This window comes from Streptomyces triticisoli (assembly GCF_003270085.1).
GTDB classification, from domain to species: domain Bacteria; phylum Actinomycetota; class Actinomycetes; order Streptomycetales; family Streptomycetaceae; genus Streptomyces; species Streptomyces triticisoli.
The window spans coordinates 1-52,791 of the sequence record NZ_QFDQ01000143.1 but is presented as its reverse complement, the minus strand read 5'-3'; the positions used below and the strand labels follow the sequence as shown (position 1 = coordinate 52,791).

Sequence of the window (52,791 nt, the reverse complement as noted above, 5' to 3'; positions counted from 1 at the left end):
CGGCCGGCTGCGGGGCGGGCGCCGCCGGCGCGGTGGCGGTGAGCGGCATGCCGCCGCCGACGGCCGGGGCGGCGGCATGAACGGCCGGTACCTGCAGGCCGGACCCGTTGGTCTCGCTCACCAGCCGGTCCACCGCCGCCGTACCCGAGCTGTAGCCGGTCCCGGTGCCCGGCTCGGGTACGGCGGCTCCCCTCCTGGTCCCGTAGAGCACCTGTTCCAGGGCGGACACCAGGCGACGCACGTCCACCTCGGGGCGCACCACGAGTCGCAGGAAGCGGCTGGAGGAACCGATCTTGTTGCCGCACTCGCGGACCAGGATCCGGTGCTCGCTGAGCAGCCGGTCGCGGACCACGGTGCCCTCGGCGCCCACGGGCAGGCGCACGAAGAGGAAGTTGCCCTGGGACGGGTAGACCGTCAGACCGGGCAGCGCGGAGAGGTGGCCGGCCATCTCCAGGCGGTCACGGCGCACCTGCCGAAGGCTCTGCTGGTATTCCGCGCCGTGCTCCTTCAGCATGAACACCACGTGCTCGGCGAAGGAGTTGAGGTTCCACTTCGGCAGCATCGAGCGGACCTTGCCCGCGAGCGCGGGGTTGGCGACCAGGTAGCCGAAGCGGATGCCGTGCAGGCCGAAGTTCTTGCCCAGGCTGCGCAGCACGACCACGTTGGGGCGCAGCATCGCCTCCTGGACCACGCTCGGCTCGGCCTCGGCGTCGGCGAACTCCAGGAAGGACTCGTCGATCACCACCAGGTCCAGGTCGGCCATGGAGTCCATGAACTGCACCAGGGCCTGCCGGTGCTGGAAGCCGCCGTCGGGGTTGTTGGGGTTGCAGACCACGGCCACCCTGGTGCCCCGCGCCCGGATGAACTCGGCGTACTGCGCCAGGTCCAGGACGAAGCCGTTGGACTCCTGCAGCGGGAACATGTCGACCCGCTTGCCGGTCTCCATGGGCTGGTCGGTCCAGCGGCCGAAGGTGGGGACGGGGACGGCGAGGGACTCGCGCACGAGCAGGTGGTCGATCCAGGTGATGAGCTCGGTCGATCCGTTGCCCATCGCCACGCACTGCGGGGGCAGTTGGAGCAGGTCGCACAGCTCGGCCGTGATCGTGTCGGCGCCGGACGGGTAGTACGTGATGATCTCCCGCAGCTGCGCCGCCATGTCCTGGAACATCTCGGGCGTGGGGAAGTACGGATTGCACGGGATGCAGAAGTCCACCGGCCCGGCCCCGTCGCCGCCCTCCCGCGTCAGCGCCGCCATCGACGGACTGTGGGCCGCGGTGCTGCGGAACAGCGAGGTGACGTTGTCGGCCATGGGACCTCCGTGTGGGGCGGGCCCGGTGGGGACGGCCGGGCCCGTCGTCTCTGGGTGGCCCGCGCGGGGGAGCACGGGCCACCCGTGGATACGGAGACGGACGCGATGTCGTTCAACTCATGTGTGAGAACTGTGACTTCGGGGTAGGCGGGACCCTCACGGCTCTCACAGCCCTCACACGCCGAACGAGTGGACCGTCGTCGTCCGGTACGTCCGCCCCGGCCGCAGCACGGTCGACGGGAAGTCCGCGTGGTTCGGCGAGTCCGGGAAGTGCTGGGTCTCCAGGCAGAGGGCGTCGCCCTGGCGGTAGGTGCGGCCGCCGGTGCCGGTGAGGGTGCCGTCGAGGAAGTTGCCGGAGTAGAACTGCAGGCCCGGCTGGTCGGTGGCGATCCTCAGGGTGCGGCCCGAGCGGGGGTCGCGCAGGGTGGCGATGTGCTCGGGCCGGGCGGTGACGCCCTTGTCCAGCACCCAGTTGTGGTCGTAGCCCTTGGCCCGCACCTGCTGCGGATGACCGGCCCGGATGTCCCGGCCGATCGCCTTGGCGCGGCGGAAGTCGAAGGGGGTGCCCGCGACCTTCGCCAGTTCGCCGGTGGGGATCAGGCCCGGGTCGGTGGGGGTGTAGCGGGAAGCGGCGATCGTCAGCTCGTGGTCCTCGATCGTGCCGCTGCCCTCGCCGGCGAGGTTCCAGTAGACATGGCTGGTGAGGTTGACGACGGTGGCCCGGTCGGTGGTGGCCTCGTAGTCGACGCGCCACTCGCCGCGCCGGGTGAGGGTGTACGTCACCTTCGCCCGCAGCGTGCCCGGGTAGCCCATCTCGCCGTCGGCGCTGGTGTGGTGCAGGCGCAGGCCGACGTCGGAGCCCTCGGCGAACGGCTCGACGTCCCACACCTGTTTGTCGAAGCCCTTCGCCCCGCCGTGCAGGCTGTTGTCGCCGTCGTTGACGGACAGCTGGTACGTCCTGCCGTCCAGGGTGAAGCGGCCCTCGCCGATCCGGTTGCCGTACCGGCCGATCAGGGCGCCGAAGTACGGGCTGGACGCCACGTAGTCGTCGAGGGTGGCCAGGCCCAGGGCGACGTTCGCGTGGCGGCCCCGCCGGTCGGGGATCTCCAGGGACTGGACCACGCCGCCGTAGGAGAGGACCTTCAGCCGGGTGCCGCCGTTCTCCAGCGACCAGCGGTGGACCTTCGTGCCGTCGGCGAGTCTGCCGAACAGCTCCTTCGCCGGTTTCCCGCGCTCCGAGGGCGGGGATGCCTGCGCCGTGCCCCCGAGCGTGCTCGCCGCGATGCCCGCTGCCGCGGCGCCCGCGATGACCGTGCGTCTGTTCAGTTGCATAAGGCTCCCCTGAAGGACGGGCCCCGCCGTGTCCGGGCGGGGCCGGAGCTGACTTACGAACCGGACTTGCGCTTGTTCCACACGTCGAACCCGACCGCCGCCAACAATGCCAGGCCCTTGATGACCTGTTGCCAGTCGGTGCCGACGCTGAGCAGGTTCATGCCATTGTTCAGTACGCCGAGGACGAGACCGCCGATGATCGCGCCGAGGACGGTGCCGACACCGCCGCTCATGGACGCGCCACCGATGAACGCCGAGGCGATCGCCTCGAGTTCGTAGTTGACGCCCGCCTTCGGAGAGGCCGCGTTCAGGCGGGCGGCCACCACCAGACCCGCCAGGGCCGCGAGCACGCCCATGTTCAGGAACACCTGGAAGGTGACCCGCTTGTCCTTGACGCCGGACAGCTTCGCGGCCGGCAGGTTGCCGCCGATCGCGTAGATGTGGCGGCCGAAGACGGCGTTGCGCATCACATAGCCGTAGCCGACCACCAGCACGCCGAGCACGATCAGCACGATCGGCGCGCCCTTGTAGCTGGCGAGCAGCAGCGTGACGGCGAGGACCGCGGCGACGAGCGCGACGAGCTTGAGCGCGAACAGCCGTGCGGGCAGCACCTCCAGGGAGAACTCCTGCTGCCGGCGCCGGTCGCGCACCTCCTGCCACACCACGGCGGCGATCAGGACGGCACCGAGGAGCAGGGTGAGGTTGTGGTAGTTGGTGTTCGGACCGGCCTCCGGCAGGAAGCCGTTGCCGATCTTCTGCAGCCCGCCCGGGAACGGGCCGAGGGTCTGGCCCTTGAGTAGGATCTCCGTCAGACCGCGGAAGAGCAGCATCCCGGCGAGGGTGACGATGAACGACGGGATGCCCAGATAGGCGATCATGAACCCCTGCAGGGAGCCCGCCGCCGCCCCAACCAGCAGGCACAGCGCCACGGCCGCCGGCCACGGCACATGGTGACTGACCGTCAGCGCCGCCGCCACCGCGCCGACGAAGGCGGTCAGCGAGCCGACCGACAGATCGATGTGACCGGCGATGATCACCATCATCATGCCGATCGCGAGGATCAGGATGTAGCTGTTCTGCAGCACCAGGTTGGACACGTTGCGCGGCAGCAGCAGATCCCCGCCGGTCCAGATCTGGAACAGGGCGACGATCAGGCCGAGCGCGAGCAGCATGCCGTACTGCCGCATGTTGCGACGCAGGCCGTTCAGCACGAGCCGGCGCAGACCGCCGCCGGCGGCCCCTCCGCCGCGGCCCGGCGGCGCGGGGGCCGGGTTCCTGGCGGTCACGTCCGCACTCATCGCGTCACCTCTTCGTCCTGCGCGCCCCTCATGCCCTGTGTGCCCCGTGTGCCCTCTGTGTCCTGCATGTTCTTCGTGTTTTTCGTCATGTGACGCATCAACACTTCCTGGGTGGCCTCGGCCCGCGGCACCTCACCGGTCAGCCGCCCGGCGGCCATCGTGTAGATGCGGTCGCACATGCCGAGCAGTTCCGGCAGTTCGGAGGAGATGAAGACGACCGCCTTGCCCTGGGCGGCCAGTTGGTCGATGACCGTGTAGATCTCGTACTTGGCGCCCACGTCGATGCCGCGCGTGGGCTCGTCCAGGATCAGCACGTCCGGACCCGCGAAGATCCACTTGCTGAGGACGACCTTCTGCTGGTTGCCGCCGGACAGCCTGCCCACCGGCTCGAAGACGGTCGGTGCCTTGATGTTCATGGATTTCCGGAAGCCCTCGGAGACCTGCCGCTCCTCGTGCTCGTCGACCACACCCCGCCGGGCCACCTTCTTCAGGGCGGTCAGCGAGATGTTGCGGTTGATGGTGTCGATGAGGTTCAGGCCGTAGTGCTTGCGGTCCTCGGTGACGTACGCGATGCCGTGCCCGACCGCCTCCGCGACGGTCCTGGTACGGATCTCCCGGCCGTCCTTGAGGACGGTGCCGGCCGCGTACCGGCCGTAGGCGCGGCCGAAGACGTTCATCGCCAGCTCGGTGCGGCCGGCGCCCATCAGGCCCGCGATGCCGACGATCTCCCCGCGCCGCACCCGCAGCGACACGTCGTCGACGACCTTGCGCCGCCGGTCGATCGGATGGAACACGGTCCAGCCGCGGATCTCCAGAGCCGGGGCCGCGCCCTCCTCCGTCTCGTGCGGGGTGCGCTCGGGGAAGCGGTGGTCGAGGTCGCGGCCCACCATGCCGGCGATGATCCGCTCCTCCGTGGTCCCGGCCGCCCTCACGTCCAGGGTCTCGATGGTGCGGCCGTCGCGCAGGATAGTCACCGAGTCGGCGACCCCGCGGATCTCGTTGAGTTTGTGGGAGATGATGATCGAGGTGATGCCCTGCTTCTTCAACTCCAGGATGAGATCGAGGAGTTTGCCGCTGTCCTCGTCGTTCAGGGCGGCCGTCGGCTCGTCCAGGATGAGCAGCTTCACGGACTTCGACAGCGCCTTGGCGATCTCCACCAACTGCTGCTTGCCCACGCCGATGTCGGCGACCCGGGTCTCGGGGTGCTCGTCGAGACCGACGCGGCGCAGCAGTTCGGTGGCGTGCCGGAGGGTGTCGTTCCAGTTGATGAACCCGCGCGTGGCGTGCTCGTTGCCCAGGAAGATGTTCTCCGCGACGGACAGGTACGGCACCAGCGCCAGCTCCTGGTGGATGATGACGATGCCGCGCTGCTCGCTGGCCCGGATGTCCCTGAACCGGCAGGGCTCCTGCTCGAAGAGGATCTCGCCCTCGTAGGTGCCGTGCGGATGGACACCGGAGAGCACCTTCATCAGGGTGGACTTGCCGGCGCCGTTCTCCCCGCAGATGGCGTGGACCTCGCCCTGACGAACCGTCAGCGTGACGTCCGACAGCGCCTTGACACCGGGAAAGGTCTTGACGATCGAGCGCATTTCCAGGACGGGTCCCGCCATGGCCGTGCCTTTCGGTCAGTCGGTCGGTCGGTGGTCGGTGGATACGGCGGCTGCCTGCCGAGTCACTTCTTCAGCTCGGCCTCGGTGTAGTAGCCGCCCTTCACCAGGACCTCCTCGTAGTTGCTCTTGTCGACGCTCACCGGCTGCAGCAGGTAGGCGGGGACGGTCTTCGCACCGTTGTCGTACGTCTTGACGTCGTTGACCTCGGGCTTCCTGTCGTTCAGGACGTCGTCGACCATCGCCGAGGCGACCTCGGCGAGCTTGCGGGTGTCCTTGTAGACGGTCTGCGTCTGCTCGCCCGCGATGATCGACTTCACCGAGGCCAGCTCGGCGTCCTGGCCGGTGAGCACCGGCAGTGGCTTGGACGCGGAGCCGTAGCCGTCCGACTTCAGCGCGGACAGGACGCCGATGGAGATGCCGTCGTACGGCGAGAGGACCGCGTCGACCCGGCCGCTCTTGTAGGAGGAGGTGAGGAGGTCGTCCATGCGGCGCTGGGCGGTGGCGCCGTCCCAGCGCAGGGTGGTGACCTGGTTGAGCTGCGTCTGGCCGGACCTGACCACCAGCTTCCCGCTGTCCAGGTACGGCTTGAGGACGCTCATCGCGCCGTTGAAGAAGTACTTGGTGTTGTTGTCGTCGTTGGAGCCGGCGAACAGCTCGATGTTGAAGGGGCCCTTGCCGTCCTTCAGGCCCAGCTTGTCGACGATGTAGTCGGCCTGCAGCTCGCCGACCTTCTCGTTGTCGAAGGAGGCGTAGTGGCCGACGTTCTCCGAGCCGAGGATCAGCCGGTCGTAGGCGATCACCGGGATGTTCGCGTCGGCCGCCTCCTGGAGCACGTTGTTCAGCGACTTGTTGTCGATGGCCGCGATGATCAGGCCCTTGACGCCCTGCGTGATCAGGTTCTCGATCTGGGAGACCTGGGTGTCCGGGTCGTCCTCGCCGAAGACCAGCTTGGTCTTGTAGCCCTTGGCCTCGAGATCCTTGACAACGTTGTTGCCGTCGGAGATCCAGCGCTCGGAGGACTTCGTCGGCATCGCGATGCCGATGGTGGCGCCCTTGGCGCCGCCCGCCTTCTCCTTGCTGCCGCCCTCGCTGTTCTGCCCGCAGGCGGACAGGGTGAGGGCGAGACAGGCGGCCGCGGCTGTCGTGAGGAGGGCTGCTCTGCGGTTGCGCATGGTCATCATCCTTGATGTGGGTGCGGAGTCGGTCCGGCAGTGCGGGCGGTGCGGGGCGGGTCGGCAGTGCGGGTGCGGGGCGAAAGGGGGCGGATGCGGCGCCGAGGTGGTGTGGGGGAGCGGGACGCGCGCGTGGAGCAGTGGTGGGCCGAGAACGAGTGTGTTGGATTGTGCGCGGCTGTGTCGACTTCTGTGAAGCGTTTTTTCCGGAACGTTATGCCGGTGTTTCGAACCGGCGCAGCTCACCCGGCAGACGCGAGCCCAGCGGCGCCATGTCACCGGCCGCTCCGTGGCGCTCGAGCAGGTCCAGTGCGAGCCGGCCGCGCCGCACCCGTTCCCGGGCAGTGGCCAGGGTGACCTCGCGCATCTGGTGTCCGTACGGGTAGATGCCGGGCGCCTTGGCCAGGCCGAACTTCAGGTACAGCGGTGCGCCGCGCCGGATCAGCTCGGCGACCTCGTACATCCGCACATAGCCGCCGAGGTCGTCGGGGGCCTCGATGTACATGTCCATGGGGGCGGCCGACACCCGCCGGATCTCGGTGAGATGATCGGGCGTCAGGTCACTGGGGACGTTGATGGAGTCGGCGCCCAGGCGCTCGTAGACGGCGTACGACGCCGGGTTGACCGGGCCGATCAGCGCGGACACCTTCAGGGTGGTGCCGGCCGGGAGGATGCCCGCCGCGCGCGCCCGGTGCAGCGTCCACAGCACGCCCTCGTCGGCGACGAGCAGGCATCCCACGCCCAACTCCGTTGCCCGTACGGCGTCCTCGACGCACCCGGCGACCGCGTCGTGACCGCGGGCGCGCAGGCCCGCGCCGCGTGAGTCGGAGCGCACCGAGCCGCCGGTGTCCCAGGTGCCTCGCGGACCGGTGAACAGGCAGAGTTCGATGTCCCGTTCGCCGGTCGCCTCGACCATCTCGGTGATCTCGGCGTCGGTCAGCATCCACACGCCGCTGCCCTGGCTGATCCGGTGGACCGGCACGTCGAGCCGTGCGGACTCCTTCAGGACCACTGCCAGCGCCTCGGGGCCCTCGCACGAGGGGATCTCGGTGCGCCAGCGGCCGCCGCCCGGGAAGGAGTGGGGCGAGGCGTCGGCGGGGTCGAGGGCGGGGGCGCCCAGGCCGAGCGCGGTGAGCGCGTGCTCACCGGGCCTGCGGGCTGCCGTGGTGGAGGCGTCGGTCACAAGCTGTCCTTTGCGTTCGGTGTCTCGGACAAGGTTCGCGGCTCCGGGTGGGGAAAGGGCCCGGGGCCGCAGGGGGGTACGTCACGGCCGGAGCAGGACCTTGCCCACTTTCGGATCACCGGCTCCCACCAGGTCGACGGCGCGCGAGAACTCGGTGAGCGGGAGCTCGTGGGTGACGAGCGGAAGCGGATCGAGCAGTCCCGCCGCGAACACCCGCACCGTGTGCGCCCAGGCGTCCGGCGGCGCCCCGAAGACGGTGTGCACCTCCAGCTGCCGTACGACGAGATCGGTCGGGTCCAGACCCTCGGCGCCCGGCGCCGGGATGCCCGTCAGGACCAGCCGCCCGCCGCGCCGGAGCAGGGCGGCGGCGGTGCGGGCGGCGTCCGCGGAGCCGGCGGTCTCGACGACGACGTCGAAGCCGGCCGGGAGGGCCTGGTCCCTGGTACGGAAGTCGGTGGCGCCGAACCGCCGGGACAGCGCCTCGCGGTCGCGCCGCGCGCCGACGACCAGCAGCTCGGCCGGCGAGGTCGCCCGCAGGAACTGCACGGCGAACATCCCGAGCGTGCCCGTGCCGACCACCGCGACCCGCTCGCCCGGCCGGGCGTCCGCCTTCAGCGCGGCGGCCGCGATGCAGGCGGCGGGCTCCAGCAGGGCGGCGGCGGTGAGGTCGGCGTCCTCGGGCAGGACGTGCAGCAGCCGGGCCGGGAGCGTGAGCGTGGCGGCCATCGCGCCGGGCTGGGTGAAGCCGGTCTCCTCGTACCCCGCCGTGCACAGGGTGGTCTCGCCGGCGTGGCAGCGGTCGCACACCTGGCAGTTGCGGAAGCCCTCGCCGACCACCTTGCGCCCGACGAGACCGTCGGGCACCCCGGCGCCGACGCGCCGGACCGTCCCGGACCACTCGTGGCCCGGTGTGAGCGGGTAACGGACGTACCCCTCGGGCCGGTTGCCCTGGTACACCTCGCGGTCGCTGCCGCAGATGCCGACGGCGTGCACGGCGACCAGCGCCTCGCCCGGACCGGGGTCGCGCGGCGTGTGCGGTGCGAGCCGGTGCAGGCCGGGGGCCTCGACGACGACGGCGGTGGCCGTGGCGGCAGTGGCCGTGGCGGCGGTGGAGATGGCGTCGGTGGTCACTTGGTCCCCTTGGGCCTGCGCTGCTCCCAGCCCTCGGCCCACAGGTCGAACCGGGCCTGCTGCTGAGGGAATTCGGCCGCGGCGTCGACGTCGAGCTCGACGCCGAGACCGGGTGCGTGGGAGAGATGGAAGCAGCCGTCCTCGGGGTTCACCTGCGGGGCGCCCTCGACCACCTTCTTGATCTCCGCGTCCGCGAAGTCGTTGAAGTGCTCCAGGATCTTGAAGTTCGGTGAGGTGAAGCCGACTTGGAGGGAGGCGGCGGTGAGCACGGACCCGCCGACGTTGTGCGGGGCGAGGAGCATGTAGTGCGTCTCGGCGGTCGCGGCCAGCTTCCGGGTCTCCCAGATGCCGCCGATGTGACCGACATCGGGCTGGATGATGTCGACGGCCTGGCTCTCGAACAGTTCGCGGAACTCGATCCGGTCGTGGATGCGCTCACCGGTGGCCACCGGGATGTCGACCTTGGCGGCGATCTTCTCCAGTGCCTTCAGATTCTCCGGCGGGCACGGCTCCTCCAGCCAGGCCGGCTTGAACGGCGCCATCTCCCTGGCCAGCCGGACGGCGGTGGCGGGGGAGAAGCGGCCGTGCATCTCCAGCATCAGCTCGGCGTCCGGGCCGATGGCGTCCCGTACGGCCTCGATGAGCGAGACGGCGTACAGGGTCTGCCGGTGGTCGAGTTCGAAGTGCCCGGTGCCGAAGGGGTCGATCTTCAACGCCCGGTACCCGCGCTCCATGACCGCCCGCGCGGCCTTGTGGTACGCCTCCGGGGTGCGCTCGGTGGTGTACCACCCGTTGGCGTAGGCCTTCACCTTGTCGGTGACCCTGCCGCCGAGCAACTGCCACACCGGTACGCCGAGGGCCTTGCCCTTGATGTCCCAGCAGGCCATCTCCACGACCGCGATGCCGGACATCACGATCTCACCCGCGCGGCCGTAGTCGCCGTACTTCATCCGGCGCACCAGGTCCTCGACGGCGAACGGGTCGGAGCCGAGGACGTGGTTGGCCTCGGCCTCCCGCAGATAGCCGGTCAGCGCGTCGGTGCGGCCCAGCATCCGGGTCTCGCCGACCCCCGTGATGCCCTCGTCGGTGTGCACCTGGACGTAGGTCAGGTTGCGCCACGGCGTCCCGACCACGTGAGTGCTGATTCCGGTGATGCGCACGGCGGTTGCCCCTCAGCTGTGGATGGCTGTTCGATATTTCGTCATGCGTTCGAAATGCTGGCGCGACAGTAAGGAGGGGCTGCGGGGGGTGTCAATGGGTCCAACAGGTAACGGTTTCGGCAAGTCTCTCGATAACTCTTGCGATCCCCCACAGAACCTTCACAGAGAATCCTGGGAACGACCCCGCCCGGAACTTAGTCTTCCCGCGTCATGAACTACTGCCACCCGTGCCAGCGGCACCTCAACGGCGCCTTGGCCTGTCCGGGGTGCGGCGCTCCCGCGGAGACGTACGCCGCGCCGGTGGCCGTTGAACCCGCGGTGGCTGCCGAAGTACCGCCGGAGAGCGGCGAGTCGGAGGACGAGGCGGAGCGGGCCGATCCGGACGGAGTCGAAGGCGGAGCCAGGGCCGGGGCCGTGACGGCAAGCCGTCGCGACCGCAAGGCCGCGGCCCACCGCCGGCGCCGCCGCCGTACCCTCTTCGTCGTCACCGGCTTCGTGCTGGCCGCGGGCGGCCTGAGCCTCGCCGAACTCGGCGTCGACGCCTCGGTCCTGCCGGGCTTCTCCACCCCCGGACCGGCTGCGGAGGAGGACGACGGACAGAGCGGTGACGGCGAGCCGGCCTCGGACCCGGAGGAGACGGCCGGCCCGGCGAACGCCACGCCCGGTGCCGCCACGAGCACGGCCTCACCGGATGCCTCGGAGTCCGCGTCCCCGTCCGCGTCGGCGGACGACGAGGAACCCGAACCGGACCCGACGGAGACGGAGGGCCCGCAGCAGCCGCCGCAGGCGACGGAGGAGGGTGGTGCGGGCGGCGCGGGCGGGGACACCGGCGCCGACGGGGGCACGGGCGCCTCGAACCCCCCACCCCCGGAGGCTTCCCGGCCGGCGGACCCCCCGTCGGCCGATCCGACACCACCGCACCCCGACCCGGCCCCGACACCGACGCGCAAGTGCGACCGGTTCCTGTGGTGGTGTACCTGACCCGCGTCGGCCCCAGCGGGCGTCGACAGATGTCGGCCGGCGTCAGCCGGTCAAGCGCCCCTCGGTCAGGACGCTCCCGCCATCCGCCGCAGCAAATCCCGCAGGGCCAGTCGCTCCCCCTCCGACAGCGCGGCCAACGGCTCCCGCGCGAAGCGCAGCCCCTCCCGCAGCTCCCGGGCCACCCGCCGCCCCTCCTCCGTCGCCGCCGCCAGCTTCACCCGCCGGTCGGCGGGATCGGGCCGCCGCTCCACCAGCCCCCGCACCTCCAGCCGGTCCACGATCCCGGTGACGTTCGACGGCTCGCACTTCAGCTTCTGCGCCAGCTTCCGCATCGGCAGCGGTTCCAGCGACAGCAGGCTCAGCAGCCGCGCTTGCGCGCCGGTCAGGGCGTGCGCCCCGGCGGTGTCCTCGTAGTCCTCGTGGAACCGGGCCACGACATCCCCGATGAGCTCGATGACCTCCAGGGTCAGCGCGTCGGGACGGCGGGTGTTCGGTGCGGTGGCCATGGCGCCCAGGGTACCCGCTTGCTTGACAGTCTGAAATATTCAGGCAGATAATTATTTCAGATCCTGAAGCAAGTGAGACGAGCGAAGCGAATGAAGCGAACGAAGCAGACGGAAGGCGCTGTCATGATCAACCGCGAATGGCACCTGCTCAGCCGCCCGGTCGGCTGGCCGAAGCCCGAGGACTTCGCCCTGGTCGAGACGGAGGCCCCGCAGCCGCGCGAGGGCCAGGTCCTCGTACGCAACGAGTACCTCTCCGTCGATCCCTACATGCGCGGAAGGATGAGCGCCGCCCGGTCGTACGTGGCCCCCTACGAGCTGGGCAAGGCCATGCAGGGCGGCGCGGTCGGCGAGGTCGTCGTCTCGAACGCCGAGGGCATCGCCGTGGGCGACCACGTCCTGCACTTCGGCGGCTGGCGGGAGTACGCCGCCGTGGACGCGCGGAACGCCGTCAAGGTCGACCCGGAGGCCGCGCCCCTGTCGACGTACCTCGGCGTACTCGGCATGACCGGACTCACCGCCTACGCGGGCCTGCTGCGCACCGCCTCCTTCAAGGAGGGCGACATCGTGTTCGTCTCCGGCGCGGCCGGCGCGGTCGGCAGCCAGGTGGGCCAGCTGGCCAAACTGAAGGGCGCCGCGCGGGTGATCGGCTCGGCCGGCTCCGACGAGAAGGTCAAACTGCTGCTGGAGGAGTACGGCTTCGACGCCGCCTTCAACTACAGGAACGGCCCCGTGGGCGAGCAGCTGCGCGCCGCCGCCCCCGACGGCATCGACGTCTACTTCGACAACGTCGGCGGCGACCACCTGGAGGCCGCCATCGGCGCCCTCAACCAGGGCGGCCGCATCGCCGTCTGCGGCATGATCTCGGTCTACAACAACACCGAGCCCGCCCCCGGCCCGAGGAACCTCGCCCGCCTCATCCAGACCCGCGGCCGCATCGAGGGCTTCCTCGTCGGCGACCACTACGACCTGCAGCCCCAGTTCGTACACGAGGTCGGCCCCTGGGTCCGCGACGGCCGCCTGAAGTACCGCGAGACGGTCGCCGAGGGCATCGAGAACACCCTGGAGGCCTTCCTCGGCGTACTGCGCGGCGACAACGTCGGCAAGATGATCGTCAGGCTCTGACTCCGCGGGCGACTCCGCTGATGTCCTGGCCGATGAGGCGGCGGATCGCAGGGGCCGGCTGTCGCCGGCTTGGTGTCAGAGACATGAACCGCCGATGCCGGATCGGGCGGTGATGCTTGGCTGTGCGTTGAGCAGCTTGGTTGCCAACGTGATCGGCAGGTGCTTCTTGACGATGAACGAGGCGGTATCGGTGTCCAGGACGACGCAGCGCATCACGGCCCCGACAGCGGCGCCACCCTCCGCCGCTGGGTCCCGCGCCTGCGGGCATCCGATCCGGCCCGGCATCGTGACCGTCATGGCCGAAGGCATGGTGAGGGTCCGCCGCTCCGCGTTCGACCAGGTCGGCGGCTGGCCCGGTTCCTTCTTCCTCTACCACGAGGGAGTCGACCTGGCCCGGCGCCTGTGGAACCGCGGCCACCGCGGCTCCTACGTGCCCAGCGTGATCGTGCACCACCCCGCCACCCACCCATCCCGCCATGCGGCCTTCCACCGGCTCAACGCCCGCAACCGGGTCTGGCTCGCCCGCCGGCGCCTGCCCCGTCTCCTGATCCCCGTCAATCTCGCTGTCCGGGCCGCTGTCACGGAGGGCCTTCGTGGGACGTGCGGGGCACGGGAGCCGATGAGCTGGAACACGGTCGCCCGCCTGACCCGTGCCGGCCGACCTCCCGCCTTCTGAATCACCACACGGTCCTGAGACCAGCCGCATACGCGACAGGCGTGAGCGACCTTCCCGAACGGCTTCGTGCCACCGGCCGACTCCGGGCGGTTCTGACCGACGGACAACGTCGTAATCACGGCAGGTGCCGGGACGCCGAGGTCGTGGCTCGGACGCGGCGTTCAACTCGGCTGTGCGTCATGCCGTGAGTGGGGCGGCCCGATTCTGGGCCACCCCATCACGTTCGGCGATCGTGTCAGCCGTGTCCGTGTCCGTGCCCGTGGCCGTGCCTGTGGTGGCGGTCCCTGTCCTTCCCGTGCCCGTGGTGGTGCCGGGGCCCGTCCTCGCCCCCGTTCCAACGATGGTGGTCATTCGAGGCGTACGCACCGGCCGCCGCCGGCGCGGCGGCGCTGGCAGCTCCAGCACCACCTAGCACCACGGCGACTGCCACGCCGAGCGCGGCGGCAAAGCGGGAAACACGCATAGCGATCTCCTGTCACAGCAGACGCCTGGGCGCCTGGATCGATTGGACACGGCAACAGTTGCCCCAAGCGGGCACCGGAAGCCGCGGGCGCGCCCACAAAGACCCTCAATGAGGTGGAATTTCCAGAAGGCCCTCGAACTGGCGGGTGTGCAGAGAGATCACCCGCCACGTGTGCGTCCAGCAACCCCGCGCCGGCCTCACTGGCTCCCGACCTTCCCTGGCCGGACTGGACCCGGAGTCCGACCCGCACGATCACCAGTTGGCGGCCGCGGCCCGGAGGGCGCACGAGCGCTGCCCGATCCGGCCGGCTCGAAGCCCTGATGCGTAACCGGTTCAAGAGCCTGCAGTACCGGCCCGCCGCGCTCGATGGCTTCATGACCGAGACCGGACTCGACCTGTCACCGCCCTGACTCCCAAGCGCCGAAGTCAGCAACGAACTACCGGTAGGTGGACCGGGTGGTCAGGCCGCTGCCAGCGAGGGCCGGAAGGAGAGGCCCACGTGACCTGCGCAGCTATGTTCGACTGGCTCCCAAACCCCTGAAGTTGTGATGATGGTCACATCGCCGTCATGGGTTTAGCTGGTCCCGTATGAGGCCGTCTATAGCCGTAGCTGATCTTTTCTCTCCGGGTACCTTCCGTGTCAGCCGATCACTTTGATCAGCAGAGACGGAGTCCAGAATGCGCAAATACAGGCCCGCTTCAGGCGGGCGGAGGCGAACCTCGAAGCGACATCGAGGCAGAGCCGTCCTCACCGGGCAGAACCTACGGCGGATAGCCGTTGGGTTGGCCATGTTGCTTGCTGCGGAGGCAGCGGTGACGAGCGCGACCACCGGACAAGCGGTTGCGTTGCCTTCGCAGACGCCGACTACGAAGACCCAAACGACCTTCGGACCGGCGCAGGCTGCCGACGAGGCATCGGCGATGTTGATGGCCCGGTTGCAGGACCGGCGGATCGAGATCGTCGATGCACGCACGGAGGAGAGTACCAGCTGGGCAAACCCGGACGGGACGGTGACGGTGGAGTCCTTCACCGGGCCGATCCGGGTGCAGGACTCCCAAGGCACGTGGCAGCCGGTGGATGTGTCGCTGTCCGTGGTGGACGGCAAGGTGGTGCCGAAGTCGGCCGCCGCGCAGATCGCCTTCTCCGCAGGCGGCAGCACGGCGCCGCTGGCGCAGGTCACCCGCGGGGAGAAGACCTTCGGCGTCTCGTGGCCCGGCACACTGCCCGCGCCGGTGCTCAAGGGCAGCACGGCCACCTACCCGAACGCGGTGCCCGGCGGGGACGTGGTGGTTACCGCGTTGCCGCAGGGATTCTCCCACTCGGTGGTTCTGCGTGAGCGGCCCAGCGGCCCGGTGGAGTTCCGTCTGCCGGTGACGGCCAAAGGCCTGAAGCTTGCCGAGACGGCGGACAAACGGCTGCGGTGGGAAGACTCCAGAGGCAAGCAGGTGGCCGCTGCGCCGCCGCCAGTGATGTGGGGCGCCGCCGAGGACGCGAAGTCCCGGGAGCCGAAGCACACCGCGAACGTCAGCACCGTGGTCGAGACAGCCGCGAACGGCAGGCAGACGCTGGTCCTCAAGCCCAGCGACACGTTCCTGTCCGACCCGGACGTCACCTATCCGGTGGTGGTCGACCCGACCAACACCCTCGCGGGACCGACCACGGACACCTGGGTCCAGTACGACGACTACCCGACCAGTCAGCGAGGTTCGACGGAGCTGAAGGCCGGCACCTATGACGGTGTGCAAAAGGCCCGCTCCTTCCTGAAGTTCGACGTGGCGAAGTACGCGGGCAAAAAGATCGTCGACACCGATCTGCGGCTGTACTCCTACTATTCTTCCACCTGTTCGACCGCCGGCTCAGGGGTGCAGGTACGCAGGATCACCACGAACTGGGATCCGGCGGCGATCACCTGGTCCGCGCAGCCGTCAACCACGACCACGGGTGCGGTCACCTCGACCGCGGCCAAGGGCTACGACTCCAAGTGCCCGGCGGGTCACGTCAACTGGGATGTGGACGCGATCGTGCAGGCGTGGGCGGACGGCCAGCCCAACTACGGCATCCGCCTGGCGGCGGTCAGTGAGACCGATGTGCTCACGTGGCGCCGGTACCGATCGGCGAACTACGTCTCCGGCTCCCACGACCCCACCTACGAGCCGTCGCTGACGGTGACCTACAACTCCTACCCGGCCAAGCCGACCTCGGCGGCGATCTCCCCCAGCGTGGTGAACGCCTACAACGGCAAACGGTACGTCACCTCGCTCACCCCGCAGCTGTCGGCCAAGGTCTCCGATGCGGACGGCGGCACGGTCAGGGCCCAGTTCGAAATCACCCCGGACCCGGCCCACAACGACACCACGTACACCTACACCGGTCTCAGCGGTGCCGTGGCCTCCGGCTCCGCCGCATCGCTGACGATCCCGTCGGCCAGCGCCTTCCCGGCCGGCTCGCACCTGCGCTACCGGGTCCGGGGCTACGACGGCTCGTTGTACGGATCGTGGACCGGCTACACGACGTTCGTCCTCAACACCGCCAAGCCGGCGGCTCCGTCGATCACCTGCACCCCCTACACCAAGGACACCTGGACGGCCAGGGACGACGACGGTGCGCAGTGCACCTTCGACACCTCCTCCACGGACGGGCAGGGCTACTACTGGGGGCTGGACGACCCGAACACCCCGAACCGGATCGACGACACCGCCAGCGGCACAGGAGGTGCCCCGCTGACGGTGACGGTCAAGCCGACCGAGGGCTGGCACACCCTGTACGCCAAGACCGTCGACTCCGGCGGCAACCTGTCCACGGCGACCACGCAGTACTCCTTCGGGGTGGGTGCGGACGGTGCGGCGCTGCTCGCCCCCGGCGATGGCGACCGCCCGGCCCGCCGCACCGTCCTGGCGGCGACGGGCAGGCCCACCTACACCGGGGTGACCTATCAGTACCGCCGCGGCGAGACCGACACCTGGCACACCGTGCCGCTCGCCGACGTCACCAAGAATGCCGACGGATCGGCGATCACCGCCTGGCCACTCGCGGCACCCGGCGGCCAGCCGCCGGCGCTGACCTGGAACATCACCACCACGCTCGCCGAGGACGGCCCCATCGACATCAGGGCCGCGTTCACCGACGGCACCACCACGGGCTACTCCCAGTCCGTCACCGTCACCGTGGACCGCCAGGCCGGCGAGGCCCCCATGCAGTCTGTAGGCCCGGGAGAGGTGAACCTGCTGACTGGCGACTACACACTCTCCGAGAGCGACGCCTCGGCCTTTGGGCTGAACGTGACGCGCACCGCATCATCTCGCCAGTCCACCACGGACGAGTCACAGGAGGGGCAGGCCGCGGTCTTCGGCCCTGGCTGGATCTCCAGCGTCACTGCGGAGTCGACCGGCTCGGACTGGTCAAGCATCCGCAAGACCTCCGCCACCTCCGTGGAACTCGTCGACTCGCAGGGAGCCGGAATCGGGTTCACGGCCACCAGCACGGGCGGCTGGAAACCTGAGCCGGGCGCCGAATACCTCACCTTGACCGGCTCGCTCAGCGGATCATTCACCGTGAAAGACACCGGAGGCGCGACAATCACGTTCCAGAAGGTTGACTCGGCCGCAACCACCTGGCAGGCCGCCACCTCCTACCTCGCCGTGGGCGACAGCACCACCGTGGTGTCCGAAGCTGTGACTGTCGGCAGCCAGACCCTGGCCCGCCCCAAATACGTCATCGCCCCGGTCCCTGGGATATCCGCCGACACCTGCGCGACAAGTCCTTCGGCCAAGGGCTGCCGGGTCCTGCAGTTCGTCTACGCGACCGCCACCACTGGCACCGACACCACATACGGTGACGTGGCCGGCCAGGTGAAGGAGCTCCGGCTGTGGGCTACTGCATCCGGCGCGGCCAGCGCCACGTCGAAGACCGTGCAGATGTACCTCTACGACGGGAGCGGGCGACTGCGCCAGACCTGGCACCCCCAGATCAGCCCGTCTCTGAAGACCGAGTACAGCTATGACAGCGTCGGCCGTGTCACCAAACTCACCTCGGCGGGCGAACTGCCCTGGACCTTCACCTACGGCAAGGCCGGCAACGCCGCCACCGCCGGTGATGGCATGCTGCTCAAAGTGTCCCGCCCAGGGCTGAAGCAGGGCACCGCGGACATCACGGAGGGCACCGCTGCCACCAGCGTCGTCTACGACGTCGCCCTCACCGGCACGAACGCCCCCTACCAGATGGGGGCTACCGATGTCGCGGCCTGGGGCCAATCGGATGTACCAACCGATGCCAGCGCGATACTGCCTGCCGACGCCACACCCACCTCTCATGACGGGCGCAGCCTTTCGGCCACGGCCTACAAGCGTGCGGCAATCAGCTATCTCGACGCATCCGGACGGGAAGTCAACACCACAGCTCCCGGAGGAGGCGTCACGACCGCCGAGTACGACCACCTCGGGAACACCGTCAGGGAGTTGACCGCGCGCAACCGCGAGCTGGCCCTGGCGTCCAACGGCAGCGGACTCGACACGCTCACCCGACTGGGCATCGATGGCGCAAGCACCGCAGAGCGAGCACACCTCCTGTCCACCACATACGTGTACTCCAGTGATGGTCAGCGCGTGACCGATACCTACGACCCGCTGCATCTCACGACGCTCACCAGCGCCCTGAAGGCCGGCTCCGGCGGCACCGATCTGCCTGCCGGCACCGAGATACCCGCCCGCCAGCACACGGTCACAACCTTTGACGAGGGCCGCCCCAGCGACGGCACCGCGAAGGTCAGTGGGATGGCCACCACTGTCGCCATCGGTGCATATGTGGAGGGCTATCCCGCCGACGCGGACCGCGTCACCACCAAGACCAGCTACGACTGGGCCAAGGGCCTGCCGACCAGCACCATCGAAGACGCCGGCGGCAAGAACCTGACCAAGACGACCACGTATGACGCGCAAGGCCGGGTAATCAAGACCACCCTGCCCAAGTCGAACGGCTCGGATGCCGGGGCAACGACCACCACCTACTGGTCAGCGAGCGGCACCGGCGCCTGCAACGGCCGCGCGGAGTGGGCCGGCCAGGTCTGCTCCACCGGCCCGGCCGGCGCCATCACCGGCGGCGGCACCAACCCCAGCCAGCTGCCCACCAAGACCTACGAGTGGGACTGGTGGGGCCAGCCGTCGAAGGTGACCGAAACCGCCAACGGCGTCACCCGCACCACCCTCATCTCCACCGACTCCGCCGGCCGTATCACCAAGACCAGCATCACCGGCGGCGTCGGCACAGCCGTGCCGGACAGCACCACTACCTACAACCCGGACAACGGCCAGGTCGACACCCAGACGGCAAACGGGCAGACCATCACCACCACGTACGACAAGCTCGGCCGGGTCATGAGTTACAACGACGGCGCGGGCAACACCACCAAGACCGAATACGACCTGCTCGACCGCCCGGTCAAGGTCACCGACTCGGCCCCCTCCACCACCACATACACCTACGACACCACCAAGGAGCCCCGCGGCCTGCCCACCTCCATGACCGACTCGGTCGCAGGCACCTTCACCGCTTCCTACGGCCCGGAGGGCGAGCTCGTCGCCGAGCAGCTCCCCGGCGGGCACACTCTCAACCACACCTTCGACAACGTCGGTCAGCAGACATCCACGATCTACAGCCGCGACACGGACAACACCGTCCTCCTCGCCGATTCAGCCGACTACTCCATCCACGGCCGTATCGTTCACCACACCGGCACCGCCGGCGACACGGTCGAGCAGACATACACCTACGACAATCCCGGCAGGCTCGTCCGAACCGATGACACGGCCGCGGACGGCACCTGCACCCGCCGCAGCTACACCTTCGACAACAACACCAACCGCACCTCCCTGACCACCTCCACCAGCGCGCCCGGCGACGGCTGCACCGATACCGACGCCACCGCTACCACCCACACCTACGACAGCGCCGACCGGCTCATCGCCACCGGCATCACATACGACGCCTTCGGCCGCACCACCACGCAGCCGAACGGCGCCAGCATCGACTACTACGCCAACGACCTGGTCCGCCGGCAGACCGCCGACTCCCGACGCCAGACGTGGAACCTCGACGCCGCAGGGCGACTCGCCAACTCCACCACGGAAACGCAAGGGACCGACGGAACCTGGACCCAGACCAGGCATACGGTGAACCACTACGCCTCGGACGGCGACAGCCCGTCGTGGATCGCCGAGGCACCCCAGGGCACCATCGCCCGAAACGTCCAGGGCTTGACCGGGGAAATGGAGGCCATCACGACCGCGACCGGCGACACCACGCTGCAGCTCGCCAACATCCACGGCGATGTCTCCGTGCAGCTACCCCTCGACAGCACCAAGGCCCCCGTTGTGCTCCGCCAAGACGAGTACGGCAACGCTGTTACCGACAACCCGGGCACGCGCTACGGCTGGCTGGGCGCCCATCAGCGCTCAAGCGACTCGCTCACAGGAGCAGTCCTGATGGGTGTGCGTCTGTACGACCCCAGCCTGGGCCGATTCCTCTCCATCGACCCGGTCCCCGGCGGAAGCGCCAACGCCTACGACTACGCTTCCGCCGACCCGGTGAACAGGGTCGACCTCGACGGCCGCTGGCACAAGTGGTGGACCGGATACCGCTATTGGGGCAAGGTCAAGTGGCATCTGTGGGGCTTCTGGAAGAGCTGCTGGTGCCGCAGCGCCGGGTGGCACATGGGTGCCAGCGTCCGCCTCTACTTCAACAAGTGGGCCACCCGGTGGCTCGCCGACGAAGGACCCTACGCGCTGGCCGCCTGGGGCGGGCTCTTCACCATGGCAGCGTCATGGGCAGGCGGGACGTACGGCGCTGCCGTTGCCGCGCTCCTGGTCACCTATACCGCCTTCGTCATCTGGTGGGCGAAGCGCGCTGTCAAGAGAAAGAAGTGTCTCAGAGTGTATGCCGCATGGAAGTACCGCGGACTGTGGTGGTACCCCAAGACCTACCCCACCTATTACCGGTGCTGACTGCCGCTGTATAGACCCATGATTCAGTCGATTGGCCGGGCGGACATACCGCCCGGCCGATCGATCCAGTCCCTCCACCAAGCCCATCGCCTCCGGACGAGGAGATCGATAACATGTCGAACCGCGTTTTCACGTCCATCATCCTCTTCCTTTTGGGTCTCCTTCAGGCTGGCTTCTACGTGAATCTTTGGATCGAAGACGGTGAGCGGGCATTCCCCTTTATTGAATCCGCGGCGATGTTCGTCGCTCTCGCCTGGCTGACCTTGATGTTCCACCTCTTCAGAACAGGCCAGCTTGGGCAGCGACGCAGGTCCGAGGGACCACCGGAGCCAGCCGCAGCGCCGATCGTTCCGGATGCGCCGGGAGACACCCACCAGGAATCCACCGACAGCACTGGTGGACGGAGGAGCTCCGACCCCGAACAGCCACCGAGCCCCACGGACAACGCCTAAGCGCGAGCGAGACGTAACTGTTCATCGCATCAGGACCTTGATGACATGTGAGCGGCTCTCGACTTTCGAGGTTCAGGATGGACGACAGAACGGGACGCCGACAGGGACGGTGACGCGCCAACTATCCCCATTGCGCACGTCTCCATGCGCGGGATGCCGCAGCAACGGCGCCACCGCCTTCGGCGCCCCCAGGGAGCCGGAATGATTTCTAATAAGCGATTGGAACGAGATGCGCCGACTCTCGGCACTGATAGTCGTATGTGCCTGCTTGCTGACGGGGTGTACCAGCTCAAGCTCCTCCGACGAGCGGCCCGACTGGCATCGGCCATTGCCGGCGCCGTCGGCGGCGGCTGCACGGCGACCAGATGTGCCGCCTGTCGTGCACACCGACGACGCGCTGCCCACGGTCAGCGGGCGGACCGGTGAGCGCGCAGCGATCTCCGTGCCCAGGACCCGTCCGTCCGGCGAGTTCGTCATCACCGAGCGGGCCGCGGGACACGGCGCGACCGCGCGAAAGGGCGACATCGCTGTCGTGGCCTACACCGCGGCAATCTGGCGCAGCGGCAAAGCGCTGCCCTGCCCGTACGACGAAGGAACTGGGCCGCAGCTCATCCCGGTGGGGCGTGGGGCGACCCTGCCCGCGCTCGACCTGGCCGTGCAGGGGCGGCGTGCAGGCAGCCGCATGTTGGTCGTCGCCCCGCCGGCGGCGGCCTACGGTGTCAGTGGCAATCCGCGGCTCGGTGTCACGGGCGATGACACCCTCGTCTTCGTGGTCGACCTCCTGCAGATCATCCCAGCCCACGCCACGGTCGACGGTGACCAAACACCGATCCCAGCCTCCCTGCCGCAGGCCCGCGTGGATCGTCGCTCGGCCATCGGCACCATCTCGGTCCCGGATCGGGATGCCCCCGCCAAGCTGCTCCAGCGCATCCTCGTCGAGGGCCGCGGCCGCGTTGTGCGGTCCGGCCAGCAGGTCGTGCTGCAGCAGTCCACGGCTGTCTGGCAGTCCGCCCGCGGCAAGCACGAGGCGGATCTCGTGATGAGTTCGCAGGCCGACGGTGGGCCGGCGCCGGTGGTCATCGGCCGAGGCAACGTCATCCAGGGCTGGGACGAGGCCGTCGTGGGGCAGCGCGTCGGGACCCGGCTGCTTCTCGTGATCCCCGCTGACAAGGCGTTTGGCGCCCGCGGCCCCAAGGGCATCCCGGACGGCGCCACCTTGGTCAGCGTGATCGACGTACTCGCTGCCGTATAACGCCCCCTGGCGTCGCGGGCCGATGGCCCGCGCGTTTACGAGCGTCCGGTGACGATGGCGGGCTCAAGCGATCGACTCGCCCGGCAGGATGGGGTGTTGATCGCGGTCGCGTTGCCGGACAGTCATCTCCGGGGCGTCCGGGACGTAGACGGTGGCGGACCAGGTCTTCACATGGGTGAAGCCCGCCACCCAGCAGCGGTTCGGAGCGCCGGCGACGAAGTCGCGGTCGACCAGGTCGGGGCCCGCTCGACCCGCCCGCCGGGGATCGTGGTGATGGCGCGCTTGCCGCGCACCGCGCCCTGGGTGCCGAGTTCGCGCATCAGGCACTCGACGGTGCAGCGGGCCACCGCATGTTCCTGCCGGTTCAGCTCGCGCCAGATCTTCCGGGCGCCGTAGACGCGGTGGTTGGACGTGTGGACCTCCTGGGTCCGTTCCTTGAGCTCCTCATCGCGCATGGAACGGGCTCAGGGCACTCCGGAGTCTCCATTCGAGCCGGGGCGGTTCACAACTGCCCCTCGTAGTCCGGCCGCTGCGACGCCACGAACGCGGCGAACTCCTCGCGCACCGGCTCGTAGCCGTCGGCGACGGTGCCGTGGATCTCCTGAGTCATCCGCTCTCCTCGGCCTGGCCGCTGCTCACCGGTGACACAGTGGTTCCCACAGACCGGTACGGCGGCGCATGCCCGTTCGACTCGACAGTGGCCGGTGCGAGGGGCGGGCAGGGGCCCTCGTAAAGTTTTCCCATGCGTGATCTCGGGGCGGGTTTCGGGTACCTCCTGAAGGGCCAGCGGTGGATGGCGCGGCACAGGAGGTCGTACGGCTTCGGGCTGCTGCCCGGGCTGATCACCCTCGTCCTGTACGCCGCGGCGCTGATCGTGCTCGCCCTGTGGGGCGAGGACGCCGTCGGCTGGGCGACCCCCTTCGCCGACGACTGGCCGAGCCCCTGGCTCGGACTCTTCCGCGGCCTGCTGACCGCCGTGCTGTTCGCTCTGGTCCTGCTGCTCGCCGTGGTCACCTTCACCGCGGTGACCCTCCTGATCGGCCAGCCCTTCTACGAGAGCCTGTCCGAGCAGGTCGACCGGGACGTGTCCGCCGACGGCACGGCGCCCGAGTCCGGTCTGCCGCTCTGGCGCGATCTGTGGATCTCGGGCCGGGACAGCCTCCGCATCCTGGTCCGGGCCGCGCTGTGGGGTGTGCTGCTCTTCGGGCTCGGGTTCCTGCCCTTCGTCGGTCAGACGGCCGTACCGGTGATCGGGTTCTTGGTCACCGGGTTCTTCCTCACCGAGGAGCTGGCCGCAGTCGCCCTTCAGCGCCGGGGCGTCGGGCTCCGCGCCCGCCTGAAGCTGCTGCGCTCCCGCAAGCTGCTGGTCTGGGGCTTCGGCACACCGCTCGGCCTGGCCTTCCTGGTGCCGTTCGTGGCGGTGTTCCTCATGCCGGGCGCGGTCGCGGGCGCCACCCTGCTCGCCCGTGACCTGCTGGGGGAGGAGACGGAGGACACAGCCGTCGCGGAGTCCGTTGAAAGCCGCAAGACTTTGTGAAGGTTCGTACGAGGTTGCGGCGGGGTGATGGATCGCCGACCGCGGCGTCACCACGGCGGTTAACGTCAAACCGGGAAAGTTCTGCCCACGAGCAGCCCCGGTCCGGGACCTGACCCCGGACCGGGGCTCGTGCGCCCGCACGTCTGTACGTCTGTACGCCTGTACGCCCGTGCGGTCAGCGCGCCGAGAAGCCGTACATCGTCTCCGAGTGGAAGACCCCGCCCGGGCGGAGCTCGGTGCTCGGGAACTCCGGGCGGTTGGGGGAGTCCGGGAAGTGCTGGGTCTCCAGGGCGATCCCGTCGCCCGGCGCGAAGGGGGCGCCGATGTGGTCGGCGGTGTAGAGCTGGAGGCCCGGCTCGGTCGTCGACACCGTCAGGACGCGGCCGGACGCCGGGTCGTGCAGCTCGGCCACCTCCACCGGGGTGTCCGTGACGCCCTTGTCCAGGACCAGGTTGTGGTCGTACCCCGAGCCCACCTCGCGCGTACGGCGGAAGTCGAAGCGGGTGCCCGTCACCTCCGTCAGGTCGCCGGTCGGGATCAGGTCGGCGTCGACCGGGGTGTAGTGGGAGGCCGCCAGCCGCAGTTCGTGGCCGCCGGTGTTCCCGGAGCCGCTGAGGTTCCAGTACGAGTGGTTGGTGAGGTTGACGACCGTCGGCGCGTCCGTGACCGCCGTGTACGCGATGTGCAGGGCGCCCGACGCGTCCAGGGTGTACGTCGCCGTGACCTCCAGCCGGCCCGGGAAGCCCTCCTCGCCGTGCGGGCTGACCCGGGTGAGGCGTATGCCGTGCTCGACGGGCGCCACCTCCCACAGCCGCTTGTCGAAGCCCCGGGCGCCGCCGTGCAGCGAGTTCGGCCCCTCGTTCTGTTCGAGCGCGTACGTCCGCCGGTCCAGCGGGAAGCGGCCGCGGGCGATCCGGTTGGCGTACCGCCCGATCAGCGCGCCCAGGAACGGCTCGGGACGGGCCAGATAGCCGTCCAGGCCCGGGAAGCCCAGCACCACGTCCGCCGTGCGCCCCTCCCGGTCCGGCACCTCCACCGACTGCACGATCCCGCCGTACGACAGCACCCGCACCCGCACCCCGGCCCGCTCCAGCGTCCAGCGGTGCACGGCAGTGCCGTCGGAAAGTGTGCCGAAAAGTTCACCCATGTGGAAAACCCTAGATCACGTCCGTCCTCACGGGCTCTTCGCGGTGACCGTCCGGTAGGCGATCTCGGCCAGCCGCGCCTGCCCGTTCCGGCTCGGGTGGAACCAGTCCCAGCGGCTCAGCTGCTCGGTGCCGAACCGGTAGTCGAAGACCGCGTTGTTGTCGAAGCGGCAGAGACGGTCCTTCGCGCAGACCTCCTTGAGCACCGTGTTGTACGCCTTCACCCGCGCCTGCACCGTGTCGCGCCGCTTGACGGCCGCCGCGTCCAGCGAGTCCGCGTCGCCCAGCATCGACGGGCAGAGGCCGAGCTTCCAGATCTGCTTGCCCAGCGCGTTCGTACGGCCCTCGGACCACAGCCGCTTCAGGTCCGGCACGCTGGCGACGTACACCTGCGTCTTCGGCAGCGCCCGGCGCAGGGTGTCCATCGCGGCCTGGAACTCGGCCCGGAAGTCCGCCACCGGGGTCATCGCGGCCGGCGACTTCCGGCAGGCGTCGTTTGCGCCGGCCATCACCGCCACCAGCTGCGGCTTCTTCCGCACGGCCCGCGCCATCTGGTCGTTCAGATCGGCCATCCGGGACCCGGTCACCGCGTAGTTCCAGCTGCGCCGGGCCGCCCCGCTCGCCCCCAGCAGCCGCACCGCCAGGCTGTTGACCGAGGCGTCGCTGCCCGTCGCCCACGACGCCTCCGGGCAGTCCGTCAGCACCATGCACGCGTCGAAGCCGCGGGTGATGGAGTCGCCGATCGCGGCGATCGAGTCCGGGCTGCGATTCCATTCGGGTGACGGCGTGGCGGACGGACGGGACGCTCTGTCGCCGGTGCCCACCCCGGAGACGTGGTCACCGACGGAGCAGCCCGCGGTGGCCAGCACGGCCGCCGCCACCACGGCGTGAGCGGCCCGGATACGGCGACGTCGCTTCCGCATGCCCTGGGGCTCCCCTCAATCGTCGAACAGTGCTCCCCTCCATGAGAACGCGCGGGGGTTCCCGCCCCCACCCGAGTGGGCGGCTCGTACCCGTACAAGCGTCCCCCCGGGTGAATGAGGGGTGTTTCCTGCCGCCGGGACCGACGGTACGTCACACTCCTTGCGCTCTCGCACGGTAGCCTCGCCATCAACGTGGCCTTCAGCGCCACCGCTGTCCACCTGCCCGCCCCCTGTCCCGCTCTGCCCGGAGGTCCCGGTGACGACACGTGGAGTTCTGTACGTGCACTCCGCGCCGCGCGCGCTGTGCCCGCACGTCGAGTGGGCCATCGCCGGCGTGCTCGGCACGCGCGTCAGCCTGGACTGGATCCGGCAGCCCGCCTCACCCGGCACCTGGCGCTCGGAGTTCTCCTGGCAGGGGCAGGCCGGCACCGCCTCCAAGCTCGCCTCCGCGCTGCGCGGCTGGCAGCTGCTGCGCTTCGAGGTCACCGCCGAGCCCTGCCCGACCGCCGAGGGCGAGCGCTACAGCTGCACCCCCGACCTCGGCATCTTCCACGCCGTCACCGGCATCCACGGCGACATCCTCATCCCCGAGGACCGCCTGCGCGCCGCCCTCCTCCGCTCCCAGCAGGGCGAGACCGACCTGGAGGCGGAGATCGCCAAGCTCCTGGGCAAGCCGTGGGACGACGAACTGGAGCCGTTCCGCTACGCGGGTGAAGGCGCCCCGGTCCGCTGGCTCCACCAGGTGGTCTGACGGCGCGGCCTGACGGCGTGCTCCGACAGCGTGCCCTGACAGGGTCTCAACACGCTTCTCAAGCAGGAGGGCCCCCACCGGTCGGTGGGGGCCCTGCACGTGCGTACGGCGGCTGCTCAGACCGTCCGGAACGCCAGCACCACGTTGTGCCCGCCGAAGCCGAACGAGTCGTTCAGCGCGGCGATGCGGCCCTCCACGGGCAGCTTGCGCGCCTCCCCGCGGACCACGTCCGCGTACGCCTCGGCCTCGGGGTCGATGTTGTCGATGTTGATCGTCGGCGGAGCCACCCGGTGGTACAGCGCCAGCACCGTCGCCACCGACTCCACCCCGCCCGCGCCACCGAGCAGGTGACCGATCATCGACTTGGTCGCGGAGACCGCGATGTGGTCGGCGTGGTCGCCGAAGACCTTGCGCAGCGCCTTCAGCTCGGCGATGTCACCGGCCGGCGTCGAGGTGGCGTGCGCGTTGACGTGCACGATCTCGGCCGGGTCCAGGTCGGTGCGGTCCAGCAGGTGCTGCAGGGCGTGCGAGATGCCGCGGCCCTCCGGCTCCGGCTGGACGATGTCGTGGGAGTCGGCGGAGATGCCCTGTCCGACCGCCTCCGCGTAGACGCGGGCGCCGCGCCCGGCGGCGTGCTCGGCGGACTCCAGGACGAGCACACCCGCGCCCTCGCCGAGGACGAAGCCGTCCCGGTCGACGTCGTAGGGGCGCGAGGCGCCCTCGGGGTTCTCGTTGTTCTTGGACATCGCCATCATGTTGCCGAACGCGGCGATCGGCAGCGGGTGGATCGCAGCCTCCGTACCGCCGGCGACGACGACGTCGGCGCGGCCGGTGCGGATCATCTCGATGGCGTAGCCGATGGCCTCGGCGCCCGAGGCGCAGGCGGAGACCGGCGTGTGCACACCCGCGCGGGCGCCCACGAGCAGGCCCACGTTGGCCGAGGGGCCGTTCGGCATCAGCATGGGGACGGTGTGCGGGGAGACACGGCGTACGCCCTTCTCCTTCAGCACGTCGTACTGGTCCAGCAGCGTCGTCACACCGCCGATGCCGGAGGCGACGACCGCGCCGAGCCGGTCCGGGTCCACGGGGGCGTCCTCGCCCGCCTTGCCGGTGAAGCCGGCGTCCTTCCAGGCCTCCTGGGCGGCGATCAGCGCGAACTGCGCGGAGCGGTCCAGACGGCGGGCCTGCGGCCGCGGAAGGATCTCGGACGGCTCCACGGCCACCGGGGCCGCGATACGGACGGCCTGGTCGGCCGCCCAGTCCTCGGTCAGGGGCTTCACACCGGACTTGCCGGCGACCAGCCCCTCCCAGGTAGAGGCTGCGTCGCCACCCAGCGGTGTGGTTGCGCCGATACCGGTGACGACCACGGTGCGATTGGTCGGGCTCACGGGAATTCTTTCTCCAACGGATTCGAGGAGGACAACCCCCGCTCACGCGGGGACAGCGGCGCCACCGCCGGGTGGCGGGGCAGTCAGCCCAAGGCTGTGATCGGTCGATCAGCCCTGGTGCTTGAGGATGTACTCGGTCGCGTCGCCGACCGTCTTGAGGTTCTTGACGTCCTCGTCGGGGATCTTGACGTCGAAGCGCTCTTCGGCGGCGACGACGACCTCGACCATGGACAGCGAGTCGACGTCCAGGTCGTCGGTGAAGGACTTGTCCAGCTGGACGTCCTCGACCGGGATCCCGGCGATCTCGTTCACGATCTCGGCAAGACCGGCGACGATCTCTTCCTGAGTGGCGGCCATGTCGGCGCTCCTTCGTAACTGTTCCAGAGGGTGTGGCGCCCACCGCGGCAGCGGCAGGTGGTGCGGCTCCCGTGCCGGAAACATGATCCGGCACGGAGTGCCTAGGGGAGAGTAACGACCGTTGCGGCGTAGACGAGACCCGCCCCGAAGCCGATGACGAGCGCGGTGTCGCCGCTCTTCGCCTCGCCGGTCGCCAGAAGCCGCTCCATCGCGAGCGGAATCGAGGCGGCCGAGGTGTTGCCGGTGGTGCGGATGTCACGGGCGACCGTGACGTGCTCCGGCAGTTTGAGGGTCTTCACCATCGAGTCGATGATCCGCACATTGGCCTGGTGCGGGATGAAGACGTCCAGGTCGTCCGAGCTGATCCCGGCCGCGTCCAGCGCCTGCTGGGCGACCTTCGCCATCTCGAACACGGCCCAGCGGAACACCGCCTGGCCCTCCTGCGTGATCGCAGGGAACTTGATGTTGCCCTCGCTGTCCACGGGCAGCTCGGACACGTCGCCCGTGTGGAAACGGTCCCAGGACACGGTCTGCTTGATCGTCTGGGCCTTGTCGCCCTCCGAGCCCCACACGGTCGGGCCGATCGCGGGCTCCTGCGAGGGGCCGACGACGACCGCGCCGGCGCCGTCGCCGAACAGGAAGGCCGTGGCCCGGTCCTCCAGGTCGGTCAGGTCGGACAGGCGCTCCACGCCGATGACGAGCACGTACTCGGCGGAACCCTCCACCACCATGCCCTTGGCCAGGGTGAGACCGTAGCCGAAGCCGGCGCAGCCCGCCGAGATGTCGAAGGCGGCCGCCTTGTTCGTGCCCAGCCGGTCGGCGATCTCGGTGGCGATGGCCGGGGTCTGGCTGAAGTGCGAGACGGTCGAGACGACCACGGCGCCGATCTGCGAGGCGTCGATCCCGGCGCCCGCGATCGCCTTGCCGGAGGCCTCGACCGACATCGCCGCGACGGTCTCCTCGGGCGACGCCCAGTGCCGGGTCTCGATGCCCGAGCGCGAGCGGATCCACTCGTCGGACGAGTCGATCCGCTCGAGGATCACCTCGTTGGGCACCACCCGCGTGGGCCGGTAACCGCCCACGCCGAGGATGCGCGCGTACGGGGCTCCCTTGGCGGGCTTGATCTTCGGCATGATCGTCGGCTCCTCAGGGTCGTCAGGCGTGCTCGGAGATGAGTTCGCGGGCCGCGTCGAGGTCGTCGGGGGTCTTCAGCGCCAGCGTCTTCACGCCGGGCAGCGCGCGCTTGGCCAGACCGGTCAGCGTGCCGCCGGGGCACACCTCGATCAGGGCGGTGGCGCCGAGCTCCTTGAAGGTCTCCATGCACAGGTCCCAGCGGACCGGGTTGGCGACCTGGCCGACCAGCCGCTCGACGACCTCGGCACCGCTGTGCACGGCCCGGCCGTCCTTGTTGGAGACGTAGGCGACCTTCGGGTCGGCGGGCGTGAGCGCCTTGGCGGCCTCGGCCAGCTTGTCGACCGCGGGGGCCATGTGGTGCGTGTGGAAGGCACCGGCCACCTTCAGCGGGACGACCTTGCGTACGCCCTCGGGCTTGTCCTCGTTCAGCGCGGCGAGCTGCTCCAGGGTGCCGGCGGCCACGATCTGGCCCGCGCCGTTGACGTTCGCCGGGGTCAGGCCCAGCTTCTCCAGGTGCGCGACGGACACCTCCGGGTCGCCGCCGAGCAGCGCCGACATACCCGTGTCGGTGATCGCGGCGGCCTCGGCCATCGCCAGACCCCGCTTGCGGACCAGGGTCAGCGCGGCGGTGTCGTCCAGGACGCCCGCGAACGCGGCGGCGGTGATCTCGCCGACACTGTGGCCCGCGACCACGCCCGCGCCGGTGTCACCCAGTGCCGCGGCCGACAGCAGCCCGGCGGCCACCAGCAGCGGCTGGGCCACCGCGGTGTCGCGGATCGCGTCCGCGTCGGCCTGCGTCCCGTAGTGGACGAGGTCCAGTCCGATGGCGTCCGACCAGGCGGTCACACGGTCGGCGGCACCGGGCAGTTCGAGCCAGGGGGTCAGGAAGCCGGGCGTCTGGGCGCCCTGGCCGGGAGCGACGAGTACGAGCACTCTCACACTCTCTCTTGGGGACGGCCGGGGCCGCCCGTGGGGACAGGGACGAAGAACACGGAGGGGTTTTGTGGACCCCCGACAAAATCCTAGGCCTGGGGATCTCCATCGGTCAGACGCCCCAGGATCAGCGCGATCCGTAGCGTGAACGCGGATCGTACATCGGAGGGTGACCAGCCGGTGACGTCTGTCACACGTCGGAGCCGGTAGCGCACGGTGTTCGGGTGAACGAAGAGCATCCTCGCCGCGCCTTCGAGGCTGCTCGCCTGCTCCAGATAGACGCTGAGGGTTTCCAGCAGGGCGGAGCCGGCCTCCTCCAGCGGTCTGTAGATCTCCTCCACCAACTGCTCGCGCGCGCCCGGGTCACCGGCGATGGCGCGCTCCGGCAGCAGATCGTCGGCCAGCACCGGACGCGGCGCGTCCTGCCAGGCGAAACACGCCTTCAGCCCGGCCGCGGCGGCCTGTGCGGACCGGGTGGCGGCGAGCAGATCGGGCACGACCGGCCCGGCGACGACGGGCCCGGCGGCGTAGGGCCCGATCAGCGACTTGGCCACGCCGAGCGGATTGTCACTGCCCCCCGCGATCACCACGAGCCGGTCCCCGAGCACCCCGGTCAGCACCTGCAGCTTGGCATGCCGGGCCGCCCGCCGAATGGCCTCCACGGTCAGCTCGGAGTCCCCGTCGGGCGCCGTGCCCAGCACCACGCACACATGCTCGGGCGAGTTCCACCCCAGGGCGGAGGCCCGGGACACCGCGCCCTCGTCCGCCTCCCCGCTGAGCACGGCGTTGACGACCAGCGACTCCAGCCGGGCGTCCCAGGCGCCGCGTGCCTCGGCGGCCTGGGCGTACACCTGGGCGGTGGCGAAGGCGATCTCGCGGGCGTACACGAGCAGCGCCTCGCGCAGCACGCTCTCGTCCCCCGGCGCCGCCACCTCGTCGATGGCGGACTCCATGACCTCGATCGTGGTGCGCACCATCTCCACGGTCTGCCGCAGCGTGATCGCCCGGGTCAGCTCGCGCGGGGCGGTCCCGAACACATCGGTGGAAATCGCCTGGGGTGCGTCAGGGCGCCGGAACCACTCGGTGAAGGCCGCGATGCCCGCCTGGGCGACCAGGCCGATCCAGGAACGGTTCTCCGGGGGCATCGCCCGGTACCACGGCAGCGTCTCGTCCATCCGCGCGATCGCCTGCGCGGCCAGCGACCCGGACGACTTCTCCAGCCGTTTCAGGGTCGCGGCATGCGGATGGAGGCCGTGCGCTGCGGCTTCGGTCATGCGAGATACGGATTCGGGCACGGGGACAAGCCTGCCTCATCCGGACGGACGAGCGTGCCGCCGGGTCGGACCGAGGTCCGGGGCCAGGGCTACGGTGGTCCCCGTGACGATGGAAGTACGGCGCGCGGCGGAGCGCTACCGGGGCGGCGAGGAGGCGGCCGGCATCACCACCCGGCACGCCTTCTCCTTCGGCCCGCACTACGACCCGGACAACCTCCGCTTCGGCGCCCTGATCGCCTGCAACGAGGAGCACCTGGCCCCCGGCGCCGGCTTCGACGAGCACCCGCACAGCCACACGGAGATCATCACCTGGGTCGTCGAGGGCGAACTGACCCACCGCGACTCCACGGGCCACGAGACGCTGGTCCGCCCCGGCGACCTCCAGCACCTGAGTGCGGCGGCCGGCGTCCGCCACGTGGAACGCAACGACGGCGACGCACCCCTGACCTTCGTCCAGATGTGGCTGACCCCACTCACGCCCGGCGACGCCCCCCGCTACGAGCTCGTCCACGACACCACCTCGTACGCCGTCCCGGAGGCCGGCGCCACGCTCCACGTCCGCCGCCCGGCGGCGGGGGAGCGGACGGCGGTGCCGGCCGCGGCGTACGTGTACGTCCATGTCGTACGGGGCGAAGTACGGCTGGGCGAGGACCGGTTGGGGCCAGCGGACGCGGCGCGGATCACGGATGCCGCCGGGGGCCTGGAAGCGGTGGGAATGACGGACGCGGAGCTGCTGATGTGGGAGATGGCCGGCCGGTGAGGCACCCGCGTGCCCGCACGTCGGCGTGCGGGCGGCGGGATCAGGCGGCGGCCGCCTCGGCGCTCAGCGCCACCACGATCTCCTCGTCCTCGAAGTCTCCGGTGGGCGTGAAACCGAGCGCCGCGTAGAGAGCGGCGGCGGGCGTGTTCTCCGGGTGGTACGAGAGCCGGATCTCCCGGCAGGACGGCAGCGCGGCGAGGCGCCGCAGCAGGGCGCGCATCGTGGCACGGCCCACCCCCTTGCCCTGCTCCTCGGCGTTGACGACCATGCCGCCGACCCAGTGGGTCCCGTCCTCCTCGTCGTACGCCCACATGACATGGCCCACGACCTTGTCACCCGCCCGGACCGCAAGGGAGTTCCAGAGCCCCCCGCGCATGGAGAGCAGCAGGTAGCGCGCGCCGAGGGCGGCCACGAACCGGCGCTGGTCGTCGGTGGGGGCCACATCGGCGACGTCGCGCCAGTTCTCGTCCGTGATGTCCTCGAGCACCACGGGCCGATCCTGGCGGTCGGTGATTTCCTTCGTCATCGATCCCGTTCTTTCGTTTTCGTCACAGTGCCGACACCCACATCGCGGGGTAAGGCAACGACCTTGACCGGCTCCCTGTGACACGCTGTGAAGCATGGGGTGGATTTTCAAGCTGCACGGTAGTGCCGCGACAGGGCTGGGGCGCCCTGCTGTTGGTCTTCAGCACGGCACGAGAAGGGAACCCGCAGTCGGCTGAGGTAAGGGACGGCCGTTATTCCGCTCTCGACACGACGCCCCGCGCGCGGCACGGTCGAGATCTCCAGAGCCGCCACCAGGATGTCCGGGACAGCGATCAGCGCAGCATGCTCGCCACCCGGGCTTGCTCTTCCTCGGTGCTGCCCATGTCGTTCCGGCAGCCGGAGAACCGCGCCGAGCAGACCAAGCCGTTGTCCCGTCCGTGGGCCCAGCAGGCGTGTCCGTGACACCTCCCCTGTGACGTCAGGTCCGTCTCGAGGCACCCGGAGTGGCCCCTGTGTCACACCCGCTCCTGGCTGTCGGCGCCGCGAGGGAGGTTGCCCGGTGAGTGGGCGGGCGCGTTGACTGTTGCAGGCCGTCGACGAACGCCTGCCCACCGGGCAACTGCTTCTTTCGGCACGAGGTCGCCGAGAAGGTACGCGAAGAGGACGTCGCGCGGGAACGCGCCGCGATGGTGCCCCGGATTCTCGGCCGGCGTGGCATCCCAGCGATCGGTTCACGCCGCGCCTGCGGAGGACCTGTTCGCGGAGGGCGGCGGCGAGTCGGTCCGAGGGCGGCCGGTGGTGGGCCGGCCGGTGGTGGGCCGGCCGGCGGTGTCAGCGCAGTTCTGTCAGTACCGCGTCCGTGAAAGCCGGCCACGCCTCGATCGCCCAGGGGCCGAAGGCGCGGTCGGTCAGGGCCACGCAGGCCACCCCCGCGTCCGGGTCGGTCCACAGGAACGTGCCGGACTGGCCGAAGTGGCCGAAGGTGCGGGGAGAGGAGGAAGTGCCGGTCCAGTGGGGGGTCTTGGAGCCGCGGATCTCGAAGCCCAGGCCCCAGTCGTTGGGGTTCTGGTGGCCGTAGCCCGGCAGGACGCCCTTGGTGCCGGGGTACTGGACCGTCATCGCCTCGGCGACCGTGCGGGGGTCCAGCAGGCGCGGGGCCTGGATCTCGGCGGCGAAGCGGAGCAGGTCGTCGACCGTCGAGACCGCGTCCTTGGCCGGGGAGCCGTCCAGGGTCGTCTGCGTCATGCCCAGGGGGGCCAGCACCGCCTGGCGCAGGTACTCCGTGAACGGGATGTCCGTCGCCTTCGTCACGTGGTCGCCGAGCTGCTCGAAGCCCGCGTTGGAGTACAGCCGCCGTTCGCCGGGCGGGGCCATCACCCGGTGCTCGTCGAAGGCCAGGCCCGAGGTGTGGGCGAGCAGGTGGCGGACGGTCGCGCCGGGTGGGCCGGCCGGCTCGTCCAGCTCGATCGCGCCCTCCTCGTACGCCACGAGCACCGCGTAGGCAGCCAGCGGCTTGGTGACCGAGGCCAGCGGGAAGCGCTGAGCGGTCGGGCCGTGGGTGCCCAGGACCGTGCCGTCCGCGCGGACCACGCCCGCCGCGGCGGTGGGGACCGGCCAGTTCTCGATCGAGGTCAGGCTCTTCAACGACATGACATCGAGCCTAAGCGCTCAAAGCCACAGCTCCAGCAACGGGTCGGGCTTGGGCCGGAAGCCGAGGGAGGTGTACAGCGGCGCGCCCTCGGCGGACGTGGTGAGCTGCACCCGGTCGGCGCCGCGCTTGCGGAACCAGTCGAGCAGTATCTCCATGCACGCACGCGCGTACCCGCGGCGGCGGGCATCCGGATCCGTCGCGACGCTGAAGACGTGGCCGACGGTGCCGAGCGGGTTGCGCGCCCGGCCGATCCGGTACTCGATCGTGCCCGCCACCAGCGCGGCCAGCGCCCCCGGCCGCTCCGGGTGGTCCACGACGTACGCCACGAAGTCCCCGTCCGGGTCGGCCAGCTTCTCGCGCAGGACCGGCAGGGACATTGCGTGCCACTCGGTGGAGGGGTCGGCGCCGTGGACCGAGTCGATCATCACCTGGCGCAGTCGCAGCACTTCCGCGGCGTCGGCGGGCTCAGCACGTCGTACGAGACTCATGCCCCGCACGCTAGCCACCGCACCCGCCCCGTGTCCCCCGCTTTTTCCGGCCGCCCTGGCGGGTTCCACTTGCTTGGAGTGGGCTCCAAGGCCATAGCGTGGAGGCCATGACGGTGACGCAGACCACGCCCGTGACCACCGAGGAGACCGAGCAGGCCCCCACCCGTACCGACCTCTGTGCCGCCGGACCCCGGCGGCACCCGCGCCCCGACGGGCAGGACAGGTACACCATCAGCGAGGTCGTCGCCTTCACCGGGCTGACGGCCCACACCCTGCGCTGGTACGAGCGGATCGGCCTGATGGCCCACGTCGACCGCTCGCACACCGGCCAGCGCCGCTACACCAACCGCGACCTGGACTGGCTCGACCTCGTCGGCAAGCTGCGCCTGACCGGCATGCCGGTCGCGGACATGGTCAGGTACGCGGAGCTGGTGCGCGCGGGCGAGAACACGTACGGCGAGCGGCACGCGCTGCTCGAGGCGACCCGCCGGGACGTCCTGGACCGGATCGCCGAACTCCGGGACACGCTCGCGGTACTGGACCGGAAGATCAGCTTCTATGCGGACGCCGGGCCTCAGCAGCCCCACTAGGTCCCATCCGTCCAGGGTTACAGCTCGGCGAGCAGTTGTGCCTTCTTCACCGAGAACTCCTCGTCCGTCACCAGCCCCGCCTGGTGGAGTTCCCCCAGGTGGCGGATGCGGTCCGCGATGTCCGCGGGGTCGCGGCGAGGGGCCGGGACGGTGACCGGGGTCGGGGGGCTCGCCGACCGGACCGCGGCCAGTACGGCCGCCGCGAACGGCAGGGACTCGTGGACCGGGCCGTAGCCGAGGCCGAACACCACCGCGGCCGGATCCTGGTCCGGCTGCGGCGGTCGTACGGCTGTGGCGTCCGGCTCGCGCGGCAGCAGCCGCAGATGGCCCTCGAAGAGTTCGGGTGAGCGCCACTCCACCCCGCCCAGGTCGGCGACGGGATAACTCCGGTCGCCGGCCTTCCACTTGGCCGAGGACGCCCCCGTCCACGACCACCGGAAGCGCACCGCGCTGCCGTCGAAGGACGCCTTCCCGTCGTACGCCTTGAACTGGAGCGGCGCCGCGGGCGGCGCCACCAGGTGGCGGTCGGCCGGGCCGCTCTCGGTGAGGCGCGGGCGCAGTTCGTCGGCGTAGTACTCGGCGAGCGTCTCCCGCTCGGCCGGCAGCACCAGCCGGTACGGGTCGCAGCCCTCCTTCAGCTGTCCGTCGGCCGCGTCCATCAGCGGGTCGGCGCCGGGCCTGGGCTCGGCGCGCAGGACCACCGTGCCGCGTCTGCCCGCGGCGAGCGTCACGTCCTCGAGCGCCGTCAGTGGAATCCGGCGGGCACCGAGTGTCTGGAAGAGCCTAGGTGTTCGAATCCCCCGTTCGTAGCGGATGAGCACGGAGTCGGACTCGAACTCCCAGACAGCGTGAAATCCGGCCAGTACGTCACCCATGCGGCTCATCGTAGGGGGCACGGGCTTCTCCGTCCCTCCCCGCGCAGACCGCACTTCCTGCTGTCTCTACGCGCGTCCGGCCGTCGTCGTACCGGACAAATCCGCCCGGCACCTGTCGTCGTCATGGGCGCAGCGCACCGAGTCGTACGCGCCGACCCCGATTCCGGCGAAGTTGGTCAGGCTGTCGGTGCCCGGCTCGAAGTAGCCGGCGTGGCCCTTCGCACTCCGTGCCGACAGCACGCGCGCCCCGAACGCCGGGGAGACCGGGTCGGCGCCGTGGCCGAGGCCGCCGAGCTCCAGGTACGGCACGTCCTGGATCCAGTCGGTGGCGTCCCGCATCGCCCACACCCTGGCGGAGGTGCGCAGGTGGGAGACCTTGGCCGCCCGCATGCCAGGGCTGGCGGCCACCGCTACGTCGGACACCCGGTCCGGCAGCCCGCGCGCGGCGACGCCGCACACCACCGAACCGTAGCTGTGGCAGAACAGCGAGACGGGCGAGGTGCCGGGCAGTCCTCGCAGCAGCCTGTTCAGCCGGACGGCGCCCTCCTCGGCGCGCATCGCCGTGGCCGCGTCCACGCCGAGCCCGCTGGGCGCGGTGTAGTCGGCCCAGGCGATCACGGCCGTACGGGTGCCGGGGGCCGCCGTGCGCTCGGCCGCGTACAGCGACTTCGCCATGCCGTGCGGAGCCGAGTACGGGCGGTGGGTCCTCCGGAAGGTGAACAGGTCGGTGTCGACACCGGGGACGACGACGGAGATCCGCTCCGCCCTGCGCAGGTCGCCGAAGACCTCGGCGACGCGGCCGGTGCCGCCGGGGTCGAAGGCGAGGATCTGCCGGCCCTTCGCCATCAGCGCCGTGTAGCGGTTCACACGGCGGCCGGCGTCCTGCTGCCCGGCCGGGGTGAGCCGGCTGTCGTGCATGCGTCTCAGCTCGACCTTGCGCGCCTGGCGGAGCGCGATGCGGTTGGCCTGGTAGCGCAGCTTGACCGGGGCGCCGTTCATGTTGCCGACCGCGAGCGGATAGCGGTGGGCGAGCCGGCTGCGGTCCTGCGCGGTGAGCGAGGCGAAGAAGCGGCTCAGCAGGGCGGGGGCCGCGTCCGGGGCGGGCAGCCGGTGTTTGTGCAGGCGGCCGTGGTCCCAGGCGGACAGGGACGCCTGCAGGGCGGTGGTCCCGCGGTGGCCGCGCATGGCGGTCCAGCCGGTGGTGGCCAGCATCACGAAGACCACGGCCAGCGCGAGCAGGGCGCGCCAGGCGTTGAGGTGTGGGGAGGTGTCGAAGGAAGTCACTGGGAGGACACACTAGGAGAACGAGACGGTCTCGCGTTAACCGAGTGACAGGGATCACGTTTCAAGTGGCGTGAGGGTTAATGCAGTCCGTACGCCTGTTCAAGTCCGCTCAGGCGTGCGGCAGTTCGGCAGCGGTGGCGTGTGTCCGGCTCAACGCCGGAGGGTCGTACGCCAGTTCCCGGTCAGCGCGGGTCCCACCTGATCGAGGTACGCGGCGGTGAGTTCCCGCATCGCCTCCAGGCCGGCGTCCTCGACCGCGCTCCACTGACGGCTCGTCACCCGCATCACCGCGCCGAAGACGGCCACCGCCAGCCGCGGCCGCGGATCGGCGTCCACGTCCAGGCCCTCGCGCTCGGCGAGCAGACGCGCGATCTGCTCCTCGGTCTCCGCCGAGCGGCGCAGCTGCGCGGCCAGCAGGACCGGCGTCGACTCGATCACCCGGAACATGCGCAGATACAGCTCCACGGGCACGACGGTCCCGACGGCGTCACTGATCGTGTCCCAGCCCTCCAGCACCGCCCGGCGCAGCGCCTCCAGCGGGGGCTCCCCGGGCGGGCGGGCGCGCAGCGAGTCGACGAAGTGCGCCTCCACCATCTCCTGCACGGCGAGGGCGACGTCCTCCTTGCCGCCGAAGTAGCGGAAGAAGGTGCGCTGGGAGACGTCGACGGCCTCGGCGATCTCGTCGACCGTCGTGTTCTCGTACCCCTGGGTGGTGAACAGTTCGAGCGCGGACCGCAGCAGCGCGTACCTGGTGCGTCGCTTCTTGCGCTCGCGCAGCCCCGGCCGTGACACCGCCCGCACCGCCTGTGGGGCCGTCCCGGTGGTCCCCGCCGTCTCCATGGAGCTCTCCGGACCCTCTTCTCGCGCTGTCCCGCACTGTGAACTGTTTCCCCAGCTCAGAGTATAGGGAACGACACGACAGTGACTGACGGGTGAACCCCTTTGTCAATTGTCAGTGGCTGTCATTAGCCTCGAACCCATGACTAGTCAGACCGCCATCGAATCGACCGGGCCGGGGGAGAACGCCTCGACGGCCCCGTCGGAGCCCGCGCCGTCCAAGGGGCTGCGCGGGCACCCGTGGGTCACCCTGATCACCGTCGCCGTAGGGGTCATGATGGTGGCCCTCGACGGCACCATCGTGGCCATCGCCAACCCGGCCATCGCCAAGGACCTGGGCGCCAGCCTCGCCGACGTCCAGTGGATCACCAACTCCTACTTCCTCGCCCTCGCGGTCTCCCTCATCACCGCGGGCAAGCTCGGTGACCGCTTCGGGCACCGGCAGACCTTCCTCATCGGCGTGACCGGCTTCGCCGCCGCCTCCGGGGCGATCGGGCTGTCCAGCACCATCGCCATGGTCATCGTCTTCCGGGTCCTCCAGGGCCTGTTCGGCGCGCTGCTGATGCCGGCCGCGCTCGGTCTGCTGCGGGCCACCTTCCCGGCCGAGAAGCTCAACATGGCCATCGGCATCTGGGGCATGGTCATCGGCGCCTCCACCGCCGGCGGCCCGATCCTCGGCGGCTTCCTCGTCGAGCACGTCAACTGGCAGTCGGTGTTCTTCATCAACGTGCCCGTCGGCGTCCTCGCCCTGGTCCTGGGCCTGCTGATCCTGCTCGACCACCGCGCCGAGAACGCGCCGCGCTCCTTCGACGTCCTCGGCATCGTTCTGCTCTCGGCCTCCATGTTCTGCCTGGTCTGGGCCCTGATCAAGGCAGGGGACTGGGGCTGGGGCGACGGCTCGACGTGGGCGTTCATCGTCGCGTCCCTCATCGGTTTCGGCGCCTTCGCCTTCTGGGAGACCAAGGTGAAGGAGCCGTTGATCCCGCTGGCGCTGTTCCGCTCGGTGCCGCTGTCCGCGGGCGTGGTCCTCATGGTCCTGATGGCCATCGCGTTCATGGGCGGCCTGTTCTTCGTGACCTTCTACCTGCAGAGCGTGCACGGGATGAGCCCGATCGAAGCGGGCATGCACCTCCTTCCGCTCACCGGCGCGATGATCGTCGCCTCCCCGCTCGCGGGCTTCATGATCACCAAGCTGGGCCCGCGCGTTCCGCTGGCCGGCGGCATGGCCGCCACCGCGCTGGCCATGTACGGCCTGTCCACGCTGGAGACGGACACCGGCAGCGCCACCATGTCGCTCTGGTTCGCTCTGCTCGGCCTCGGCCTCGCCCCCGTCATGGTCGGCGCCACCGAGGTCATCGTCGGCAACGCGCCGCTGGAGCTGTCCGGCGTGGCCGGCGGGCTGCAGCAGTCCGCCATGCAGATCGGCGGCAGCCTCGGTACGGCCGTGCTGGGCGCCGTGATGGCTTCCAAGGTGAACAACGACCTGCCCGGCAACTGGAAGGACGCAGGGCTCCCGGACATCCCCCCCGCCCAGATGGGCCAGGCCTCCGAGCTGGTCCAGATCGGCGTGGCGCCGGTGCCGCGGGGAACGCCCGAGGCGATCGCCGCGAAGATCACCTCCGTCGCGCACGACACCTTCATCTCCGGCATGAGCCTCGCCTCCCTCGTCGCCGCCGGAATCGCGGCCGTGGCCGTCCTGGTCGCGCTGCTCACCAAGCGCGGGGAGAACGCGGAGGCGGGAGCGGGGGTCGGCCACATCTGACCGGCGCGGTTCGCCCATCAGGGTGACCGAGTCGAAGATCCCTCGCCTTCGGTGCACGCCGCGGGTGACAGTGGGTCAAGTCCTCCGCAGGGAATGGAGGACGAACGGCTGCGGCGCGCTGCTGGAGGGGGGCAGCGCGCGGGCGGCTTCGGCGGACGGAACCGGGGTACCCGCAACCGTGAACCCCAAGGTGACTTCAACTCGATGATGGGTTCAGGGAGTTGATGATGGCGGGCTTCGGACGCGGAACGCGCGGGTACCCCCGGTCACGTGGCCGGACGTGGTTACGGACCGGGCCGGACCGTGCGACGCTCGGGATCATCGGGACCATCTGTGCGGTCGCCGGATTCTTCGTGCTGAGCATCGTCCTCGGGCCGGTGGCGGTCGTCTGCGGATGGCTGGCGATGGGGCGCAGCTGGGCGGGCAGCCGATCCCTCCCGGCCCTGGTCGCCCTGGTCCTGGGCGCCATCGACACCCTTCTGGGCATCGTCGCGCTGGCCGGGGCGGCAAGCATGTAGCTGCGGGCAGTCGTGCCTCCCCCAGTGCTGAACGCCTGGGGGCTCCAGGGCGCTGGGGGCCCCGCTCATGGGGGTCCCCCCCGCTCGAGCGAAGCCGAGAGTGGGGGAGAAGCCGAGAGCTTGGGGGGAGGCGCCCCGCAAGCACGGGCAAGCCCACCCTCCAGGGCGACTCGGTGCGCCATGCACCCACTGCGGAGGGCGGCGGAGTCGTGGACCCCGCCGCCCTCCGGGCATCCCTACGCGTCCCCGCCCGCCGTGCCCGGGTCGGCTGCCGTCACGTCGAGGAGCTGGTAGCGGTCGATGGCCTGCTTCAGTACCGAGCGGTCGACCCTGCCCTCGCGCGCCAGTTCCGTCAGTACGGCCACCACGATCGACTGCGCGTCGATGTGGAAGAACCGCCGGGCCGCGCCCCGGGTGTCGGCGAAGCCGAAGCCGTCGGCGCCCAGCGACTGGTACGTCCCCGGCACCCACCGGGAGATCTGGTCCGGCACCGACCGCATCCAGTCGGAGACGGCCACGAACGGCCCCTCCGCCCCGCTCAGCTTCCGCGTCACCCACGGCACCCGCTGCTCCTCCTCCGGGTGCAGCAGGTTGTGCTCCTCGCACGCCACGGCCTCACGGCGCAGCTCGTTCCAGGAGGTCGCCGACCAGACGTCGGCCCTGACGTTCCACTCCTGGGCGAGGATCTTCTGCGCCTGGAGCGCCCACGGGACCGCCACGCCCGACGCCATGATCTGCGCCGGGATCTCGCCCGCGGTGCCCTCGCCGATCCGGTGGATGCCCTTGAGGATGCCCTCGACGTCCACGTTCGCCGGCTCGGCCGGCTGCTGGATCGGCTCGTTGTAGACGGTGAGGTAGTAGAAGACGTCCTCGCCGTGCGGGTGCTGCTCGTCGCCGCCGTACATCCGGCGCAGGCCGTCCTGCACGATGTGCGCGATCTCGTACGCGTACGCCGGGTCGTACGCCACGCACGCCGGGTTGGTCGAGGCGAGCAGGTGCGAGTGGCCGTCGGCGTGCTGCAGACCCTCACCGGTCAAGGTCGTACGGCCGGCGGTCGCGCCCAGCACGAAACCGCGCGCCAGCTGGTCGGCCATCTGCCAGAACTGGTCGCCGGTGCGCTGGAAACCGAACATCGAGTAGAAGACGTACACCGGGATCAGCGGCTCGCCGTGCGTGGCGTACGCGGAGCCCGCCGCGATCAGCGAGGCCGTGCAGCCCGCCTCGGAGATGCCGTCGTGCAGCATCTGCCCGGTCGGCGACTCCTTGTAGGCGAGCAGCAGCTCGCGGTCGACCGCCTCGTACTGCTGGCCCAGCGGGTTGTAGATCTTCGCGCTCGGGAAGAAGGAGTCCATGCCGAAGGTGCGGTACTCGTCGGGCGCGATCAGCACGAACCGCCTGCCGATCTCCTTGTCCCGCATGAGGTCCTTCAGCAGCCGGACGAAGGCCATGGTGGTGGCGATGGCCTGCTGGCCCGAGCCCTTCTTCACGGACGCATAGGTCTTGTCGTCCGGCAGCCGCAGCGGCTCGGCGCGCACGATCCGGGTCGGCACGTAGCCGCCGCAGCCCTTGCGGCGGTCGTGCATGTACTGCATCTCGTCGCTGTCGCGGCCCGGGTGGTAGTACGGCGGCGGGCCGGACTCCAGCTCCTTGTCGGAGATCGGCAGGTGCAGGCGGTCGCGGAAGTGCTTGAGGTCCTCGACCGTCAGCTTCTTCATCTGGTGGGTGGCGTTGCGGCCCTCGAAGTTCGGGCCGAGCGTCCAGCCCTTGATCGTCTTGGCCAGGATGACCGTCGGCTGGCCCTTGTGCTCCAGGGCCGCCTTGTACGCCGCGTAGATCTTGCGGTGGTCGTGACCGCCGCGGCCCAGCATCAGGATCTGGTGGTCGGTCATGTTCTCGACCATCTTGCGCAGCCGGTGGTCGTCGCCGAAGAAGTGGTCGCGGATGTACGCGCCGGACTCGGTGGCGTAGGTCTGGAACTGGCCGTCCGGCGTGATGTTCATCTTGTTGACCAGCACACCGTCGCGGTCCTGCGCCAGCAGCGGGTCCCAGGTGCGGTCCCAGATCAGCTTGATCACGTTCCAGCCGGCGCCGCGGAAGACCGACTCCAGCTCCTGGATGATCTTGCCGTTGCCGCGCACCGGACCGTCCAGGCGCTGCAGGTTGCAGTTGACCACGAAGGTCAGGTTGTCCAGGCCCTCGCGGGCGGCGATGGACAGCTGGCCGATCGACTCCGGCTCGTCCATCTCGCCGTCGCCGAGGAACGCCCACACGTGCGAGTCGGAGGTGTCCGCGATCCCGCGCGCGTGCATGTAGCGGTTCATCCGGGCCTGGTAGATCGCGCTGATCGGGCCGAGGCCCATGGAGACGGTCGGGAACTCCCAGAAGTCCGGCATCAGACGCGGGTGCGGGTAGCTGGACAGCCCGTAGGGCGCCTTGGACTTCTCCTGGCGGAAGCCGTCCAGGTGCTGTTCGGTGAGCCGGTCCAGCAGGTAAGCGCGCGCGTAGATGCCCGGGGAGGCGTGCCCCTGGAAGAAGACCTGGTCGCCGCCGCGGCCGTCGTCCTTGCCGCGGAAGAAGTGGTTGAAGCCGACGTCGTAGAGGGAGGCGGAGGAGGCGAAGGTGGCGATGTGGCCGCCGACGCCGATGCCCGGGCGCTGGGCGCGGGAGACCATCACCGCGGCGTTCCAGCGGGTGGCGTTGAGGATCTTGCGCTCGATCTCCTCATTGCCGGGGAAGAACGGCTCGCTCTTGGTGGGGATGGTGTTGACGTAGTCCGAGCTGCGCATCTCGGGCACGGCCACGCGCTTCTCGCGGGCGCGCTCGATCAGCCGGAGCATGAGGTAGCGGGCCCGCTCCCGGCCCCGCTCCTGGACGGCGGCGTCGAGCGAGTCGAGCCACTCCTGGGTCTCCTCGGGATCGAAGTCAGGGACCTGACTCGGAAGGCCGCCAATGATGATCGGGTTTCGATCGGATCCGGAAGCCACGCTGTTCCTTACCTGTCAGAGGGCTGACATATCTGGGGCGTTTCTGGGCTCGTTCTGGAGTTTCCCTGGGTTCCAGTCGGTTTGTCTGCCTGTGTCTGCACCGTTCCCCATCGTGTACCTCGTGGGAGCCAAACGTCATCTCTACCCCGGGGTAACAAGGGCATCCCCCCGCGTCTCCTGCACGTAGGCTGTCCGTAGGCGGTTCCCCAACACGCAAACCGGACGGAAGGGTGTGGTGTGTGTCGGGGCCGACCGCGATACCGTGTCAGGAGTTGCGGCGACACCGCCAGGATCGTCACCGTTTCGGCGGTCTGAACCGCCGGGTACTTGCGCGATCCGGCCCGCCCGTGTGGACTACGGCCAATGCCCCGCGTACGCGCGTGGCCAGAAGACCTATAACGCAACACCATCAGGAGGCAACCCGTGAGCGCGACCGCGGACCACGCGGAGGAGCGGACTAACCCGGCCGCCAGGCTGGGATTCCAGCCCGGGCAGGTGGTCCAGGAGATCGGCTACGACGACGACGTCGACCAGGAGCTCCGCGAGGCCATCGAGGAGGCGATCGGCAGCGAGCTCGTGGACGAGGACTACGACGACGTGGCCGACGCCGTGGTGCTGTGGTTCCGCGACGAGGACGGCGACCTGACGGATGCGCTGGTGGACGCCACCACGTACATCGAAGAGGGCGGCGCGATCCTGCTCCTCACGCCGAAGACCGGCCGTGCGGGGTACGTGGAGCCGAGCGACATCTCTGAAGCCGCGACCACGGCGGGTCTGTCGGCGAGCAAGAGTGCGAGTGTGGGGAAGGACTGGAGCGGCAGCCGTCTGGCGACGCCGAAGGCGGCGAAGTCCAGGCGGTGACCGTCCCCGGGGCTGCCGCCCCAGGACCTCCGCTCCGGCCTGAACGGCCTCGTCCCCACCGCCGGACGGGCTGGGTTACGCCCAGCCCGTCCGGCGGCTTGCGGTGATCACTGCGTAGGGTGGTCTCACCCGAACAGTCCCACCGAAGGGAAGCAGGACGATGGCGATCCAGGTCGGCGACAAGGCACCCGACTTCGAGCTCAAGGACAACCACGGCCGCACCGTGAAGCTGTCCGACTTCCGCGGCGAGAAGAACGTGGTGCTGCTCTTCTACCCGTTCGCCTTCACCGGCGTGTGCACCGGCGAGCTGTGCGCGCTGCGCGACAACCTGCCGAAGTTCGTCAACGACGACACCCAGCTGCTCGCCGTCTCCAACGACTCCATCCACACCCTGCGCGTCTTCGCCGAGCAGGAGGGCCTGGAGTACCCGCTGCTGAGCGACTTCTGGCCGCACGGCAACACTTCGCGCGCCTACGGCGTCTTCGACGAGGACAAGGGCTGCGCCGTGCGCGGCACCTTCATCATCGACAAGGAGGGCGTCGTGCGGTGGACCGTGGTCAACGGCCTGCCGGACGCGCGTGACCTGAACGAGTACGTGAAGGCGCTCGACACCCTGTGACCCCGTGGCCCGGGGACCCGACACCGGTGACTCATCGGCTTCAGGGCCTGCATGGGCCGGGAACCCGTCACTAGGATCGAGTCGTTGATCCCATATCCGATGCACGAAGGGGCTCCCGGCCCCCGGACACCAATGGAGGACTCGTGGGAGTCAGCCTCAGCAAGGGCGGCAACGTATCGCTGACGAAGGAGGCCCCGGGCCTGACCGCGGTCCTCGTCGGCCTGGGATGGGACGCCCGCACCACGACCGGCACCGACTTCGACCTCGACGCCAGCGCATTGCTGCTGAACAACTCCGGCAAGGTCGCCAGCGACCAGCACTTCGTCTTCTTCAACAACCTCAAGAGCCCGGACGGCTCGGTGGAGCACACCGGTGACAACCTCACCGGTGAGGGCGAGGGCGACGACGAGGTGATCAAGGTGAACCTCGCCGGTGTCCCGGCCGACGTCGACAAGATCGTCTTCCCGGTGTCGATCTACGACGCCGAGAGCCGCCAGCAGTCCTTCGGCCAGGTCCGCAACGCCTACATCCGCGTGGTGAACCAGGCCGGCGGCGCGGAGATCGCCCGCTACGACCTGAGCGAGGACGCCTCCACCGAGACCGCCATGGTCTTCGGCGAGCTCTACCGCCACGGCGCGGAGTGGAAGTTCCGCGCCATCGGCCAGGGGTACGCCTCGGGCCTGCGCGGCATCGCCCAGGACTTCGGCGTGAACGTCTGAGCACAGATCTGACACGACCGCGATCCAGACCGTCCGGCGCCGCGCGTTTCAGCGCGGCGCCGGACGTGCAGGACAACCACACAGGCACCACCTCGGGGAGGACCAGATCATGGGCGTCACACTCGCCAAGGGAGGCAACGTCTCCCTCTCCAAGGCCGCACCCAACCTGACCAACGTCCTGGTGGGGCTCGGCTGGGACGCGCGCTCCACCACCGGAGCCGACTTCGACCTCGACGCCAGCGCCCTGCTGTGCGCCGGCAACAACCGGGTGCTGGGCGACGAGTGGTTCGTGTTCTACAACCAGCTCAAGAGCCCGGACGGCTCGGTGGAGCACACCGGTGACAACCTCACCGGTGAGGGCGAGGGCGACGACGAGTCGATCCTCGTGAACCTCGGCAAGGTGCCGCCCCAGTGCGAGAAGATCGTCTTCCCCGTCTCGATCCACATGGCCGACGAGCGCGGCCAGACCTTCGGCCAGGTCTCCAACGCCTTCATCCGCGTCGTCAACCAGGCCGACGGCCAGGAACTCGCGCGCTACGACCTGAGCGAGGACGCCTCCACGGAAACGGCCATGATTTTCGGCGAGCTCTACCGTTACCAGGGCGAATGGAAGTTCCGGGCCGTGGGGCAGGGGTACGTGTCAGGGCTGCGGGGCATCGCTCTAGACTTCGGAGTCAACGTTTCGTAAAGCCACGTGCGGCGCGGGGGAGACCCGTAGAAATCCCGTACAGATACGGATTGGGTAGCCAGTGCTTCTGAAAACCTTCGGCTGGTCGTTCGCGGTGACCGCGCTCGGCCTGGTCGCAGCGTTCTTCTACGGGGGGTGGACCGCTTTCGGGATCGTGGCGATCCTGTCCATCCTCGAGATCTCGTTGTCCTTCGACAACGCGGTCGTCAACGCCGGGGTCCTGAAGAAGATGAATGCCTTCTGGCAGAAGATCTTCCTCACGATCGGCATTCTCATCGCGGTCTTCGGCATGCGGCTGGTCTTCCCCGTCGTGATCGTCGCCCTCAGCGCCAAGATGGGGCCCATCGAGGCCGTCGACCTCGCGCTCACCAACAAGGACCGCTACCAGGAACTGGTGACCGACGCCCACCCGGCGATCGCCGCCTTCGGTGGCATGTTCCTGCTGATGATCTTCCTGGACTTCATCTTCGAGGAACGGGACATCAAGTGGCTGCACTGGATCGAGCGGCCGCTGGCCAGACTGGGCAAGGTCGACATGCTGTCGGTCTGCATCGCCCTGATCGTCCTGCTGATCAGCTCCTTCACCGTCGCCACCCACGCCTACCAGCACGGCGGCGGCCACGTCGACAAGGCGGAGACGGTGCTGATCGCCGGCATCGCCGGTCTGATCACGTACCTGATCGTCGGCGGCCTCTCCGGCTACTTCGAGGACAAGCTCGAGGACGAGGAGGAACGCGAGCACGAGGAGGAGGAAGCGGCCACGCGCACCGGCAAGAAGCGCTCGGCCGTCGCCCTGGCGGGCAAGGCCGCGTTCTTCATGTTCCTCTACCTCGAGGTGCTGGACGCGTCCTTCTCCTTCGACGGCGTGATCGGCGCCTTCGCCATCACCAACGACATCATCATGATGGCCCTCGGCCTCGGCATCGGCGCCATGTACGTCCGTTCGCTCACGGTCTACCTGGTCCGCCAGGGCACCCTCGACGACTACGTCTACCTGGAGCACGGCGCGCACTACGCGATCGGCGCACTGGCCGTGATCCTCATGGTCACCATCCAGTACGAGGTCAACGAGATCATCACCGGTCTGGTCGGCGTGGTCCTGATCGCCTGGTCCTTCTGGTCCTCCGTACGCCGCAACCGCGACCTCGCGGCAGCGGAGGAAGTGGCGGGCTCGGGCGAGAAGGCCGGGGTCTCGTCGCAGGTGTGACAACCCCGGGGGTGTGACGGCCCTCCGGGTGAGGAACGCTTCTGTGCGGGGCGGCCTGCGCGGACGACGGCGATGGAGCCGGGGCCCGAGGGCCGCCCCGTGGCGTACTCGCGTACGTGCGTGCGGGGCCGGTGTGCGGTGAACTGGGGGCGGTACGGGACATGGGGCTCTTCGACGGTCTGCTGGGCGGGCGCGCGGCCGAGTTCGACTCGGGCAACGCGGCGTCCAACGCGATCGAGCTGACCAAACGGCACCGCCAGGTGTCGCTGACCAAGCAGGGCGCGGCCACCGGGCATCTGCGGATCAACCTGACCTGGCGGATGCGGACCTCCGACTTCGGCGGTTCCACCCGGCAGAGCCTGCTGCGGCACCCCCTCAGGGCGCTCAAGCCGCCGGAGGTGCTCGGGCACAGCCAGAGCATGGTCAACGTCGACCTCGACCTCGGCTGCATGTACGAGCTGACCGACGGCACCAAGGGCGTCGTCCAGCCGCTCGGCAACTTCCTCGGCGACGTGAACGCACCGCCGTACGTCAAACTCAGCGGCGACGACCGGTTCGGGTCGGGGTCCGGTGAGACCATCTACGTCAACCTCGACCACCGGGACGCCATCAAACGGCTGCTGGTCTTCGTCTACATCTACGACCGGACACCGGCCTTCGACCGAACCCAGGCGATCGTCACGATGTACCCGAGCAACGGCCCCCGCATCGAGATCGGCCTCGACGAACGCCATCCCCAGGCCCGCTCCTGCGCGGTCGTCCTCATCGAGAACGTCAAGGGCGAGCTGACCGTCCGCCGCGAGGTCAGGTACGTCTACGGCTTCCAGTCGGAACTGGACCGCCTGTACGGCTGGGGACTGCAGTGGGGCAGGGGCTACAAGTCCAAGGCCGACCGTTAGCCCCCTGAGCCGCTCGTTCTACCGCCCGATGAACTGCGGCCCCTGCGGCGGCAGCCGGAACTGAGGGTCCGGCACGGGCGGATACCCGTACCCGGCGGCAGCCACCGCCGGCTGCGGCGGCTGCTGCGGGTACCCGTACGCCGGCTGACTCGCCGGATACGGGTACCCGTACGCCGCAGAGGTCGCCGAAGGAACCGGCACCGGCTGCTCAGGAGGCAGCGGCTGTGCCGCCGCGCCCGGCGGCACCCCCTCCGCCTCCTCCGCCTCCTCCGACTGCTCCGCCTCCTCCGACTCGTCCACCGAGATACCGAAGTCGGTCGCAAGACCTCTCAGACCGTTGGAGTAGCCCTCACCCAGCGCCCGGAACTTCCAGTCCTCCCCCCGCCGGTACAGCTCGCCGCAGATCAGCGCGGTCTCCTGACCGGTCTCCGGCTTGATGTCGAAGTACGCCAGCGGCTCCCCGTCAGTGACCGTCGCGTCGTACAGCAGGATGCGCAGCGCGCGTACGCGGTCGAAGGTGACGCCGTCCGCCGAAGCGACCAGCAGGATCCGTGTGACCTCCGGGTCGACGCCGGCGAGGTCGGTCTGGACGCTGTCCGTCAGGCCGTCGGCGACCCGCTTCTTGCCGAGCCGCCACACCGTCCCGGAAGGGTGCCGGGGCTGGTTGTAGAAGACGAAGTCCTCGTCGGAGCGCACCCGGCCGTCGGGGCCGAGGAGCAGTGCCGAGGCGTCCACGTCCGGGGTCTCCTGCCCGGGCGTCCAGCGCACCACGGCCCGTACCGTGGTGGCGTCCAGCGGGATGTTCGACCCCTTCAGCATCGCGTGCGTCATGCGGTCATCCTGCCTTCTCCGTCCTGGTCACGACAACGCGGGGCGCGTACACGGCCGGGTCACGGGGAATTCACCCCCGGTGGGAACCTTTGACATGAGTTCGTACGTACTATTACCGGCCACCTTTTGACGGTTTTCGCAGGCCGCCAGTGTCACCACGGGGGGAACATCATGCGTCATTTCGGGCATCTCGCCCCTGAGGTGCGGCAGCGCCTCTTCCACCAGGAACCGTGCGAGTTCACCGCCGACTCACCGGCCCGGCTGCTCTCCGCGGCCCTGGGGGCCACGCTCTACAGCCCGGCCACCCGGCCGCGGCTGGCCGGTGACATCGTCAAGCAGGCCGGGCGCGGTGTGGTCTCGATGGTGCTGTGCCTGGAGGACTCGATCGACGACGCGGACGTGGAGTACGGCGAGGAGAACCTGGTCCGGCAGTTCACCGAGCTGGCCGAGGGGCCCGCGGCCGAGCCTCCCCTGCTGTTCGTCCGGGTCCGCTTCCCCGAGCAGATACCGGACCTGGTGCGGCGGCTCGGGCCCGCGGTGCGGCTGCTGTCCGGTTTCGTGCTGCCGAAGTTCACCGGGGAGCGGGGACTTTCGTTCCTGGAGGCGCTGCAGGCCGCCGAGGCGGCGAGCGGGCGGCGGCTGTTCGCCATGCCGGTCCTGGAATCGCCCGAGCTGCTGTACCGGGAGTCGCGGGTGGAGACCCTGGAGGGGATCTTCCGCGCGGTCGACAAGTACCGGGACCGGGTGCTCGCGCTGCGGCTCGGCGTGACGGACTTCTGCTCCTCCTACGGGCTGCGCAGAGCCCCCGACATGACGGCCTACGACGTCCAGGTCGTCGCCTCCGTGATCGCCGACGTGGTGAACATGCTGGGGCGGGCCGACGGCACCGGGTTCACGGTGACCGGGCCGGTGTGGGAGTACTTCCGGATGCAGGAGCGCATGTTCAAGCCGCAGTTGCGGCAGAGCCCCTTCCTGGAGGTGCAGGCGGCCGAACTGCGCGCGACACTGATCGAGCACGCGATGGACGGGCTGCTGCGGGAGATCTCCCTGGACCACGCCAACGGGCTGCTCGGCAAGACCTGCATCCACCCCTCCCACGTCCTGCCGGTGCACGCGCTGTCGGTGGTCAGCCACGAGGAGTTCAGCGACGCGGCGGACATCCTGCGGCCGGAGCGTGACGGCGGGGGCGTGCTGAGGTCGGCGTACACGAACAAGATGAACGAGGTGAAGCCGCACCGCGCGTGGGCCGAGCGGACCCTGCTGCGCGCCGAGGTCTTCGGCGTCGCCCGGGAGGACGTCGGCTTCGTGGAACTGCTCGCCGCCGCCATTCCCGACCGACCGTACTGACGGCACTGACCGCACCGCTCATCACGAGGGCTCGTGACAAGGAACGTATGAACAAGGCATTGAACCCTCTCCCGGCTGAAGCGGGGAGATTCCTGGCTCACGTAGCCTGCGGGCCCAGCGGACCTGCAGGTCTTGCACGATCAACACCAGCCGGGGTGGAACCAGCCCGGTTTGGCACCGCAAGCAAAGGAGTTGCCGTGCCGGCTTGGTTCTCGCTCAGCACGCCGACGAGCGTACCAACCTGTCCAATTCTTCCCCGCAAGCGGGCGGTACCCCCACCCCGCTCTGAAGCGCGGGACATTCTTGGAGGTCCCCGGTGAACGACGGGGTCTGGTCCGGCACCTGGGTCGCCGAGCGGCTCGGGGTCGAACTCCGGGGCGACGACGAGCTGACGGGCCTGCTGGGGCTCGCGCTGCGCCGCAACCCCAAGCGGGCGCATCTGCTGGTGTCCAACGTGCTGGGCAAGCACGTACCGCAGTCGCCGTCGGTGGTGTACGGCCACGGCTTCGCCCTGGGCCGCCGGGTACGGGACCTGCTGGGGTCCGAGGAGGCGGAGGCGGCCGTGGTCCTCGGCTACGCGGAGACCGCGACCGGCCTCGGCCACTCGGTCGCCGACGGTCTGGGCACCGCGCCGTACCTGCACTCCACGCGCCGCCCCGTCCCCGGCGTCGCCCCGGCGGGCGGCTTCGAGGAGTCCCACTCGCACGCCACCTCCCACCTCCTGCTGCCCGAGGACCCGGCCCTGCTGGCCTCCGACGGCCCGCTGGTCCTGGTGGACGACGAGTTCTCCACCGGCAACACGGTCCTGAACACCATCCGCGCCCTGCACGCCCGCTACCCGCGGGGGCGGTACGTCGTCGTGGCCCTGGTCGACATGCGCGCCCCCTCCGACGCCACCCGTCTGACCGCCTTCGCCCACGACATCGGAGCCCGCGTCGACCTGCTCACCACCGCCTCGGGCACGGTCCGCCTGCCGGCGGGGGTCCTGGAAAAGGGCCGGCAACTGGTCGCCCGTTACGAGACCGAACCGGCCGAGGCCCACCCAGGGGCGGTACCGGCCCAGGCCGGGCCGGAGGTGAATGCGCCCGGGGGCAGGGCGTCGACGACGGTCGGGCCCGCCGGGCCGGAACCGACCGGCTCGGCACGGCACGAGACCCAGCCGGAGAACCGGCCGGCCGAGGCCCGCACCGAGGCGGTACCGGCCCAGACCGGGCCGGGGGCGCGGGAGCCCGGGGACCGGGTGCCCGCGGCGGCCGGGTCCTTCCGGGCGGATGCGCCCGTCCGGGCAGAGCCGCCCGCA

At 69.9% G+C, this 52,791-nt stretch carries 44 protein-coding genes and 1 pseudogene; 20 read left to right on the top strand and 25 right to left on the bottom strand.

Annotation, left to right across the window (positions count from 1 at the left end):
- The 8 genes from DEP02_RS19945 to DEP02_RS19910 form a co-directional block, all read right to left on the bottom strand.
- Positions 1-1,309: pyridoxal phosphate-dependent aminotransferase (locus DEP02_RS19945; RefSeq protein WP_112469047.1), on the bottom strand; the 1,309-nt coding region annotated here is incomplete at its 3' end.
- Between the two features lie 174 nt (positions 1,310-1,483).
- Entirely contained in the window at positions 1,484-2,641 is a 1,158-nt protein-coding gene (locus tag DEP02_RS19940; protein WP_112469046.1) for an aldose epimerase family protein, read from the bottom strand.
- 53 nt (positions 2,642-2,694) lie between these two features.
- Positions 2,695-3,939, bottom strand: coding sequence for a multiple monosaccharide ABC transporter permease (gene mmsB / locus DEP02_RS19935; RefSeq protein WP_112469045.1), 1,245 nt, complete (start codon positions 3,937-3,939; stop codon positions 2,695-2,697).
- On the bottom strand, positions 3,936-5,549 hold the full coding sequence (gene mmsA, locus DEP02_RS19930) for a multiple monosaccharide ABC transporter ATP-binding protein (protein WP_112469044.1): 1,614 nt from the start codon (positions 5,547-5,549) through the stop codon (positions 3,936-3,938). Before mmsA ends, mmsB begins: the two co-directional genes overlap by 4 nt.
- Positions 5,550-5,611: 62 nt before the next feature.
- Positions 5,612-6,721, bottom strand: a complete 1,110-nt coding sequence (chvE, locus tag DEP02_RS19925; protein WP_112469043.1) for a multiple monosaccharide ABC transporter substrate-binding protein — start codon at positions 6,719-6,721, stop codon at positions 5,612-5,614.
- 214 nt (positions 6,722-6,935) lie between these two features.
- Positions 6,936-7,904: a hypothetical protein gene (locus DEP02_RS19920; protein WP_112469042.1), complete on the bottom strand. Its 969-nt coding sequence runs from the start codon at positions 7,902-7,904 to the stop codon at positions 6,936-6,938.
- 81 nt (positions 7,905-7,985) lie between these two features.
- Complete coding sequence (locus DEP02_RS19915) at positions 7,986-9,035, bottom strand: zinc-dependent alcohol dehydrogenase (RefSeq protein WP_232839199.1); 1,050 nt, start codon at positions 9,033-9,035, stop codon at positions 7,986-7,988.
- A complete protein-coding gene (locus DEP02_RS19910) occupies positions 9,032-10,195 on the bottom strand; it encodes a mandelate racemase/muconate lactonizing enzyme family protein (protein ID WP_112469041.1) in 1,164 nt (387 codons plus the stop codon). Before DEP02_RS19910 ends, DEP02_RS19915 begins: the two co-directional genes overlap by 4 nt.
- Before the next feature lie 210 nt (positions 10,196-10,405).
- Here DEP02_RS19910 and DEP02_RS19905 point away from each other — a divergent pair, with 210 nt between their 5' ends.
- Positions 10,406-11,176, top strand: a complete 771-nt coding sequence (locus DEP02_RS19905) for an SCO2400 family protein (RefSeq protein WP_198668499.1) — start codon at positions 10,406-10,408, stop codon at positions 11,174-11,176.
- Positions 11,177-11,241: 65 nt separating this feature from the next.
- On the opposite strand, the gene DEP02_RS19900 is transcribed toward DEP02_RS19905, so the two are convergent.
- Entirely contained in the window at positions 11,242-11,682 is a 441-nt protein-coding gene (locus DEP02_RS19900; protein WP_112469039.1) for a MarR family winged helix-turn-helix transcriptional regulator, read from the bottom strand.
- 123 nt (positions 11,683-11,805) lie between these two features.
- Here DEP02_RS19900 and DEP02_RS19895 point away from each other — a divergent pair, with 123 nt between their 5' ends.
- The 5 genes and pseudogenes from DEP02_RS19895 to DEP02_RS19875 all read left to right on the top strand — a co-directional run bounded on the left by DEP02_RS19895 (position 11,806) and on the right by DEP02_RS19875 (position 22,643).
- Positions 11,806-12,804 (top strand): NADP-dependent oxidoreductase, encoded by a 999-nt coding sequence (locus DEP02_RS19895; RefSeq protein WP_112469038.1) that lies wholly within the window; start codon positions 11,806-11,808, stop codon positions 12,802-12,804.
- A 219-nt stretch (positions 12,805-13,023) separates the two neighbouring features.
- Positions 13,024-13,480 (top strand): annotated as a pseudogene (locus tag DEP02_RS19890) (glycosyltransferase family 2 protein); the annotation flags it as partial.
- Positions 13,481-14,870: 1,390 nt separating this feature from the next.
- Complete coding sequence (locus DEP02_RS19885; RefSeq protein ID WP_232839198.1) at positions 14,871-20,939, top strand: DNRLRE domain-containing protein; 6,069 nt, start codon at positions 14,871-14,873, stop codon at positions 20,937-20,939.
- 113 nt (positions 20,940-21,052) lie between these two features.
- Positions 21,053-21,391 (top strand): hypothetical protein, encoded by a 339-nt coding sequence (locus DEP02_RS19880; RefSeq protein WP_112469036.1) that lies wholly within the window; start codon positions 21,053-21,055, stop codon positions 21,389-21,391.
- Between the two features lie 379 nt (positions 21,392-21,770).
- Positions 21,771-22,643 (top strand): FKBP-type peptidyl-prolyl cis-trans isomerase, encoded by an 873-nt coding sequence (locus DEP02_RS19875; protein WP_198668498.1) that lies wholly within the window; start codon positions 21,771-21,773, stop codon positions 22,641-22,643.
- A gap of 167 nt (positions 22,644-22,810) precedes the next feature.
- On the opposite strand, the gene DEP02_RS19870 is transcribed toward DEP02_RS19875, so the two are convergent.
- Entirely contained in the window at positions 22,811-23,098 is a 288-nt protein-coding gene (locus DEP02_RS19870; RefSeq protein WP_112469034.1) for an IS3 family transposase, read from the bottom strand.
- A 287-nt stretch (positions 23,099-23,385) separates the two neighbouring features.
- Here DEP02_RS19870 and DEP02_RS19865 point away from each other — a divergent pair, with 287 nt between their 5' ends.
- Complete coding sequence (locus tag DEP02_RS19865; protein ID WP_112469033.1) at positions 23,386-24,180, top strand: EI24 domain-containing protein; 795 nt, start codon at positions 23,386-23,388, stop codon at positions 24,178-24,180.
- Positions 24,181-24,355: 175 nt separating this feature from the next.
- Here DEP02_RS19865 and DEP02_RS19860 read toward each other — a convergent pair whose 3' ends face one another.
- Positions 24,356-25,327 (bottom strand): aldose epimerase family protein, encoded by a 972-nt coding sequence (locus DEP02_RS19860; RefSeq protein WP_112469032.1) that lies wholly within the window; start codon positions 25,325-25,327, stop codon positions 24,356-24,358.
- Positions 25,328-25,354: 27 nt separating this feature from the next.
- Positions 25,355-26,248, bottom strand: coding sequence for an SGNH/GDSL hydrolase family protein (locus DEP02_RS19855; protein WP_112469031.1), 894 nt, complete (start codon positions 26,246-26,248; stop codon positions 25,355-25,357).
- 256 nt (positions 26,249-26,504) lie between these two features.
- Here DEP02_RS19855 and DEP02_RS19850 point away from each other — a divergent pair, with 256 nt between their 5' ends.
- The gene (locus DEP02_RS19850; RefSeq protein ID WP_112469030.1) at positions 26,505-26,999 is read left to right on the top strand and encodes a DUF3145 domain-containing protein; all 495 of its coding nucleotides are present in this window, start codon (positions 26,505-26,507) and stop codon (positions 26,997-26,999) included.
- A 116-nt stretch (positions 27,000-27,115) separates the two neighbouring features.
- On the opposite strand, the gene fabF is transcribed toward DEP02_RS19850, so the two are convergent.
- The 5 genes from fabF to fasR all read right to left on the bottom strand — a co-directional run bounded on the left by fabF (position 27,116) and on the right by fasR (position 32,085).
- Entirely contained in the window at positions 27,116-28,387 is a 1,272-nt protein-coding gene (fabF, locus tag DEP02_RS19845) for a beta-ketoacyl-ACP synthase II (protein WP_112469029.1), read from the bottom strand.
- Positions 28,388-28,495: 108 nt separating this feature from the next.
- A complete protein-coding gene (locus DEP02_RS19840; RefSeq protein ID WP_073951948.1) occupies positions 28,496-28,744 on the bottom strand; it encodes an acyl carrier protein in 249 nt (82 codons plus the stop codon).
- A 101-nt stretch (positions 28,745-28,845) separates the two neighbouring features.
- Complete coding sequence (locus DEP02_RS19835) at positions 28,846-29,877, bottom strand: ketoacyl-ACP synthase III (RefSeq protein WP_112469028.1); 1,032 nt, start codon at positions 29,875-29,877, stop codon at positions 28,846-28,848.
- A gap of 22 nt (positions 29,878-29,899) precedes the next feature.
- Entirely contained in the window at positions 29,900-30,811 is a 912-nt protein-coding gene (locus DEP02_RS19830) for an ACP S-malonyltransferase (RefSeq protein WP_112469027.1), read from the bottom strand.
- An 89-nt stretch (positions 30,812-30,900) separates the two neighbouring features.
- Positions 30,901-32,085: a fatty acid biosynthesis transcriptional regulator FasR gene (gene fasR, locus DEP02_RS19825; protein ID WP_112469026.1), complete on the bottom strand. Its 1,185-nt coding sequence runs from the start codon at positions 32,083-32,085 to the stop codon at positions 30,901-30,903.
- A gap of 109 nt (positions 32,086-32,194) precedes the next feature.
- Between fasR and DEP02_RS19820 the strand changes: the two genes are divergently transcribed.
- Positions 32,195-32,845 carry a pirin family protein gene (locus DEP02_RS19820; protein WP_112469025.1) on the top strand — a complete coding sequence of 217 codons (651 nt, stop codon included), beginning with the start codon at positions 32,195-32,197 and terminating at the stop codon, positions 32,843-32,845.
- 40 nt (positions 32,846-32,885) lie between these two features.
- On the opposite strand, the gene DEP02_RS19815 is transcribed toward DEP02_RS19820, so the two are convergent.
- The 3 genes from DEP02_RS19815 to DEP02_RS19800 form a co-directional block, all read right to left on the bottom strand.
- A complete protein-coding gene (locus tag DEP02_RS19815; RefSeq protein WP_112469024.1) occupies positions 32,886-33,371 on the bottom strand; it encodes a GNAT family N-acetyltransferase in 486 nt (161 codons plus the stop codon).
- Between the two features lie 791 nt (positions 33,372-34,162).
- Entirely contained in the window at positions 34,163-34,981 is an 819-nt protein-coding gene (locus DEP02_RS19805; RefSeq protein WP_112469023.1) for a serine hydrolase domain-containing protein, read from the bottom strand.
- Positions 34,982-34,999: 18 nt separating this feature from the next.
- A complete protein-coding gene (locus DEP02_RS19800; protein ID WP_112469022.1) occupies positions 35,000-35,470 on the bottom strand; it encodes a GNAT family N-acetyltransferase in 471 nt (156 codons plus the stop codon).
- Between the two features lie 107 nt (positions 35,471-35,577).
- Between DEP02_RS19800 and DEP02_RS19795 the strand changes: the two genes are divergently transcribed.
- Positions 35,578-36,060, top strand: coding sequence for a MerR family transcriptional regulator (locus DEP02_RS19795; RefSeq protein ID WP_112469021.1), 483 nt, complete (start codon positions 35,578-35,580; stop codon positions 36,058-36,060).
- Between the two features lie 17 nt (positions 36,061-36,077).
- On the opposite strand, the gene DEP02_RS19790 is transcribed toward DEP02_RS19795, so the two are convergent.
- The 3 genes from DEP02_RS19790 to DEP02_RS19780 form a co-directional block, all read right to left on the bottom strand.
- Positions 36,078-36,935 (bottom strand): DUF4429 domain-containing protein, encoded by an 858-nt coding sequence (locus tag DEP02_RS19790; RefSeq protein WP_112469020.1) that lies wholly within the window; start codon positions 36,933-36,935, stop codon positions 36,078-36,080.
- Positions 36,936-37,001: 66 nt separating this feature from the next.
- On the bottom strand, positions 37,002-38,219 hold the full coding sequence (locus DEP02_RS19785; protein WP_112469019.1) for an alpha/beta hydrolase: 1,218 nt from the start codon (positions 38,217-38,219) through the stop codon (positions 37,002-37,004).
- Positions 38,220-38,369: 150 nt separating this feature from the next.
- The gene (locus DEP02_RS19780; protein WP_112469018.1) at positions 38,370-39,059 is read right to left on the bottom strand and encodes a TetR family transcriptional regulator; all 690 of its coding nucleotides are present in this window, start codon (positions 39,057-39,059) and stop codon (positions 38,370-38,372) included.
- A gap of 139 nt (positions 39,060-39,198) precedes the next feature.
- On the opposite strand from DEP02_RS19780, the gene DEP02_RS19775 reads away from it, so the two are divergent.
- Positions 39,199-40,818 (top strand): MFS transporter, encoded by a 1,620-nt coding sequence (locus DEP02_RS19775; protein ID WP_112469017.1) that lies wholly within the window; start codon positions 39,199-39,201, stop codon positions 40,816-40,818.
- Positions 40,819-41,045: 227 nt separating this feature from the next.
- Complete coding sequence (locus DEP02_RS19770; RefSeq protein ID WP_112469048.1) at positions 41,046-41,336, top strand: small hydrophobic protein; 291 nt, start codon at positions 41,046-41,048, stop codon at positions 41,334-41,336.
- A 236-nt stretch (positions 41,337-41,572) separates the two neighbouring features.
- On the opposite strand, the gene aceE is transcribed toward DEP02_RS19770, so the two are convergent.
- The gene (gene aceE / locus DEP02_RS19765; protein WP_112469016.1) at positions 41,573-44,320 is read right to left on the bottom strand and encodes a pyruvate dehydrogenase (acetyl-transferring), homodimeric type; all 2,748 of its coding nucleotides are present in this window, start codon (positions 44,318-44,320) and stop codon (positions 41,573-41,575) included.
- Between the two features lie 423 nt (positions 44,321-44,743).
- Between aceE and DEP02_RS19755 the strand changes: the two genes are divergently transcribed.
- The 6 genes from DEP02_RS19755 (at position 44,744) to DEP02_RS19730 (ending at position 49,313) form a co-directional block, all read left to right on the top strand.
- Positions 44,744-45,181, top strand: coding sequence for a DUF3052 domain-containing protein (locus DEP02_RS19755; protein WP_112469015.1), 438 nt, complete (start codon positions 44,744-44,746; stop codon positions 45,179-45,181).
- A gap of 160 nt (positions 45,182-45,341) precedes the next feature.
- The gene (locus DEP02_RS19750; protein ID WP_112469014.1) at positions 45,342-45,800 is read left to right on the top strand and encodes a peroxiredoxin; all 459 of its coding nucleotides are present in this window, start codon (positions 45,342-45,344) and stop codon (positions 45,798-45,800) included.
- A gap of 143 nt (positions 45,801-45,943) precedes the next feature.
- A complete protein-coding gene (locus DEP02_RS19745; protein WP_112469013.1) occupies positions 45,944-46,519 on the top strand; it encodes a TerD family protein in 576 nt (191 codons plus the stop codon).
- Between the two features lie 109 nt (positions 46,520-46,628).
- Positions 46,629-47,207, top strand: coding sequence for a TerD family protein (locus DEP02_RS19740; RefSeq protein WP_112469012.1), 579 nt, complete (start codon positions 46,629-46,631; stop codon positions 47,205-47,207).
- Positions 47,208-47,268: 61 nt separating this feature from the next.
- Positions 47,269-48,414 carry a DUF475 domain-containing protein gene (locus DEP02_RS19735; protein WP_112469011.1) on the top strand — a complete coding sequence of 382 codons (1,146 nt, stop codon included), beginning with the start codon at positions 47,269-47,271 and terminating at the stop codon, positions 48,412-48,414.
- A 161-nt stretch (positions 48,415-48,575) separates the two neighbouring features.
- Entirely contained in the window at positions 48,576-49,313 is a 738-nt protein-coding gene (locus tag DEP02_RS19730) for a TerD family protein (protein ID WP_112469010.1), read from the top strand.
- 18 nt (positions 49,314-49,331) lie between these two features.
- Here the strand turns inward: DEP02_RS19730 and DEP02_RS19725 are convergent, their stop codons facing one another.
- Positions 49,332-50,144: a TerD family protein gene (locus DEP02_RS19725; protein WP_112469009.1), complete on the bottom strand. Its 813-nt coding sequence runs from the start codon at positions 50,142-50,144 to the stop codon at positions 49,332-49,334.
- Between the two features lie 171 nt (positions 50,145-50,315).
- On the opposite strand from DEP02_RS19725, the gene DEP02_RS19720 reads away from it, so the two are divergent.
- Positions 50,316-51,491, top strand: coding sequence for an HpcH/HpaI aldolase/citrate lyase family protein (locus DEP02_RS19720; protein ID WP_112469008.1), 1,176 nt, complete (start codon positions 50,316-50,318; stop codon positions 51,489-51,491).
- Positions 51,492-51,807: 316 nt separating this feature from the next.
- Positions 51,808-52,791, top strand: a 984-nt coding sequence (locus DEP02_RS19715) for a phosphoribosyltransferase domain-containing protein (RefSeq protein WP_232839197.1), incomplete at its 3' end; no start/stop codon positions are given.

Bases quoted from the DNA above. Each gene is read 5' to 3' on its own strand.
- DEP02_RS19940 (WP_112469046.1), bottom strand. From the start codon at position 2,641: ATGCAACTGAACAGACGCACGGTCATCGCGGGCGCCGCGGCAGCGGGC.
- mmsB (WP_112469045.1), bottom strand. From the start codon at position 3,939: ATGAGTGCGGACGTGACCGCCAGGAACCCGGCCCCCGCGCCGCCGGGC.
- mmsA (WP_112469044.1), bottom strand. From the start codon at position 5,549: ATGGCGGGACCCGTCCTGGAAATGCGCTCGATCGTCAAGACCTTTCCC.
- chvE (WP_112469043.1), bottom strand. From the start codon at position 6,721: ATGCGCAACCGCAGAGCAGCCCTCCTCACGACAGCCGCGGCCGCCTGT.
- DEP02_RS19905 (WP_198668499.1), top strand. From the start codon at position 10,406: ATGAACTACTGCCACCCGTGCCAGCGGCACCTCAACGGCGCCTTGGCC.
- DEP02_RS19900 (WP_112469039.1), bottom strand. From the start codon at position 11,682: ATGGCCACCGCACCGAACACCCGCCGTCCCGACGCGCTGACCCTGGAG.
- DEP02_RS19895 (WP_112469038.1), top strand. From the start codon at position 11,806: ATGATCAACCGCGAATGGCACCTGCTCAGCCGCCCGGTCGGCTGGCCG.
- DEP02_RS19885 (WP_232839198.1), top strand. From the start codon at position 14,871: ATGGCCCGGTTGCAGGACCGGCGGATCGAGATCGTCGATGCACGCACG.
- DEP02_RS19880 (WP_112469036.1), top strand. From the start codon at position 21,053: ATGTCGAACCGCGTTTTCACGTCCATCATCCTCTTCCTTTTGGGTCTC.
- DEP02_RS19870 (WP_112469034.1), bottom strand. From the start codon at position 23,098: ATGCGCGATGAGGAGCTCAAGGAACGGACCCAGGAGGTCCACACGTCC.
- DEP02_RS19865 (WP_112469033.1), top strand. From the start codon at position 23,386: ATGCGTGATCTCGGGGCGGGTTTCGGGTACCTCCTGAAGGGCCAGCGG.
- DEP02_RS19860 (WP_112469032.1), bottom strand. From the start codon at position 25,327: ATGGGTGAACTTTTCGGCACACTTTCCGACGGCACTGCCGTGCACCGC.
- DEP02_RS19855 (WP_112469031.1), bottom strand. From the start codon at position 26,248: ATGCGGAAGCGACGTCGCCGTATCCGGGCCGCTCACGCCGTGGTGGCG.
- DEP02_RS19840 (WP_073951948.1), bottom strand. From the start codon at position 28,744: ATGGCCGCCACTCAGGAAGAGATCGTCGCCGGTCTTGCCGAGATCGTG.
- DEP02_RS19835 (WP_112469028.1), bottom strand. From the start codon at position 29,877: ATGCCGAAGATCAAGCCCGCCAAGGGAGCCCCGTACGCGCGCATCCTC.
- fasR (WP_112469026.1), bottom strand. From the start codon at position 32,085: ATGACCGAAGCCGCAGCGCACGGCCTCCATCCGCATGCCGCGACCCTG.
- DEP02_RS19820 (WP_112469025.1), top strand. From the start codon at position 32,195: ATGGAAGTACGGCGCGCGGCGGAGCGCTACCGGGGCGGCGAGGAGGCG.
- DEP02_RS19815 (WP_112469024.1), bottom strand. From the start codon at position 33,371: ATGACGAAGGAAATCACCGACCGCCAGGATCGGCCCGTGGTGCTCGAG.
- DEP02_RS19805 (WP_112469023.1), bottom strand. From the start codon at position 34,981: ATGTCGTTGAAGAGCCTGACCTCGATCGAGAACTGGCCGGTCCCCACC.
- DEP02_RS19800 (WP_112469022.1), bottom strand. From the start codon at position 35,470: ATGAGTCTCGTACGACGTGCTGAGCCCGCCGACGCCGCGGAAGTGCTG.
- DEP02_RS19795 (WP_112469021.1), top strand. From the start codon at position 35,578: ATGACGGTGACGCAGACCACGCCCGTGACCACCGAGGAGACCGAGCAG.
- DEP02_RS19790 (WP_112469020.1), bottom strand. From the start codon at position 36,935: ATGGGTGACGTACTGGCCGGATTTCACGCTGTCTGGGAGTTCGAGTCC.
- DEP02_RS19780 (WP_112469018.1), bottom strand. From the start codon at position 39,059: ATGGAGACGGCGGGGACCACCGGGACGGCCCCACAGGCGGTGCGGGCG.
- DEP02_RS19775 (WP_112469017.1), top strand. From the start codon at position 39,199: ATGACTAGTCAGACCGCCATCGAATCGACCGGGCCGGGGGAGAACGCC.
- DEP02_RS19770 (WP_112469048.1), top strand. From the start codon at position 41,046: ATGGCGGGCTTCGGACGCGGAACGCGCGGGTACCCCCGGTCACGTGGC.
- DEP02_RS19750 (WP_112469014.1), top strand. From the start codon at position 45,342: ATGGCGATCCAGGTCGGCGACAAGGCACCCGACTTCGAGCTCAAGGAC.
- DEP02_RS19740 (WP_112469012.1), top strand. From the start codon at position 46,629: ATGGGCGTCACACTCGCCAAGGGAGGCAACGTCTCCCTCTCCAAGGCC.
- DEP02_RS19730 (WP_112469010.1), top strand. From the start codon at position 48,576: ATGGGGCTCTTCGACGGTCTGCTGGGCGGGCGCGCGGCCGAGTTCGAC.
- DEP02_RS19725 (WP_112469009.1), bottom strand. From the start codon at position 50,144: ATGACGCACGCGATGCTGAAGGGGTCGAACATCCCGCTGGACGCCACC.
- DEP02_RS19720 (WP_112469008.1), top strand. From the start codon at position 50,316: ATGCGTCATTTCGGGCATCTCGCCCCTGAGGTGCGGCAGCGCCTCTTC.